Annotated in this window: 54 protein-coding genes (1 of these 54 cut by a window edge); 26 read left to right on the plus strand and 28 right to left on the minus strand. The window is 64.7% G+C overall.

Features of this window, described 5'->3' with window-relative positions:
- Positions 1-51: 51 nt before the first annotated feature.
- Genes AC1RMG_RS21910 through AC1RMG_RS21920 form a run of 3 tightly spaced genes read right to left on the minus strand, consistent with a single transcriptional unit; the run spans position 52 to position 1,843 of the window.
- Complete coding sequence (locus tag AC1RMG_RS21910) at positions 52-723, minus strand: GNAT family N-acetyltransferase (RefSeq protein ID WP_125062477.1); 672 nt, start codon at positions 721-723, stop codon at positions 52-54.
- A 19-nt stretch (positions 724-742) separates the two neighbouring features.
- Positions 743-1,189 carry a GNAT family N-acetyltransferase gene (locus tag AC1RMG_RS21915; RefSeq protein ID WP_065365003.1) on the minus strand — a complete coding sequence of 149 codons (447 nt, stop codon included), beginning with the start codon at positions 1,187-1,189 and terminating at the stop codon, positions 743-745.
- A 30-nt stretch (positions 1,190-1,219) separates the two neighbouring features.
- Complete coding sequence (locus AC1RMG_RS21920; protein ID WP_015637526.1) at positions 1,220-1,843, minus strand: FMN-binding negative transcriptional regulator; 624 nt, start codon at positions 1,841-1,843, stop codon at positions 1,220-1,222.
- Between the two features lie 105 nt (positions 1,844-1,948).
- On the opposite strand from AC1RMG_RS21920, the gene pdxR reads away from it, so the two are divergent.
- Both pdxR and AC1RMG_RS21930 read left to right on the plus strand, forming a co-directional pair.
- Positions 1,949-3,499, plus strand: coding sequence for a MocR-like pyridoxine biosynthesis transcription factor PdxR (pdxR, locus tag AC1RMG_RS21925; RefSeq protein WP_493170276.1), 1,551 nt, complete (start codon positions 1,949-1,951; stop codon positions 3,497-3,499).
- Between the two features lie 39 nt (positions 3,500-3,538).
- Complete coding sequence (locus tag AC1RMG_RS21930) at positions 3,539-4,750, plus strand: YeeE/YedE family protein (protein ID WP_493170278.1); 1,212 nt, start codon at positions 3,539-3,541, stop codon at positions 4,748-4,750.
- Between the two features lie 113 nt (positions 4,751-4,863).
- Here the strand turns inward: AC1RMG_RS21930 and AC1RMG_RS21935 are convergent, their stop codons facing one another.
- From AC1RMG_RS21935 to AC1RMG_RS21955, 5 genes are all read right to left on the minus strand, one after another.
- A complete protein-coding gene (locus tag AC1RMG_RS21935) occupies positions 4,864-5,964 on the minus strand; it encodes a polyamine ABC transporter substrate-binding protein (protein ID WP_047290070.1) in 1,101 nt (366 codons plus the stop codon).
- Between the two features lie 12 nt (positions 5,965-5,976).
- Positions 5,977-7,008, minus strand: coding sequence for a histone deacetylase family protein (locus tag AC1RMG_RS21940; protein WP_493170280.1), 1,032 nt, complete (start codon positions 7,006-7,008; stop codon positions 5,977-5,979).
- Between the two features lie 163 nt (positions 7,009-7,171).
- Positions 7,172-9,097 carry an ankyrin repeat domain-containing protein gene (locus AC1RMG_RS21945; RefSeq protein ID WP_493170281.1) on the minus strand — a complete coding sequence of 642 codons (1,926 nt, stop codon included), beginning with the start codon at positions 9,095-9,097 and terminating at the stop codon, positions 7,172-7,174.
- 100 nt (positions 9,098-9,197) lie between these two features.
- Positions 9,198-11,111, minus strand: a complete 1,914-nt coding sequence (locus AC1RMG_RS21950; RefSeq protein ID WP_493170283.1) for an ankyrin repeat domain-containing protein — start codon at positions 11,109-11,111, stop codon at positions 9,198-9,200.
- A gap of 70 nt (positions 11,112-11,181) precedes the next feature.
- Complete coding sequence (locus AC1RMG_RS21955) at positions 11,182-12,174, minus strand: AraC family transcriptional regulator (RefSeq protein ID WP_015637519.1); 993 nt, start codon at positions 12,172-12,174, stop codon at positions 11,182-11,184.
- Positions 12,175-12,372: 198 nt separating this feature from the next.
- Between AC1RMG_RS21955 and AC1RMG_RS21960 the strand changes: the two genes are divergently transcribed.
- Positions 12,373-12,918 carry a hypothetical protein gene (locus tag AC1RMG_RS21960; RefSeq protein ID WP_026020147.1) on the plus strand — a complete coding sequence of 182 codons (546 nt, stop codon included), beginning with the start codon at positions 12,373-12,375 and terminating at the stop codon, positions 12,916-12,918.
- Positions 12,919-12,982: 64 nt separating this feature from the next.
- On the opposite strand, the gene AC1RMG_RS21965 is transcribed toward AC1RMG_RS21960, so the two are convergent.
- From AC1RMG_RS21965 to aspA, 13 genes are all read right to left on the minus strand, one after another.
- Positions 12,983-13,984, minus strand: coding sequence for an asparaginase (locus tag AC1RMG_RS21965; protein ID WP_493170285.1), 1,002 nt, complete (start codon positions 13,982-13,984; stop codon positions 12,983-12,985).
- A 104-nt stretch (positions 13,985-14,088) separates the two neighbouring features.
- Positions 14,089-15,528 carry an alanine/glycine:cation symporter family protein gene (locus tag AC1RMG_RS21970; RefSeq protein ID WP_011064304.1) on the minus strand — a complete coding sequence of 480 codons (1,440 nt, stop codon included), beginning with the start codon at positions 15,526-15,528 and terminating at the stop codon, positions 14,089-14,091.
- A 432-nt stretch (positions 15,529-15,960) separates the two neighbouring features.
- On the minus strand, positions 15,961-16,977 hold the full coding sequence (locus AC1RMG_RS21975; protein ID WP_493170287.1) for a Rieske 2Fe-2S domain-containing protein: 1,017 nt from the start codon (positions 16,975-16,977) through the stop codon (positions 15,961-15,963).
- Complete coding sequence (locus AC1RMG_RS21980; RefSeq protein ID WP_493170288.1) at positions 16,974-18,113, minus strand: hypothetical protein; 1,140 nt, start codon at positions 18,111-18,113, stop codon at positions 16,974-16,976. Before AC1RMG_RS21980 ends, AC1RMG_RS21975 begins: the two co-directional genes overlap by 4 nt.
- Positions 18,110-19,264, minus strand: coding sequence for an ATP-grasp domain-containing protein (locus AC1RMG_RS21985; protein ID WP_493170290.1), 1,155 nt, complete (start codon positions 19,262-19,264; stop codon positions 18,110-18,112). The genes AC1RMG_RS21980 and AC1RMG_RS21985 overlap by 4 nt, the downstream gene beginning before the upstream one ends.
- Positions 19,252-20,610: a F390 synthetase-related protein gene (locus AC1RMG_RS21990; protein WP_493170292.1), complete on the minus strand. Its 1,359-nt coding sequence runs from the start codon at positions 20,608-20,610 to the stop codon at positions 19,252-19,254. Before AC1RMG_RS21990 ends, AC1RMG_RS21985 begins: the two co-directional genes overlap by 13 nt.
- Positions 20,600-21,454 (minus strand): MBL fold metallo-hydrolase, encoded by an 855-nt coding sequence (locus tag AC1RMG_RS21995; protein WP_123577240.1) that lies wholly within the window; start codon positions 21,452-21,454, stop codon positions 20,600-20,602. The genes AC1RMG_RS21990 and AC1RMG_RS21995 overlap by 11 nt, the downstream gene beginning before the upstream one ends.
- On the minus strand, positions 21,451-22,458 hold the full coding sequence (locus AC1RMG_RS22000) for an NAD-dependent epimerase/dehydratase family protein (protein ID WP_065365013.1): 1,008 nt from the start codon (positions 22,456-22,458) through the stop codon (positions 21,451-21,453). The genes AC1RMG_RS21995 and AC1RMG_RS22000 overlap by 4 nt, the downstream gene beginning before the upstream one ends.
- A complete protein-coding gene (locus AC1RMG_RS22005; RefSeq protein ID WP_493170295.1) occupies positions 22,458-23,477 on the minus strand; it encodes a beta-ketoacyl-ACP synthase 3 in 1,020 nt (339 codons plus the stop codon). Before AC1RMG_RS22005 ends, AC1RMG_RS22000 begins: the two co-directional genes overlap by 1 nt.
- Positions 23,478-23,522: 45 nt before the next feature.
- A complete protein-coding gene (locus tag AC1RMG_RS22010; RefSeq protein WP_311166579.1) occupies positions 23,523-24,170 on the minus strand; it encodes a hypothetical protein in 648 nt (215 codons plus the stop codon).
- A 98-nt stretch (positions 24,171-24,268) separates the two neighbouring features.
- Complete coding sequence (locus tag AC1RMG_RS22015) at positions 24,269-24,994, minus strand: hypothetical protein (RefSeq protein ID WP_493170297.1); 726 nt, start codon at positions 24,992-24,994, stop codon at positions 24,269-24,271.
- Between the two features lie 204 nt (positions 24,995-25,198).
- On the minus strand, positions 25,199-25,555 hold the full coding sequence (locus tag AC1RMG_RS22020) for a DUF6124 family protein (protein WP_123431125.1): 357 nt from the start codon (positions 25,553-25,555) through the stop codon (positions 25,199-25,201).
- A 481-nt stretch (positions 25,556-26,036) separates the two neighbouring features.
- A complete protein-coding gene (aspA, locus tag AC1RMG_RS22025) occupies positions 26,037-27,461 on the minus strand; it encodes an aspartate ammonia-lyase (RefSeq protein WP_041120431.1) in 1,425 nt (474 codons plus the stop codon).
- A 181-nt stretch (positions 27,462-27,642) separates the two neighbouring features.
- On the opposite strand from aspA, the gene AC1RMG_RS22030 reads away from it, so the two are divergent.
- From AC1RMG_RS22030 to AC1RMG_RS22050, 5 genes are all read left to right on the plus strand, one after another.
- On the plus strand, positions 27,643-28,557 hold the full coding sequence (locus AC1RMG_RS22030; protein WP_493170299.1) for a LysR substrate-binding domain-containing protein: 915 nt from the start codon (positions 27,643-27,645) through the stop codon (positions 28,555-28,557).
- A gap of 309 nt (positions 28,558-28,866) precedes the next feature.
- Positions 28,867-29,358 carry a 5-(carboxyamino)imidazole ribonucleotide mutase gene (gene purE / locus AC1RMG_RS22035; protein ID WP_011064291.1) on the plus strand — a complete coding sequence of 164 codons (492 nt, stop codon included), beginning with the start codon at positions 28,867-28,869 and terminating at the stop codon, positions 29,356-29,358.
- Positions 29,359-29,369: 11 nt separating this feature from the next.
- Positions 29,370-30,452, plus strand: coding sequence for a 5-(carboxyamino)imidazole ribonucleotide synthase (locus tag AC1RMG_RS22040; protein WP_077934962.1), 1,083 nt, complete (start codon positions 29,370-29,372; stop codon positions 30,450-30,452).
- 107 nt (positions 30,453-30,559) lie between these two features.
- Entirely contained in the window at positions 30,560-30,805 is a 246-nt protein-coding gene (locus AC1RMG_RS22045; protein WP_011064289.1) for a GlsB/YeaQ/YmgE family stress response membrane protein, read from the plus strand.
- 137 nt (positions 30,806-30,942) lie between these two features.
- Complete coding sequence (locus AC1RMG_RS22050; RefSeq protein ID WP_011064288.1) at positions 30,943-31,479, plus strand: DUF3299 domain-containing protein; 537 nt, start codon at positions 30,943-30,945, stop codon at positions 31,477-31,479.
- 105 nt (positions 31,480-31,584) lie between these two features.
- Here AC1RMG_RS22050 and AC1RMG_RS22055 read toward each other — a convergent pair whose 3' ends face one another.
- Both AC1RMG_RS22055 and AC1RMG_RS22060 read right to left on the minus strand, forming a co-directional pair.
- Positions 31,585-32,484 (minus strand): D-hexose-6-phosphate mutarotase, encoded by a 900-nt coding sequence (locus AC1RMG_RS22055; protein ID WP_493170301.1) that lies wholly within the window; start codon positions 32,482-32,484, stop codon positions 31,585-31,587.
- 58 nt (positions 32,485-32,542) lie between these two features.
- A complete protein-coding gene (locus AC1RMG_RS22060; RefSeq protein ID WP_003229628.1) occupies positions 32,543-32,947 on the minus strand; it encodes an acyl-CoA thioesterase in 405 nt (134 codons plus the stop codon).
- A 394-nt stretch (positions 32,948-33,341) separates the two neighbouring features.
- Here AC1RMG_RS22060 and AC1RMG_RS22065 point away from each other — a divergent pair, with 394 nt between their 5' ends.
- The 10 genes from AC1RMG_RS22065 (at position 33,342) to AC1RMG_RS22110 (ending at position 45,371) form a co-directional block, all read left to right on the plus strand.
- A complete protein-coding gene (locus AC1RMG_RS22065; protein WP_019094638.1) occupies positions 33,342-34,640 on the plus strand; it encodes an MFS transporter in 1,299 nt (432 codons plus the stop codon).
- A gap of 241 nt (positions 34,641-34,881) precedes the next feature.
- Entirely contained in the window at positions 34,882-35,865 is a 984-nt protein-coding gene (locus AC1RMG_RS22070) for a phosphate ABC transporter substrate-binding protein PstS (protein ID WP_011064285.1), read from the plus strand.
- Positions 35,866-36,339: 474 nt separating this feature from the next.
- On the plus strand, positions 36,340-38,373 hold the full coding sequence (locus AC1RMG_RS22075; RefSeq protein ID WP_176876769.1) for an ABC transporter permease subunit: 2,034 nt from the start codon (positions 36,340-36,342) through the stop codon (positions 38,371-38,373).
- A 15-nt stretch (positions 38,374-38,388) separates the two neighbouring features.
- Positions 38,389-40,059, plus strand: coding sequence for a phosphate ABC transporter permease PstA (gene pstA, locus AC1RMG_RS22080; protein ID WP_011064283.1), 1,671 nt, complete (start codon positions 38,389-38,391; stop codon positions 40,057-40,059).
- 186 nt (positions 40,060-40,245) lie between these two features.
- Positions 40,246-41,079, plus strand: a complete 834-nt coding sequence (pstB, locus tag AC1RMG_RS22085) for a phosphate ABC transporter ATP-binding protein PstB (protein ID WP_011064282.1) — start codon at positions 40,246-40,248, stop codon at positions 41,077-41,079.
- A gap of 121 nt (positions 41,080-41,200) precedes the next feature.
- Positions 41,201-41,962: a phosphate signaling complex protein PhoU gene (gene phoU, locus AC1RMG_RS22090; RefSeq protein ID WP_011064281.1), complete on the plus strand. Its 762-nt coding sequence runs from the start codon at positions 41,201-41,203 to the stop codon at positions 41,960-41,962.
- Positions 41,963-42,128: 166 nt separating this feature from the next.
- Complete coding sequence (locus AC1RMG_RS22095) at positions 42,129-43,088, plus strand: response regulator (protein ID WP_019093932.1); 960 nt, start codon at positions 42,129-42,131, stop codon at positions 43,086-43,088.
- Between the two features lie 682 nt (positions 43,089-43,770).
- The gene (locus tag AC1RMG_RS22100) at positions 43,771-44,106 is read left to right on the plus strand and encodes a type II toxin-antitoxin system RelE/ParE family toxin (protein ID WP_210671418.1); all 336 of its coding nucleotides are present in this window, start codon (positions 43,771-43,773) and stop codon (positions 44,104-44,106) included.
- Entirely contained in the window at positions 44,099-44,413 is a 315-nt protein-coding gene (locus AC1RMG_RS22105; protein WP_011064278.1) for a helix-turn-helix domain-containing protein, read from the plus strand. Before AC1RMG_RS22100 ends, AC1RMG_RS22105 begins: the two co-directional genes overlap by 8 nt.
- 61 nt (positions 44,414-44,474) lie before the next feature.
- Positions 44,475-45,371, plus strand: a complete 897-nt coding sequence (locus AC1RMG_RS22110) for a peptidoglycan DD-metalloendopeptidase family protein (protein ID WP_493170304.1) — start codon at positions 44,475-44,477, stop codon at positions 45,369-45,371.
- 30 nt (positions 45,372-45,401) lie between these two features.
- On the opposite strand, the gene AC1RMG_RS22115 is transcribed toward AC1RMG_RS22110, so the two are convergent.
- The 3 genes from AC1RMG_RS22115 to phoB all read right to left on the minus strand — a co-directional run bounded on the left by AC1RMG_RS22115 (position 45,402) and on the right by phoB (position 48,970).
- On the minus strand, positions 45,402-46,742 hold the full coding sequence (locus AC1RMG_RS22115; RefSeq protein ID WP_011064276.1) for a hemolysin family protein: 1,341 nt from the start codon (positions 46,740-46,742) through the stop codon (positions 45,402-45,404).
- Positions 46,743-46,859: 117 nt separating this feature from the next.
- On the minus strand, positions 46,860-48,152 hold the full coding sequence (gene phoR / locus AC1RMG_RS22120) for a phosphate regulon sensor histidine kinase PhoR (RefSeq protein WP_186355251.1): 1,293 nt from the start codon (positions 48,150-48,152) through the stop codon (positions 46,860-46,862).
- 128 nt (positions 48,153-48,280) lie between these two features.
- On the minus strand, positions 48,281-48,970 hold the full coding sequence (gene phoB / locus AC1RMG_RS22125) for a phosphate regulon transcriptional regulator PhoB (protein WP_003177195.1): 690 nt from the start codon (positions 48,968-48,970) through the stop codon (positions 48,281-48,283).
- A 151-nt stretch (positions 48,971-49,121) separates the two neighbouring features.
- Between phoB and AC1RMG_RS22130 the strand changes: the two genes are divergently transcribed.
- Complete coding sequence (locus tag AC1RMG_RS22130; protein ID WP_011064274.1) at positions 49,122-49,505, plus strand: COG4315 family predicted lipoprotein; 384 nt, start codon at positions 49,122-49,124, stop codon at positions 49,503-49,505.
- Positions 49,506-49,621: 116 nt separating this feature from the next.
- On the opposite strand, the gene ubiA is transcribed toward AC1RMG_RS22130, so the two are convergent.
- Positions 49,622-50,512 carry a 4-hydroxybenzoate octaprenyltransferase gene (gene ubiA / locus AC1RMG_RS22135; protein ID WP_011064273.1) on the minus strand — a complete coding sequence of 297 codons (891 nt, stop codon included), beginning with the start codon at positions 50,510-50,512 and terminating at the stop codon, positions 49,622-49,624.
- A complete protein-coding gene (locus AC1RMG_RS22140) occupies positions 50,512-51,075 on the minus strand; it encodes a chorismate--pyruvate lyase family protein (protein ID WP_161466439.1) in 564 nt (187 codons plus the stop codon). The genes ubiA and AC1RMG_RS22140 overlap by 1 nt, the downstream gene beginning before the upstream one ends.
- Positions 51,076-51,290: 215 nt before the next feature.
- On the opposite strand from AC1RMG_RS22140, the gene AC1RMG_RS22145 reads away from it, so the two are divergent.
- The 7 genes from AC1RMG_RS22145 to AC1RMG_RS22175 form a co-directional block, all read left to right on the plus strand.
- Positions 51,291-51,458, plus strand: coding sequence for a rubredoxin (locus AC1RMG_RS22145; RefSeq protein ID WP_011064271.1), 168 nt, complete (start codon positions 51,291-51,293; stop codon positions 51,456-51,458).
- Positions 51,459-51,500: 42 nt separating this feature from the next.
- Positions 51,501-52,649 carry an NAD(P)/FAD-dependent oxidoreductase gene (locus AC1RMG_RS22150; RefSeq protein WP_015637492.1) on the plus strand — a complete coding sequence of 383 codons (1,149 nt, stop codon included), beginning with the start codon at positions 51,501-51,503 and terminating at the stop codon, positions 52,647-52,649.
- 189 nt (positions 52,650-52,838) lie between these two features.
- Positions 52,839-53,114 carry an HU family DNA-binding protein gene (locus AC1RMG_RS22155; RefSeq protein ID WP_011064269.1) on the plus strand — a complete coding sequence of 92 codons (276 nt, stop codon included), beginning with the start codon at positions 52,839-52,841 and terminating at the stop codon, positions 53,112-53,114.
- 164 nt (positions 53,115-53,278) lie between these two features.
- Complete coding sequence (locus tag AC1RMG_RS22160; protein ID WP_053154599.1) at positions 53,279-53,803, plus strand: hypothetical protein; 525 nt, start codon at positions 53,279-53,281, stop codon at positions 53,801-53,803.
- The gene (locus tag AC1RMG_RS22165; protein ID WP_041120416.1) at positions 53,791-54,162 is read left to right on the plus strand and encodes a hypothetical protein; all 372 of its coding nucleotides are present in this window, start codon (positions 53,791-53,793) and stop codon (positions 54,160-54,162) included. The genes AC1RMG_RS22160 and AC1RMG_RS22165 overlap by 13 nt, the downstream gene beginning before the upstream one ends.
- A gap of 111 nt (positions 54,163-54,273) precedes the next feature.
- Complete coding sequence (locus tag AC1RMG_RS22170; protein WP_011064267.1) at positions 54,274-54,708, plus strand: DcrB-related protein; 435 nt, start codon at positions 54,274-54,276, stop codon at positions 54,706-54,708.
- Positions 54,709-54,762: 54 nt separating this feature from the next.
- On the plus strand, positions 54,763-54,994 hold the 5' portion of the coding sequence (locus tag AC1RMG_RS22175; protein WP_210672387.1) for a hypothetical protein. The gene runs 32 nt beyond the window's last position; only the first 232 of its 264 coding nucleotides appear in the window; it begins with the start codon at positions 54,763-54,765; its stop codon lies beyond the right edge, outside the window.

The following is a 54,994-nucleotide window of genomic DNA, read 5'->3' on the forward strand; positions in this document are numbered from 1 at the left end:
GCCGGCTCCTACACAGGCCTGTAGGAGCCGGCTTGCCGGCGAAAATCCCGCTTAGCCGCGACACTCCGCCAGCGACTTGAGCTGCCCCGAGCCGCTCTGGTTTTCATCGCTGAGCCACTGCTCGAAGCCCCTGGCGATTGCCGGCCATTCCCCGTCCAGGATCGAGAACCACGCGGTATCGCGGTTCTGTCCCTTGGCCACCATGTGCTGGCGAAACACCCCTTCGAAGCTGAAACCCAAGCGCTGTGCGGCATAGCGCGAGCGCTCATTGGCGTTGTTGCACTTCCACTCCAGCCGCCGGTAACCCAGGGCGAAAGCTTCCTTGGCCAGCAGGTACACCGCTTCCGTGCTCTTTGGCGAACGCTGCATGGGGGAGCCGAAGGTCACGTGGCCGATCTCGATGCGGCCCTGGGCCGGGACGATGGACATCAGGCTGATGATGCCCTGGGCCTGGCCGCTGGCGCGGTCGATCACGGTAAAGAAATACGGGTCGCTGGCGGCGGCATGGCCACTGAGCCAGGCATCGAACGCCGCGCGCTCGGGGAAGGGGCCGTAAGGCAGGTAGTTCCACAGCACCGGATCGGCGCCCGGGCCTTGCAGCACCTGGAACAGATCGTCGCCATGGCGCGCCGGGTCGAGCCTTTCCAAACGGATGAAGCGCCCATCAAGCAGGGTGGCCGAGGGGGCGGGAACGCCTTTCCAATCGGCGAGTGAAATCGACATGCAGTGGCTCCTTGGCAACTCAGAGGGGTTTGCGGAACTGGATGAAACCCGGGCGCTCGGCGATGCGCTCATACAACTGGATGGCCGTGGCATTGGTTTCGTGGGTCAGCCAATGCACCTTGGCACAGCCGTCCTGCTTGGCCTGGGCGTAGACGAACTCGATCAGCTGGCGGCCCACGCCGGTCCCGCGTTGGTCCGGGGTCACCAGCAGGTCCTGCAGGTAGCAGGAATTCTCGATGCTCCAGTTGGAGCGGTGGTAGATGAAATGCACCAGGCCCACGGCGCGCTCGCCGTCCCAGGCCAGGGCCGCGTTGGTGGGTTCGCTGGGGTCGAGAAAGCGCTGCCAGGTGCTCTGGGTCACGGCATCCGCCAGCTCGGTTTCGTAGAAGCGCAGGTAGGCCTGCCACAGGGGCAGCCAGGCGCTGTGGTCGGCGGCGGTAACGGGGCGGATCTGGATCTGGCGCATGAAAGCTCCTTTATTGTTCTGGACGAAAACCTAGCTCATCAGTCGGGACAGTTGTTGGTCGCGCAGGTCGGCGCTGGCCGCGAGGCCTTCGCGCACCCCGGCGATATCCTCGGCGCTGCGGTTCTGGCTGAGCTTGCGCTTGCCTTCCAGCCGCTGGATCGGCAAGGCAAAGCCGACGATTGCCCGGAGCATGCCCTCCAGGTAGTCGGCGGGGGCATCTGTCACTTGCCAGGGTTGGGGGCGGCCGGCTTCGTGACGCTCGGTCAGGCCCCCCACCACCTTGAGCAGCCGCTCCGGGTCGCTGAATACCTCAGGCTGGCCATAGGCGTGCACTGCCACGTAGTTCCAGGTCGGCACCACTTTGCCGTGCTCGGCCTTGCTTGGATAGAACGAGGGGCTGACGTAGGCATCCTCGCCCGTGAAGATCACCAGCGCCTCGGCGCCAGCGGCCAGCTCGGCGCATTGCGGGTTGGCCTTGGCCAGGTGCCCGTAGAGGGTGCCATTGGCCCCCTGTCCGGGGTCCAGCAGCAGGGGCAGGTGGCTGGCCTGCAGGCCCAGGGCGCCCCAGGTCACCAGGGTCGCCAGGCGGCTGCCCAGGATCAGTTGCTGCAGGCGGGCGAGGTCTTCATCGACGAAAGCGCGGGGTAGGTACATGTAAAAAAATCCTTGGCGAGTGGCTGCATCCTAGGCAGGCTAATGGTTCGTTGTAAGAGCCATCTCTGGTCTATTTTTTAGGTCCAATTGCCCGGGTGAACCTCGATGAACAGTGCCGTACCCCCGTTGTCCTTCAATCCGGCCGGCATCGAGCTGGACCGCCGCCAGGGCCTCAGTCGCCAGCTGTACCAGGCCTTGCGACAGCGGGTGCTGGACGGGCGCCTGGCCAGTGGTACGCGCCTGCCTGCCAGCCGCGACCTGGCCGCCGCCCTGGGGATTTCCCGCAACAGCGTGGTGCGGGCCTATGACCAGCTGTACGCCGAGGGTTTTATTGAAGGGCGGGTCGGTGACGGCACCTATGTGGCGCAATTGCCGGAAACCCGATTGCCGATCAAAAAACTATCCACAAAACTATCCACAGCGTTTTCAACAGGCTTACCCACAGGGTTATCCACAAAACAGGCAGAAATGGCTGGTGATTTATCCAGTAAAGTTATCCACAGCAGCGGCTGGCAGCGCCTGCAAACCCATCATTTGAGTACCCCGCCCAAGGGGCCGCCACGGGCTTTTCGGGTTGGCGTGCCAGCCTTCGATCTGTTCCCGTTCGAGGTCTGGGCCAAGCTGAATGCGGCTTTCTGGCGCAGGCCCGACCTCGGGCAATTGTGCTACGGCGACTCGGCGGGCGATCCGCGGCTGCGCAGCCTGATCGCCGCCTACCTGCGCAGCGCTCGGGGCCTGAACTGCACGGCTGAACAAATTGTGATCACCAGTGGCGCGCAGCAGGGCATCAGCCTTTGTGCACAGCTGCTGGTGGAGCCCGGCGACAAGGTGGCTGTGGAAAACCCCGGCTACCGCGCCGCGGGGCATGCCTTCGCCCTGGCGGGTGCGCAGTTGCAGGGCGTGGCGGTGGACCAGGAGGGCATCGACTGCCGCCAGCTGGAGCAGCTGGACAGCTGCCGCCTGGCCTATGTCACGCCGTCCCACCAGTACCCCACCGGGGTGATCATGAGCCTGGCCCGGCGCCTGGAGCTGCTGGCCTGGGCCGAACGCAGCCAGGGCTGGATCATCGAGGACGACTACGACGGCGAGTACCGCTACAGCGGTGCGCCCCTGGCCCCCCTGGCGGCGTTGGACCGCCAGGGCCGGGTGATCTACGTCGGGACCTTCGGCAAGGTCGCCTTTCCGGCCCTGCGCCTGGGCTACCTGGTGCTGCCGCCGACCCTGGTCCAGGCCTTCGCCCAGCGCCGGGCGGTGGACGTGCGCCATTCCGAGGTCAGTACCCAGGCGGTGATGGCCGAGTTCATGGCCGCCGGGCACTTCCAGCGGCATATCCGGCGCATGCGCCGGGCGGCCCTGAGCCGGCGCAACACCTTGCTGGCGGCCTGGCCACAGGCGATCGGCGGCGTTGGGCCGCTGCCCGGCGTGGCGGCGGGGCTGCACCTGACGGTGCGGGTCGACAGCCTGGCGCGGGAACAGGAACTGTTGGCCCAGGCCGCCAGTGTGGAGGTCGAGGTCGCCGGCCTGAGCAGCTACTGGCTGCCGCAAACCACCTTGCCCGAGGACCAGCGGGCCGGGCTGGTGCTGGGCTTCGCGGCTGTGCCGGAAGCCGATATACAGGCTGCGGTAAGCCGTTTGCGCCAGGCCTGGCGGGCCTGACGCGGTATACTCGCGAGCATTTCCCGCGCGAGAACCCCCATGAGCCAGACCCTCTCCCTGGCGCCTGAACGCAAGTTCGGCGCCCCGCTGTTCGCCTTGCTGCTGCTGGTGGCCGGTGCTCTGTTCCTGCAAGCCCAGGTGGGTGCCCGCCAGGTGCTGCTGTTGCTGCTGGGCGCTGCCCTGGGGCTGACTCTGTACCACGCGGCCTTCGGCTTCACCTCGGCCTGGCGGGTGTTCATCCGCGACCGGCGTGGCGCCGGCCTGCGAGCGCAGATGGTCATGCTGGCCCTGGCGGTACTGCTGTTCTTCCCCGCGCTGGGGGCGGGCAGCCTGTTCGGCCAGCCGGTGGTGGGGCTGGTGGCGCCGGCCGGCGTCTCGGTGATCTTCGGTGCCTTCATCTTCGGCATCGGCATGCAGTTGGGCGGCGGTTGCGCCTCGGGCACCCTGTTCACCGTTGGCGGCGGCAATGCGCGGATGCTGGTGACCCTGACGTTCTTCATTTGCGGTTCGCTGATCGCCACCCATCACGTCGACTGGTGGTTTGCGCTGCCGTCGCTGCCGCCAATCTCTATCGTCCAGAGTTTTGGTGTAGGCCCGGCGCTGGGTCTGAGCCTGTGCCTGTTCGCGCTGATCGCGGTGCTCACCCTGACCCTGGAAAAGCGCCGTCATGGCAGCCTTGAAGCTCCGGTCGCCAGCGAGCACCAGGGCTGGCGCCGGCTGCTGCGCGGCCCCTGGCCGCTGGTCTGGGGCGCGGTAGCCCTGGCTCTGCTGAACTTTGCCACCCTGGCCCTGGCGGGGCGCCCATGGGGCATTACCTCGGCGTTCGCCCTGTGGGGCGCCAAGGTCGCCAGCGGGCTGGGGGCGGACGTAGGCAGCTGGGTGTTCTGGCAGGGCGCGGCGAATGCCAAGGCGCTGGCGGCACCGGTGTGGCAGGACATCACCAGCGTCATGGACATCGGCATCGTCCTGGGTGCCTTGCTGGCGGCAGGGTTGGCGGGACGTTTTGCCCCCAACCTGAGAATCCCCACCCGTTCCCTGGTAGCGGCGGTAATCGGCGGCCTGCTGCTGGGCTACGGTTCGCGCCTGGCCTACGGCTGCAACATCGGCGCCTACTTCAGCGGCATCGCCTCCGGCAGCCTGCATGGCTGGCTGTGGCTGGTGGCGGCCTTCATCGGCAACGGCGTGGGCGTGCGCCTGCGGCCCTGGTTCTTCGCCGAAGAACGCAGCCCCCAAGGCCTCACCGGCTGCTAAACGCCACTGTGTAGGAGCCGGCTTGCCGGCGAACAGCGGCGACGCGGTCTATCACCCGCCGCGTCCTCGTCGGTCGCCGCCCACCAGAACACCGCCCGTGTGCTTGCGCCGGATCAGGTCCCGGACTTGATCTTGGTCCAGGCCCGGGTCCGCGCCCGCTCTGCATCACGGGGCAACGGCTGCAGCGTGTACAGGGTGCTCATGGCCGCTTCTGTCGGATACAGGTTGGGGTTGTTGCGGATCGAAGGGTCTACCAGTCCGGTCGCGTCCTTGTTCGGGTTGGGATAACCGACAAAGTCGCTGACCGGGGCAATCACCTGGGGTTGCAGCAGGTAGTTGATGAAGGTGTAGGCATCTTCCGGGTTCTTCGCGCCCTTGGGGACCGCCAGCATGTCGAACCAGATCGGCGCGCCTTCCTTGGGCAGACGCATGTCCACGGTCACGCCGTTCTTGGCTTCCTTGGCGCGGTTGGCGGCCTGGGAGAAGCTCCCCGAATAGCCCACGGCCACGCAGATATCGCCATTGGCGATGTCGGCCATGTACTTGGACGAGTGGAAGTAGGTGATGTACGGCCGGATCTTCATCAGCAGCGCTTCAGCCTTCTCGTAGTCCGCCGGTTTCTTGCTGTTGGGGTCCAGGCCCAGGTGCTGCAAGGCCAGGGGCAGGATTTCCGACGGCGAATCCAGCAGGGCCACGCCGCACTGCTTGAGCTTGCTGATGTTCTCTTCCTTGAAGATCAGGTCCCAGCTGTCCACCGGCGCCTTGTCCCCCAGGGCGGCCTTGATCTTGTCCGGGTTGAAGCCGATCAGGATGGTGCCGTACATGTAGGGCACGGCGAACTTGTTGCCCGGGTCGTTGGCCTCGATCAGCTTCATCAGCTTGGGGTCCAGGTGGTTCCAGTTGGGCAGCTTGCTGCGGTCCAGGGGCTGGAACACCCCGGCCTCGATCTGCTTGGCCAGGAACACGTTGGACGGCACCACCACGTCATAGCCGGAGTTGCCGGTCAGCAGCTTGGCTTCCAGGGCTTCGTTGGTGTCGAAGATGTCGTAGACCAGCTTCACCTGGCTGTTCTGGGCCTTGAAATCTTCCAGGGCCTTGGGGGTGATGTAGTCGAACCAGTTGTACACCCGCAGGGTGCGTTCTTCGGCGTGGGCGGCGGTCCCCAGCAGGCTGGCGCACAGGGCGGGGATCATTAAGCGTTTGAGTCTTTGCATGATGCGAATCCCTCACTGGGCGCTTTGGAAGCCTTCGAGAACGTTGACGGCGTTGATGCCGATTTCCTCAACCGCATAACCGCCTTCCATGACGAACAGCGTCGGCTTGCCGAGGGCGGCGATGCGCTTGCCCATGGCCAGGTAGTCCGGGCTGTCGAGTTTGAATTGCGAGATCGGGTCGTCCTTGAAGGTGTCCACGCCCAGGGACACCACGATGATGTCGGCGTCATAGCGCTGGATTTCGTTGCAGGCCTGCTCCAGGGCCGCGCTCCACGCATCCCAGCCGCTACCGGCGGCCAGCGGGTAGTTGAAGTTGAAGCCTTCCCCGGCGCCTTCGCCGCACTCGTCGGCATAGCCCAGGAAGAACGGGAACTCGGCTTCCGGGTGGCCGTGGATCGAGGTGAAGAGCACGTCGCTGCGCTCATAGAAGATCGACTGGGTGCCGTTGCCGTGGTGGTAGTCGACGTCGAGGATCGCGACCTTCCTGTGGCCCTGGTCGAGGAACGCCTGGGCAGCGATGGCGGCGTTGTTCAGGTAGCAGTAGCCGCCCATCAGGTCGCCGGCGGCGTGGTGTCCCGGTGGCCGGCACAGGGCGAAGGCACTGTGGGCGCCATTCTGGATATGGGCCTGGGCGGTCAGCGCCACCTGCGCCGCGCTATAGGCCGCCTGCCAGGTGCCGGCGGTGATCGGCGCGCCGCCGTCGAAGCTGTAGTAGCCGAGCTGGCCGTGGAGGCTGGTGGGAATCACGCTGCGCAGGGTACGCGCCGGCCAGGTGTAGGGCAGCAGGTCGCCGTCGATGCCCTGTGCCGCCCAGCGCGCCCAGGCGCCCTTGAAGAAGTCCAGGTAGGCCCGGCTGTGGATGCGCTCGATGGGCTCCAGGCCGAAATCCTTGGGTGCCTCTACCGGGCCAAGGTTGCGGTACTTCACCCGGTCCAGCACATGGTCGGCCCGGGAAGGCATTTCAAAGCAGGGCATCAATTGCCCGTCGATGAGTTCACAACGGCCGTGGTGCAGGTGGTGATCGTCCGAGTAGATCGTCAGCATTTTCTTGTTCTCCGCAGGCTGATTCGGTGGATCACAGTCTTGCGGGGCGCGGGGTTTCGGAGAACGGCAGGAGCGGCCAAAAGGGGATTGATCTGGCCAAAGTGTTTGACCGAAATTCGCCCCTTAAAGAGGCAGGGCGCCCCGTTGCGGGGCGCCGTCCGGTTCAACTGGCGGGCGGGGTGGGAACGAAGCGCTGCAGCACCTTGAGCATGTCCTCGCGTTTTTTCCGGGCGATGGCTTCCAGCAACAGCGCGTAGCCCTTTTTCTCGCAGTGCTGGCCGACATTGGGATCGGCGCCTTTTTCCAGCAGCAGGGTGAACAGTTCCAGGGTGTCCTGCTGGCTGACGTAGGGGGACTTGTCGTCGGCGGAGGTCTTGTCGGCCACCAGGGTCAGCAGGCTCTCGCCGACGGGCTGGTTGTAGCAGGTGCCACGGCCGTAGCTCAGGTTGAGGTTGGCGCCAGCGGCTATCAGTTGTCGCACGGCCTCGTAGTTGTTGCCCGAGAACGCCCGGTACAGAGCGGTTTCACCATCGTCGGTTCTGCGCAGGTCGAGGTTCTGCGGGTACTGCAGCAGCCAGCTGAAGCCTTGCAGGCTGCGCTTGTTCTCGGCCATCTGCATCAGTGGCGTCACGCCCTGGCTGTCGGGTTCGTCGATGGCCACGCCAGCCTCGATGAGGAACTTCAGGCGCCCGCCCTGGCTCAGGTCGGGGCTGTCGCCCAGGTCGCGGCGCATGGCCAGGGTCGCCAGGGTGGTCCAGTTGTACAGGCCGCTGGTGTGGGCGCCGTGCTCCAGCAGCAGCCGGGCGATGTCCAGGTGCGGTGCGTCCAGGGCGTGCAACAAGGCGCTGCGGCCATCGTCGGCCATGACCTCGCCGCTGATGCCACTGGCCAGCAGGCGCTGCACTTCGCTCAGGTCGCCGGCATCCGCGGCGGCCACCAGCGGCCAGAAGGCCTGGCAGTCCCGGGGGTTGGCGGCGCTCAAGCCCAAGCGCTGCAGCACCCGGGGCGGGATGCTCATCTGGCGCTTCAGGCGCAGGCCGCAATACACCCGATAACCTTCTATGGCCCGGCCCTGGTGGATGTTGTCCTGCGTGCGTTGTTGGTAGATCGCCCAGTCCAGGTCCGCCAGGTTGAGGTAGGTCGGCATGCGCCCCGGGTCGCGGCGCAGCACTTCCTTGAGCCAGGGGCGGGCGGTTTGCAGCTGCCCGGCTTCGCTGGTCCAGTAGGCGATGTCGTTGAGCAGGCCGGCGTATTCACGGCGCTCGGTGGCGATGCTGCGAAAGTCATGGGTGACGAAGAAGTCTTCCACTTCGCGGATGCCCGGCAGTTTGTCCTTGGCCGTACGCAGTTGTTCGTGCAGCGCGCGGAACTCTTTCCACAGGCTGTCCGGGGTCGAGGCTGGCGCAGGCACAAAGGCATTGACGGTGATCGGCCCGCTGCCTTGGGTGAAGGGGCGGAACCACGGCGGGAAGGTCTCCAGGGCCTGCAACCACTGCCTCCCGGTTTCCTCGCTGATGGGTTGCAACGGGGTGAATTCCATCTGGCCAAGGTCCTGGCGGTGACTGATGGCCAGCAGCGGGTGTTGCGGATCGCGCTGGTCGATCAGCAGGTAGCGCCCGCTAAGTTGCCACTCGGATGGCTCCTTGCACTGGAAGCTCAGGGGCGTCAGGGTGATGCCGGGGGCCAGGCTGTTGCTCGTGGGCCAGATGTCGCTGACCTGGATGTCATCGCCCGGGCTCACACAGGCCCGCAGCTCTTCAGGGCTGAACAGAGCCATCGGCGGCGACTTGTAGACCCGCTGCCGGTACTGCAGGTCCTGATAGGCATTGAAGTAGAACAGCCCGCGGTACTGGCTCAGGACAATCCGCAGCGGCATCCGCGCCAAGCCCGGCAGGGGGAAAGGCTTGAGCTCCAGGGTGGCGGTTTCCGGGTAGTCGAGGACGAAGTTGCGGCGCATTCCCGACCATTTGAACCAGGCCAGGTCCAGGTCGAAGGCCTGGGCCACGGGAGTGGCAGCCAGCAGTGTCAGCGCCAGGCCAAGCCCGCGAATGCCGATGCGCCGGGCGATGGCGCCTGAGAATAGCTTCAACGTTGCAGTCCCTTGCCGATAGAAAGCCCGGCAATGTAATGCAATCGGCGCTGTTGTGCCGGGCTTTGTTTCAGGGGCGCAGCGGGTTCGGCGCCACGCCTCAAGGACGAAGCGCCGTCGCCGGCGCTGGCGGCGCAAAGCCTTGCAGCACCTTGAGCATGTCGTCGCGTTTTTTCCGGGCGATGATCTCCAGTAGCAGGGTCCGGCCCTTTTTCTCGCAGCGCTGGCCGACGTTGGGGTCGGCGCCCTTTTCCAGCAGTAGGGTGAACATGTCCAGGGTGTCCTGCATGCTCACGATGGGGGAGTGCTGGTCCGGGGAAATCTTGTCGGCAACGAGCATCAGCAGGCTCTGGCCCATGGGCTCGTTGCCGCAGGTGCCGCGGCCATAGCTCAGGTTCAGATCGGCGCCGGCCTCTATCAGGAGTTTCATGGCCGGGTAGTTGTTGCCCCAGAAGGCGCGGTACAGCGCGGTTTCACCGTCGTCGACGGTACGCAGGTCGAGGTTCTGCGGGTGCTGCAGCAACCAGGTGAAGCCCTGGAGGTTGCGTTCCTGCTCGGCCAGCTTCATCAGCGGTGTCTGCCCGCGACTGTTCGGCTCGTCGATGGCGACGCCGGCTTGCAGGAGAAATTTCAGGCGCCCGCCCTGGTTCAGGTCGGGGCTGTCCTTGAGGTCACGTTGCATGGCCAGCATGGCCAGGGTGCTCCACTGGTACTGGCCGCTGGTGTGGGCGCCGTGGGCCAGCAGCAGTCGGGCGATCTCCAGGTGCGGCGCATCCAGAGCGTGCAGCAGGGCACTGCGGCCGTCCTCGGCCATGACCTCGCCGCTGACGCCACTGGCCAGCAAACGCCTTACCTCTGCCTCGTCGCCGGCATCCGCGGCGGCCACCAGCGGCCAGAAGCCCTGGCACGCCTGCGGGTTGGCGGACTCCAGGCCCAGGCGCTTGAGCACCCGCGGCGGCACGCTCATCTGGCGTTGCAGGCGCATGCCGCAGTACAGCCGATAACCCTCGATGGCCCGGCCCTGGTGGATGTTGTCCAACGGCCGTTGCTCGAACAGGGCCCAGTCCAGGTCGGCCAGGTTGAGGTAGGTCGGCATGCGGCCCAGATCCCGGCGCAGCACTTCCAACAGCCAGTTCCGGGCGGTGTTCAACTGACCGGCCTCGCTGGTCCAGTAGGCGATGTCATTGAGCAGGCCCGGGTATTCGCTGTGGTCGATGGCGATGCTGCGATAGTCATGGAGGACGAAGAAGTCTTCCACCTGGCGGATGCCCGGCCCCTTGTCCTTGGCTGTGCGCAGTTGTTCATGCAGTGCACGAAACTGCTTCCACACGCTGTCCGCCGTGGCCGGTGGCGTGTAGGCATTGAGGGTGATCGGCCCGCTACCGCTGTCGAAGGCGCGGAACCACGGCGGAAACTTCTGCAAGGCCTGCAACCATTGTTGCCCGGTCTCGACGCTGATGGGTTGCAACGGGGTGAAGTCCATCTGGGTCATGTCCTGGCGGTGACTGATGGCCAGCAGCGGGTGTTGGGGATCGCGCTGGTCGATCAGCAGGTAGCGCAGGCTGAGTTGCCACTGCGGGGGCACCGAACAGTCGAAACCCAGCGGCGTCAGGGTGATGCCGGTGTCCAGGGTGTTGCTCGGTGGCCAGTTGTCCGAGACCTGGATCGGGTTGTCCGGCGACACGCAGTTGCGCAGGTCCTCGGGGCTGAGCAGCGGCAGGGGCGCGGACTTGTAGATCCGCTGCTGGTAATCCAGGTCCTGGTAGGCATTGAGATAGAACAGCCCACGGTACTGGCTGAGGACGATCCGCGCCGGCACTTGCGCAAGGCCGGGCAGGGGGAACGGCTTGATCTGCAGGATGGCGGTTTCCGGCTCATCCAGGACAAAGCTGCGGGACATCTCCCACCATTTGATCTTGGACAGGTCGAACGCCTGGGCGACGGGGACGCCAGCCAGCAGCACCAGTGCCAGGCAAAGCCTGCGAATGCCGATGGCGTCTGTGAATAGGTTCAAGCGTGCAGTCCCTTGCCGGTAGAAAGGTCGGCAATGTAATGCAATCGCCAGCGTTGTGCCGGGGTTTTTGTCAGGGCCGGAACTGGCTCGGCGCCACGCCGCTCCAGCGGATGAAAGCATGGCGAAAGCTCGCGGTTTCGCTGAAGCCCAGGGCCTCGGCGATGCGGTAGATGGGCATCTGGTCTTCGCAGAGCATCTGCTTGGCGCGCTCGAAGCGCAGCTCGTCCAGCAGTTCCTGATAGCTGCACCCCAGGTCCCGCAGGTGGCGGCGCAGGGTCCGGGCCGAGCAGTTCATCTGTTCCGCCAGCCCTTCCAGGCCCGGTGCGGCGTCCAGCTGCGCCGCCAGCAATTGGCGGATGCGCCCCAGCCAGGCCTGGCGCCCGGTGAACTCGGTGTTCTGCTTGCGGCAGCGTTCGGCCATGGCCTGGTGGGTGATCACGTCCGCCAGGGGCAGGGGCTGGTCCAGCCAGCGCTGGTCGAAGGCGAAGGCGTTGCTGCTGGCGTTGAATTGCAGCGGGCAGTCGAAAGGCTCGCGGTAGCGTTGCTGATAGTCCGGGGCCGGGTAGTCGAAGCGTGCGCCCAGTAGCGGCAGGGCGTGGCCCAGCAGGTCGTCGCAGATGACCTTCAGCGACACCAGGCAGAACTCGGTATTGAACGCGGCCAGGGCCGGGCTTTCGCGGTAGTCGGCGGCGGTCAGCCAGATGCGCGAACCGTCGGTTTCCAGGCTCAGTTCGAAAAGTGTTCCCATCAGCGCCGGATAGCGCAGCGCCAGGCGCAAAGCGTCACCTAAGGTGGCACTGGTGAGCAGGGCATAGCCGAGCATGCCGTAGGAGGAAACGTGCATGCGCCGGCCCAGTTCCAGGCCGATGTCCCGTTGCAAGGCCACGGCGTTGGCGCACACCAGCATTTCCTGGTTGGTGGTGATGCGAGTGTCGGCGCGGCTCAGGTCGGCGGGGTTTATACCGCTGCCGGCCAACAGCGCGCCGCCGGCCTGGCCCTGGTCCTTGAAGGTGTTGAGGATCAGGGAAACCGCATTGAGGGTGGTGAGGTGCGAGTGCAGCATGCGCAGATTCCAGCCTGGGAAAGACCCTTAACCGGAGCAAGTTGCATGCCGCCCGCGATCAGGCCTGCGGTTTGCCGGCCAGCGACATGCGGCATTCCCGGCGTTGTGTGGCTAGTGACTTGGCGTATTGATTGGTGCAACCTGCCTGCCATTCACCGCCTGAGGTGGCGGTGCAGCAACCCCGATAAAGGACTATGTATGACCCTCATTCCTGCGCGTTCCCTGCTTCTGGTGTCCGGCTTGCTCCTGAGTTCGCTGTGCCTGGCCGAGGCTGAGCCAGGCAGCGAAAGCACCATCAAGGACTCTGCCAAGTCAGCTGTCTCGTCAGCCATCTCGGCAGGCAAGAACCTCTTGGGCGGCGTCAGCGAAGGTGTGCTCGATGGTCGCCAATCGGCGCAAGGCGTCGACGGTGCGTCGATCATTTCCTCCCGTGAGCAAATGAAAGGCCGCGTCGAGGTCCAGGTATTGAAGACCGAAGCCGTCGGCGACAGCTTCAACGTCACCCTGGGTTTCAAGAACAGCAGCGACAGCCAGTTGCGGCTGATCAACCTCAAGCAGACCGGCGCCCTGCTGGCGATCGACCAGGACGGTTACGCCAACAACCTGACTGTCAGCCTCGACAACCCGGACGAAGTCACCATCCCGGCCAAGGCGGCAGTGCGGCAAAAGTTCGTGTTTGAGGGGCCGATCGAGAGTTCGAGTTCGGTGCGGGTCTGGGGCCAGGATTATTCGGTCAAGAAGTAACCTGACAGCCCCCGCTGTTCGTCGTCGAGCCGGTGGCTACTGCATAGCTACCGGCTCCCGAGCTTCAGCCCAACTCGCCACACAGGTCGAGTTCCACCAGGCGCCGCACTTCGGCGGTTTCCAGCCCGGCGCCGAGCAGCGCATTGAGCTTTCCGAACGCCGCTTCGCGGGTCATGCCGCCACCGGACAGCACGCCCACGCCGCGCAGGCGGCTGCCGGCTTCGTAGATGTCCAGCTCCACACCACCTTCATGGCACTGGGTCACGGCCAGCACCACGATGCCTTGCTGCTGTGCGCGCTTGAGGCTGGCGAGGAACGCCGGGTTGTCGCTGGGGCCGGTGCCGCTGCCGAAGCATTCCAGGACCAGGGCCTGGATGCCGCTGTCGAGCACTCCGTCCAGCAGCTCGGCGCCGATGCCGGGGAACAGCGGCAGTACGCCGACCTTGGCCAGTTGCCTGGCTTGGCGGTAATCCAGCCCGGCGGGAATCGCCTCGGCCCTGGCGCCGCCGCCATTGCGCTTCAGGGCGGCGAACGGGTGACGGCCGAAGCTGCGGATTTTCGCGCAGCGGGTCGGTGCCAGCAGCTCGCCGTGGAAGTACAGGTGCACCCCCGGGGCCAGGCCCTGGCCCAGGGCCGACAGGGCGCCGCTGAGGTTTTCCCAGGCATCGCTGTCGGGCACACCCGCTGGCAGCATCGAGCCGGTGAACACCACGGGCGCCGGCAGGCCCAGCAACTGGAAGCTCATGGCGGCGGCGCTGTAGGCCAGGGTATCGGTGCCATGGAGGATCAGCACGCTGTCGCAGCCCTGGTCCACGGCTTCGACCACCGCTTCACGCAGGCGCTGCCAGTAGTCGGGGGTCATGTTGGCGCTGTCGATCAGCGGCGCCATCTCGCGAAAGCGCCAGGCCGGCAGCACCAGCCTGGGCTGGCTGTCGAGGTAGGCGCGCATGCGCACGTCGAAACCCGAGGCCGGGGCCAGGCCGTCGGCGCTGGCCTGCATGCCGATGGTGCCGCCGGTGTAGAGCACCATGACGTGCTGGGCGCCAGGGTAGGTCGAAGGGGTCATGGGATTCTCCGAAACGGTGAGTACCTGTGGGAGCGGGCAAGCCCGCTCGCACATTTATCGCACTGTAACCGACGGGTGCAGAGGATGCGCCCGTCGTTCACCCGTCAGCGTTGCGCTGCGGGCACGCCTTGCGGCTCGGCCTCGGCGGTGGCCGAAGGTTCGGCGGGCCAGGCCTTCAGGTCCAGGTCCAGATCGGCGAACTTGCGCGAGTCGAACACCGGCTGGGCGACGCCGGCGCGGCGCTGCTCGTCGTAGTCGCGCATCACGCGCAGGCCGACCTTGAACAGCATGGCCAGGGCCACCAGGTTGACGAAGGCCAGGCAGGTCATGGTGATGTCGGCGAAGGCGAACACGGTCGAAAGGTCCTGCATCGAACCCCATACCACCAGCGCCAGCACCAGGCCGCGGAACAGCATCAGCACGGTGCGGTTGCGGGTGAGGAACTGCAGGCTGTTCTCGCCCAGGTAGTAGTTGTAGAGGATGCAGGTGAAGACGAACAGCGACAGCGCGACGCTGACGAACAGGCGACCCCAGTCACCGACCACGGCGGCCAGCGAGTTCTGGGTCAGGACGATGCCGTCGCCTTCGAAGCCCGGGGTGTAGAAGCCCGACAGCAGGATCAGCAGCGCGGTGCAGGTGCAGATCACGAAGGTGTCGAGGAACACGCTGAAGGCCTGGACCACGCCCTGGGCGCCCGGGTGCTTCACGGCGGCCACGGCGGCGACGTTGGGCGCACTGCCCAGGCCCGCTTCGTTGGCGAACACGCCACGCTTCACGCCCATGACGATGGCGCTGCCGAGCAGGCCGCCGAAGGCCGGGTCGAGGCCGAAGGCGCTCTTGATGATGGTCTCCAGCATGGCCGGCACTTGTTCGATCTGGGTGCCGATCACGTACAGGGTCACGGCGATGTAGGCCAGGGTCTTGATCGGGACCAGCAGGTCGGACACCGCGGCGATGCGCTTGATGCCGCCGATGAAGGTAATGGCCAGCAGCACCGCCAGGACGATGCCGGTGTGGCTTGGGTCGAAGGCAAAGGCATCCTGCAGCGAGTGCGTCACGGTGTAGGACTGCAGGCCGATGAAGGCGAAGCCGTAGGTGACCAGCAGCAGGATGGAGAACACCACCGCCATGCCTTTGCGCTTCAGGCCGTGCTCGATGTAGTAGGCCGGGCCGCCGCGGTACAGGCCGTCGCCGTCGGCGCGCTTGTAGACCTGGGCCAGGGTGCATTCGAAGAAGCTGCTGGACATGCCGACCAGCGCGGTCACCCACATCCAGAACACCGCGCCCGGGCCACCCAGGGTCACGGCGATGCCGACGCCTGCAATGTTGCCCGCGCCGACCCGGCCGGCGAGGCTGAGCATCAGCGCCTGGAACGAGCTGAGCTGGCCGCCGCTGCTTTTCAGGCTGTCGCGGAACACCGCGAACATGTGGAGGAAGTGGCGCAATTGAACGAAACGCGAGCGGATCGTGAAGTAGCTGCCGAGCCCGACAATGAGCACGATCAGCACTTTCCCTGAGAGGAAGTCGTTGATGACTTCGAGCATGGATTATTCCTCGCTGTTTTTTGTGTAGGCAAAAGCAGAGCAGACGGAAACATTCTGTTACACCGCTGATTGCACGCACGGCAAAGCGGTGGGGCGATTGTTCGTCCCGGTTCTCTATTCGCGGGTTGTTATTAGTTCGGGTTTCCCGTGGGTTTGAGCCTCGTTACCGACGGCTGTCCACGTGAAGAGGGGGCGCACTATACCGGTGCGCGGGCTCGCCGTCTGCATATAGCGCGTCGAGCCGAGGAACGGCAGGCTGTACGGGGGGCTGAATCGGTTCTTGCGAGGCCCCGCAAAACCCCGCGAACAGAGGCCCGTAGCATCCCTTTGATATCGCTGCCAAGCCGTAGGAGCTGGCTTGCCAGCGAAGGGGCCCGTTTGAGCGGCGCCCGTCTTGAGGGCCTGTTCGCCGGCAAGCCGGCTCCTACGGGATTACAGCCAGAATTCCTCTCGGCGTTCTTGGAAGTCGTGCATTTCACCTTGCTCCAGCAACTGGCGAATCCACGGCCCCAGCAGATCCAGCGAGCTGTCCAGAGGGGTGGGCCGGTGCCAGCGCAGCGGCACCTGGGCAAAGCGCTGCTGGTTGGCGCTGACTTTTTCCAGGATCTGCCGGTCCTGCTTGAGGATCACCTTGAACAAGGGTTGCAGCACAGCGCGCTTGAGCCAGCCCGGCAGGCGCCCGCGGGCCGTGGCGATGCGGGCGAACAGGCGCAGTTCGCCCTCGGCGGCCGGGCTGAGCCAGGCGCTGACCAGCAGATTGAGCCGGCCCTGGCGGTCGCGGTATTCGATTTCCGCCAGCCCCGGCAGGCGAAAGCGCCCCATGCTGAGGCCGCGTTCGCCTTCGAACAGCCGGGATATCAGCCCGGATTGGGTGCCTTCTTCGCTGTACTGCGCTTCGACCCCGTCTTCCAGCTGATGCACCCAGGCACGAATCCGCTGGCGCTGGCGGTCGTGGCGGATCCAGCCGGCGTGCACGAAATGTGTGTGGAAGCCGTCGAGGAAGTTCTCCGCGGCGTCCTGCAAGCTGCACTGCACCCGGTCGCTGATCCAGAACACATCCAGCGCCTGGGCCTGCTCGGCGGCGGCCACCGGCGGGGCACTCGGCCGTTCGCTGGCGAGGCTGGCCCAGACCAGCCCCTGGGTTTCACAGCTGTGCAGGGGTTGTAGCAAGGGCTGGCTGCAACGCTGCTGTTCCTGGCCAGGCAGCTGAGTACAACGGCCCTGGGGGTCGAAGCGCCAGCCGTGGTAGGGGCACTGGATCTGCCCGTCGCGCACCCGGCCGGCGCTCAGGGGTGCAAAGCGGTGAGGGCAACGGTCCGGCAGCACCGCGGCGGCGCCGTCGGCATCGCGAAACAGCACCAGCGGTACGCCGTGCAGGGTGCAGGCCAGGGGCTGCTTGTGCAGCTGCCGGCTCAGGGCGACGGGCCACCAGCCCGAGTGACTGTTCACAGTTTGAGCTTCCTCATCAGCGGTACGCCGATTCGTTGCAGCAGCAGGCCCATCAGTTGCCACACCAGGCGCCGCGACCAGGGCAGGTGGGCGACGTGGATCAGGCTGTATTCGATTTCGGGCTGGCCGCCGCGCAGGCGCTTGAAGGCGGCGGCGCCGGAGCTGAAATTGAGCACCTGACGGCGGTTCACCGCCTCTTGCAGGCACAGCCTGGTCAGTTGCCGGTACAGGCCGGCGCGCTGGGGCAGGGCGGTGTCGTAGCCGACGATGGGGGTGCTGATCAGCGCGCTGTTGGCGAACCAGCCCAGGGCGCCGTCAATGCGCCCTTCGGCGTTGCGCAGGGCGCGCACCTCCAGCCAGCCTTCGGCCTGCCCGCGTTGCAGCCATTGGGCGCTGTAGTGGGGGTTCAGGCGGCTGTATTTGTCCAGGTAGAGCAGGTTGTACAGCTGCTCGATGCGCTGGAAGTCGGCTTCGCTCAATTCGCTGCCGGGCACCACCGTATAAGGGCTGCGGCGCAGCAGGGTGGCATCCAGGCGGGTGTTGTGGTGGCGCAGGAAGGCTGAATTTTCGCCCTCGCGGCCGTCGAACAGGTACACCTGACGGCTGGGAATTGCCAGGTAGCCCAGGGCTTGCAGGCGCTTGCGCAGTTCGAGGTTGCTGAAGTCGTTGAGCGAGCGAAAGCCAAAGCCGTGGTCGGGAAACTGCCGGCGCAGCAGTTCGGTGATCGCCGGCAAATCCGAACCATCCCAATCGGCGGGGTAGAGGTTGGTCGACAGCAGCCAGTTATTGACCTGCACCAAACGGTCGACCTTGGCCGCGCTCAGTAGCCGGTCCACGCCCTGGGTCAGCAGCTTCAAGGGCCACGCCAGCCAGGGCCGTTTCAGGCGCTGCAGTTCTTCCCGGGCATAGCCGCTGTAGGCGGTTTGCGGAGAGACCACGTAACAGTTATCCACAGGGTCGTGGCCGTGGTTGATGCTCACCGGGAACTGCTGGCGGCCGGTGTCCAGCAGGGCCAGGGCGGTGCTGACATTGCCGATCAGCGCGCCGCCGGCGCAGGTGCGCACGTACTGCCGGGCGTGGCTGTCGCCAATGCTCGGGGGCTCAAGGGCCAGTTGCTCGGACAGCAACAGTTTCATCGGCGCGGCGCTCCCAGGGGCTGGCCGTTCCACTCGATATCGGCGGTGGAGGCGGCCAGCAGCCCGCAACGGCGGGTCAGGGCGCGGCCGATGATCTCGCTCAGGCTCAGCAGCTGGGCGGTCAGCGGGCCGCGATCGCCGTCCTGGACGATCACGTCCCGGGCTTGTTGGTAGTCGTGCCAGAACGTGCGGCTCAAGGCCCGTTGCGGCGCCGCCAGAAGCAGCATGGCCAGGGCGATCATCCGGGGTTCCAGGGTCGCCTCCAGCGCTGCGTCGGCTTCGCTGCCCAGCGCCGCTACCAACTGCACGCGCTGGTCGTCGAACAGGTGCACGCCGCTGGTGGCCCTGGGGTTGCACTCCAGGACATGGAAGCGGCCCTGCTGGTCTTCGATGAAGTCGAAACCCACCTGCCCGGTGTAGCCGGTGGCCCGGCCGAACTGTTCCAGAAACGCACGGATCGGCGCCGGGGCACAGCTGTGGAAGTAGATCCCCGAGCCGCGCCCGACCCGGTAGCGCGGCTGATAGCTGCTGTGGGCGCGCAACTGGCCGTCCATCAGCACGCTGAAGCTGCAGTACTCCTGGCCGGGGACAAACTGCTGGGCCACCCAGGGCGCCTCGGCGCTGGGCTGGACCTTGGCCAGTTGCGCCGGGCTCGGGCGGATCAGGGTCTGGGAGGCGAAGCGCGAATAGGCCGGCTTGAACACCAGGGCATCGTGCTCTGCCGCCAGTGCTTGCAACGCGGCCGGGTCATGCAGCACCCGGGTCGGCGGCGCGGCCACATCCCAGCCCTGGGTCATGGCGGCGAAATCGCCCTTGTGATGCAGGCGGTGCAGCAGCTCGAAGTCGCTGGTGAACACCCGACACAAAGGCCGCAGGCGCTCCAGGCCGTGGGCCAGGTAGAACACCTCTTCGCAGGTGGGCAGCAGCAGGTCGATGGCCTGTTGGCGGATGACCCCGGCCAGGGCCTCGATCCAGGCATCCGGGTCGTGGCGGGGTTCCGGCAGGCGCACGAAGTGCTCGGCGGCGCGGCTGAAACGGCTCAGGGGTTGGGCCAGGGAATCGGCCACGGTCACCGTCCAGCCGGCTTGGCCAAAGGCCCGGGCCCACTCCAGGCAGGCCGGGGCCCGGGCGCCGAGAATCAATACACGCATGGCAGTCCCTCGGGTAGTTGCAGCATCAGCAGACGGCGTCTTTTTGTTTGTGGCGGTGGTGCCTGCCAGTGGCCGAAGCTCAGCTGCGGCGCCTGCAGCCCTTGTTGCGCGCAGAGTTCGGCCAGGGCTTCGCTCAAGCGCTGGCACAGCCCGTGGTAGTCGCCCGAGGTACGCAGGTTGGCCTGCCAGAGCAGCCCGCGCTGGTGAATCTGGTATTCCTCCAGTTCCGCCCCCAGCATCAGCAGGGCCCGGCGCAATACGTCAGGGTAGAGCGGTGCCAGTTGCTGGCCGTCGAGCCGGGGCAGCCAGAGGATCTCGTCGGCCCGGCCTTCCACCGCGGCAATCGCCCGCTCCGCACGGCCACAGGGGCAGGGCGCGCTGGCCACCCGCAGAATGTCGTTGAGGCGATAACGCACGATCAACTGCGTACGCCGGGAAAAGTCGGTGATGATCGGCTGGAAGCGCGTGCGCTCAGGGTCCAGCCATTGCGGCTCGATGTGCAGGTGGCTTTCATTCAGGTGCAGGGTGCCGGCCTCGCAGGTGTAGCCGAGGAAGCCTTCGCTGGCCTGATAGATCTGCTGCGGCTTGCGCCCGAAGGCTTGCTGGACCAGCTCGGCGTCGGTGCTTTCCAGCACTTCGGCCACCGACAGGATGTGCTGTGGGCGGATCGTCAGCTGCCCGGCCAGGGCCGCCTGGGCCAGCCCCCGCAGCACCGTGGCCGGGGCCACCAGCACGTCCGGGTTCTGCTGGTTGAGGCGTTGCAGGGACGCGGCCAGGCCCAGGGTCAGGTCATGAAAGGCGAAGTCGATGCGGCGGCTGGCCAGGGTGGTGTACAGGCGGCTGTTGGCCCGCAGGAAGAAGGCGATCCGCAGCGGCGCCAGCCAGGGGCACAGCAGCCGTGGCAGCAGGGCCCGGGGCAGGGTGCGCGCCAGCAGGATGCCGGCCCAGCGCTGGCGTTCCACGCTGCTGACCAGGAACACCCCCTGGGCCCCCGAGGTGCCGCTGGACAGGCCCACGGTGATGTCCCCCAGGGTCGGGCTGAAGTCCCGGGAACGCTCGGCCTGCAGGGCCACCGGCAACACCTGTTCCAGGCTCAGGGCGCGAGTGTTGAAGGCGGCGAAGTCGCTCATCAGGGCGGCTTTGTCCATGAGCGGCAAGTTGTGCAGGCCGTCTTGGGTCAGCCCGTTGAAGCGCTGGCCACGGGGCAGGACTTTGGTCATGAAGTGCCGCAGGCGCCGGGCCTGCCAGGCTTCCAGCCGCTCGCGGCGGCGAAAGCGCAGGGCGTAGCGGCTGAACACGAATGAACCGATGCTGCGCAGAGTGCCCAGCAGGCGCTCACTGTTCATTGGCGAACGCCTCCCAGGCCTGGGTGCAATGGGACGGCAGCACCGCCACCGCCGGTTCGCGGCGAATCAGCTGGCCCAGGCCGTGGTAAGTGCGCACGTACTGCTGACGGTCGGCGCTGGCAAACCACAGTGCCGGTGCAGCGGGCAGGCGCTCGGCGCGGCAGGCCGGCACCGACCAGCAGGCGTCGGCCACCAGGAACACCGGCCGGCCCTGGGCATCGGGGATGAACAGGCCCAGCTGGCCGGCGCTGTGCCCCGGCAGCGGCACGCCGATCAGGCTGCCATCGCCGAACAGGTCCAGGCCCTGCTCGAAAGGCGCCATCCAGCCCGGCAGCGCACAGTTGGGGCTGGCTTCGGCCAGGCGCAGGCGGGCGCTGAAGTCGTCCGGCAGCAAGCCCGGCAGATGGCCGCCAAGGGTGGCGCGCCAACGCTGGCCGCGCAGGCTGTCGATATGCCGGTAATCGGCTTCCAGGGCGATAAAGCGCGCATTGGCAAAATCCCGCAGCCCGGCGATATGGTCGGCGTGGAAGTGGGAAATGATCACATGGCGGATATCCCCCGGGCCAATGCCCAGCTCATGCAGCTGCGCGCCCAATTGCTCGACCACCGGCAACTGCACCGGCACTGCGCTGCGGTACAGGCGCTCGGGCAGGGCGCGGGTTGCCTGGAAGAAGTGCTCGGCGTAGCCGGTGTCGTACAAAATCCAGCCGTGCTCCGGGTGCTGGATCAGCCCGCACAGTGCCGGAAATTGCACCGGCGCCAGGCGCCCGCCACGGTCGGCCATGCATTCCAGGTGCTGGCACCAGCCGGCCCGGAGGATCTTCAAGCTCACGCTGCGGCTCATGCTCGTTGCCTCTGCTGGGCCAGCCACCATTGGGCGTGCTGGGCAATGCCCTGTTCCTGGGTGATCACCGGGTGGTAGCCCAGCTCGCGCTGGATGGCGCTGATGTCCAGGGTCTGGCTGAAGGCCAGGACGCCTGCGCCGTAGCGGGTGATCAAGGGTTCGGCGCCGTTGCCCAGCCGTGCCTTGAGCTCCAGCAGGCGCGCCACGCCGTGCACCAGGGGCCAGGGCAGGCGACGGGTGCGCAGGGGTAGGCGGAAGTGCTCGGCCATCTGTTGCAGCAGGTCCTTGAAGGCCAGGGGTGTGCCGTTGCTCAGGTTGTAGACGCACAGCGGGCGCGGCAGGGGCCGGGTCAGCGCCAGCCACACCGCGTGCACCAGATTGTCGACGCAGGTCAGGTCCAACTGTGCCTGGCCGCCGCGCATCAGCGGAATCGCCCCGCGTTGCATCACCCGCAGCAGGCGCGGCATCAGGGTTGCGTCCCAGGGGCCGAACACCGCCCGGGGGCGCAGGATCACGCATTCGGGCAGCTTGGCGTCTGCCAGCAGGGTTTCGGCCTGGGCCTTGCTGCGGGCGTAGTCGTTCACCGGTGGCGGCAGTGGCTGGTCTTCGCGGATGCCCAGGCGATCACTGAAGTTGAAATACAGGCTGGGGGTGGAGATATGCACCAGCCGCGGGATGCGGTTCTTGCCGCAGGCGTGGATCACCTCGGCGGTGGAGTCGAGGTTGGCCCGGGCGAAGGCCTGGGGCGAACCCCAGGGTGAAGACAAGGCGGCGCAATGCACGATGGCGTCATGCTCGCGGCTGGCATCGGCCAGCAGGCGTTTGGCCAGCGGGCTGCCGTGCTCCAGGGGCAGCCAGCGCACGGGCGCCGGGCTGTGGGCAATGACTTGCGCCGCCGCCTCGGGGTTGCGCCCGCTGAACTGCACCTCGCAGCCTTCGGCGGCCAGCTTCCAGACCAGATGCCGTCCGATAAAACCGGTGCCGCCGGTGACCAGGATCTTCATCAAAACTCCAGGATCATGCCGCCGAGGGACAGGCCCGCGCCGGTGCCGATCAGCATCAGGGTTTGTCCGCGTTGAATGCGCCCGTCGCGCACCGCGATATCCAGAGCGGTGGGCAGGGACGCCGCCACCTGATTGCCATGCTGGGCAAAGATATCGATGACTTTCTCCGGCCCCAGGCTCAGGCGTTTGGCCGCATGCTGCATGGCCTGTTGGCTGGCTTGATGGGGGATGATCCAGTCGATCTGCGCAAGGGACAGTGCGGCTTGCTGCAGCAAATCTTCCATCAGTTCGGGCAGGTGCTTGGCCGCGAGGCGGAACACGCCTTTGCCCTGCATGGTGAAACTGGTCAGGGGCTCGAACGGCACCTGGATGCGCCGCGGATGAAAGCGCGAACCGCCGGCGGGGATCTGGCACAGCGCGGCGCCCTCGGCGTAGGTCCTGAGGCGCGAGGCGAGGATATTCTGCCCGGCATTGCCCGCCCCCAGCACCACCGCCGCCGCACCGTCACCGAAGATGCCGCTGACTTCCACCTGCTGCCAGTCCAGGCCGCAGGAGGCAATGTCGGCGCACACCAGCAGCACGCGCCGGTAATGCCCGGCCTGGATCGGCCAGGACAGGGTGTCCAGGGCGGCAATAAAGCCCAGGCAACTGGCGTTGATGTCCATGGCCGGAATGCCTGACTGGCCCAGGCCCAGTTCCCGTTGCAGCAGCGCCGCATTGCAGGGCATGCCCTGGTCCATGGTGCCGCTGGCGCAGACGATCAGGTCCAGTTGGCCAAGCTCCAGGCCCGCCGCGTGCAGGGCCCGGCGCGCGGCGCTGGCGCCGAGGCTGGCGGCGGTGTCCGCAGGATCGGCGACGTGGCGCTGCTGCACTCCGCTGATGCGCGCCACGCTGCCGGTTTCCAGGCCGAGCTGGCGGTCCAGCTCGGCACTGGTGACCACCCGCTGCGGCAGGGCGTGGCCGGTGCCGAGCATGGCCAGGGCGCGGGCCGGGCGAGGGGAGGACGCTGATGTGTGCATGCAAATTCCGTGTGTGGGCGTCGGGGCTGGCGTTGAGAGAGGCGGTTAGTGCGCTGGCAGTGCCGCCGGGCATTGGTTCAGGAAGGCTTGCAGCCCCTGCTGGTAGGCCTCGGTGGGCATCAGGTCAGTGTGTTTGGCGATGAAGCAGGCCACGCCTTGACGCTCCATATCGGCGTCCGCCACGAGGTAGAAGTCGGGAATTTCCTGCACGCTTGCGATCTGCTTCCAGGCCAGGCTGCTCTGACCTCCGCGAGCGTTGAGCAGGGTGAAGCCCTGGTCGTCGAAGTTCAGGCAATAGGTGCCTTCGACGGCCCGCAACCGGGTTTCGATCAGGCGCTGACTCAACCCGCGCAACGGCGCTTGGGGTTTGATCGGGGTGGCGGCAATACGGGCTTGCAGGTGCTTGATCCAGCGTCCGGAAAAACGCCACCACAGGGGGATGAAGATCAAGGCGAACGCCACCATGGCGATGACCTTCTCCGGGGTGAAGGTCCGCTCGGGGAAGTAGATCGACAGGCAGCCGCCGATCAGGCACAGGGTGAACATCACTGGACCGATCAAGCGGCTTTGCCAACGGGCAAATGAGGTCATGACCCGGACATGCTGCTGATCACCCTTGAGCAGTTCCTGCTTCAGCGGTTCGGCAATCCAGGCTTTGGTGTGGGCGGGGGTGATGCGGTAGTGCAATTCCATGGGGGCTGAATCCGAGGTCCGTGTTCGGTGAGGGCGGCAGTCTACCGGCTTCTGGGGTGTGTTGAGCAGCGGCGTGTGCGCCAACGCCAAGCGGCTGTTCAGGCTGGAAACTGCTCCAGATGTTGCTCCACCCACTGGTACAGGCGCTCGTCCAGCTGCGGCCGCTGCTGGTTGAAGTGGTCCTGGCAGCGGTTGAAGAACGGGTCCTGGTTGATGCGCATGGCCAGCTCGACGGGGCCTTCGCTCCCGGCGTGGGCGGCTCGTAGCTGCTGCTGGCGCTGATTGGCCTGCTCCAGGGTGTCCGCCAGGGCGTCCAGATGCAGGAGCCTGAACTGAGCGATGGTCTGGGGCAGGTGAAAGTGCAGGGCGCTGTCGAAACCCTCCCAGTCCTCGAAGGCCAGCCACTCGTGGAGCACCATGAAGCAGCGCAGCGCCGGGGCCAGCGCCTCCAGTCGTTGCAAATCCAGCCAGTACTGACGCGGCAGCTGCTCGGCGGTTTCGATGGCCTGGGCGATCAGGTCCAGGGCCTGGCCCGGGTCCCGGTGGTGCTTGCGCAGGATGCGCTGGGTCAGGGTGAAGCGCGCTTCTTCTATAGCGTGCAGGGCGCAGTTCAGGTCGTAACCGGCGTTGAGCAAGTGTTCTCGTGCTTGCTCGGGGGGCAGGCCGGATTTGTCTACCAGCACCTGCAACAGCTCGGCTTTGTAGAGCTCGGCGGCTTGCTGCGGATTATTGGCGCAGCGGGCGAGCAGGGTCTGGGCATGGCGCAGGCCGATGGGGATCAGCTTGCGTAGCTGTTGCAGGGCTTGGGTGTGCGTCGGGTCCATCGACTGCGGTGCCTCGGGGATGGCGGATGTTTGGGAGGAGCGATTATCCACCTTGGGCGATGGATTGTGCTGGTTTAAAACAAGGGCCCCATGACGTTCGCAAGACCTGTAGGAGCCGGCTTGCCGGCGAAGGCGTCGGCCGGGATGCCGGTGAAGGCAGGGCAGGCCTCTTCGCTGGCAAGCCAGCTCCTACGGGGTGGTGTTTTAGGCGGGGCCGGGGCGGGCGCCGTCGAGCAGGGCGTCCACCACGGCGCGGGCCATTTCCACGGAATGCACCATGGACCAGATCAGCCCGCGCTCGATGCCGCTGGCCCGTTCGGTGATTTCATCGGACACCTCTTCGGCGCATTTGAGCAGCAAGGAAACGTGCATCAGCGCGTCTTCGGCATTCACCTGGGGCTGTACGGCGAACAGCGGATGGCCCCGGCCATCGCGCAGGCCGAAGGGGCGATGGCGGGTACCGTGCAAGGCGGCCAGCAGGTTGGCGTTGGCGCGGTCCAGTTCCGGGTCGCGGCGCGGATGATCGGTGGGCAAGGGTGGATCGGGGACGAGCTTTTTCATGAGACTGGTTCCTTTAGCAATTTAAGAAACCGCCGGATCTCACTTCCACATGAGAGGGTGGCAGCCGTGCGCAGGTGTGGAAGACCGGGCTAAAGGAACCGGCGCACCCGAAGGTGCCCTACGCACAGCCGCCATAGATCGAGTTCACCCAAGCCGCATCGGCAAGGGTGTTCGAATGAGACGACTGCACGTCCTTTATCCCAGACTTCCACATCCGGGCCGCTGATTTGGCAGCGGCACCGGGAGACTGCCTGATCGTTCGAAGGGGTACAAGGCGCTCAAAGGCGTGGGGGATTCTCTCGGATTTGCCCTACAAAACAAAGCGAATCCGCTTCGATGCCGGGCGGCATCCCCTTACAAACTCTGCTTTTCTCCAGGCAAAAAAAAGGGCCTGGAGACGAAGCTCCAAGCCCTCAAAAGGTGAGAGGTGTCTAGTCCCTCAACCTGGTGAGCGGTGTTGCGTGTTTCGGTGTTGCGCCGGTTACGCCTTCAGCGGAACCAGACGCGGGGCAATCATGTTTTCCGGACGCAGGATGTCGTCGAGCATGGCGTCGTCCAGCAGGCCTTCTTCGCGCACCAGTTCCAGTACGCCACGGCCACTTTCCAGGGCGATGCGGGCGATACGGGTGGCGTTTTCATAGCCGATGTACGGGTTCAGCGCGGTGACCAGGCCGATGGAGTGCTCCACCAGTTCACGGCAACGGGTTTCGTTGGCGGTGATGCCGGTGATGCAGTGCTCGCGCAGCATGTCCATGGCGCGTTGCAGCAGGCGGATCGAGTCGAAGATCTTGAAGGCGATCAGCGGCTCCATCACGTTCAGTTGCAGCTGGCCGCCTTCGGCCGCGATGGTCAGGGCCAGGTCGTTGCCGATGATCTGGAACGCCACTTGGTTGACCGCTTCCGGGATGACCGGGTTGACCTTGCCGGGCATGATCGAGCTGCCGGGCTGACGCGCTGGCAGGTTGATTTCGTTGATGCCGGTGCGTGGGCCGCTGGACAGCAGGCGCAGGTCGTTGCAGATCTTCGACAGCTTGACCGCGGTGCGCTTGAGCATGCCGGAGAACAGCACGAAGGCGCCCATGTCGGAGGTGGCCTCGATCAGGTCGGCTGCCGGTACCAGCGGCTGGCCGCTGATGGTGGCCAGGCGTTGTACGGCCAGGTGCTGGTAGCGCGGGTCGGCGTTGATGCCGGTACCGATGGCGGTGCCGCCCAGGTTGACTTCGGTCAGCACTTCCGGCGCCAGGGTCTTCAGGCGAGCCAGGTCTTCACCCAGGGTGGTGGCGAAGGCGTGGAATTCCTGGCCGAGGGTCATCGGCACGGCGTCTTGCAGCTGGGTACGGCCCATCTTCAGGACGTGGCTGAATTCCTGGCCCTTGGCGGCGAACGCCTGGATCAGGCTGTCGAGGCTGGCCAGCAGCGCATCGTGACCCAGCAGCAGACCCAGGCGGATCGCGGTCGGGTAGGCGTCGTTGGTGGACTGCGCCATGTTCACGTCGTTGTTCGGGTGCAGGTACTGGTATTCGCCCTTGCTGTGGCCCATGGCCTCCAGCGCGATGTTGGCGATGACTTCGTTGGCATTCATGTTGGTCGAAGTGCCAGCGCCGCCTTGAATCATGTCCACCACGAACTCTTCGTGGAAGTCGCCGCGGATCAGGCGGGCACAGGCCTCGCTGATGGCTGCATGCTTGGCTTCGCTCAGATGACCCAGTTCGCGGTTGGCGTCAGCAGCTGCCTGCTTGACCATTGCCAGGGCCACGACCAGTTTTGGGTAGTGCGAAATCGGAACGCCGGAGAGGCGGAAGTTGTTCACCGCTCGCAGGGTCTGGATGCCGTAATACGCTTGAGCCGGTACTTCGAGTACGCCAAGCAGGTCTTTTTCTGTGCGGAAAGATGCAGCGGAGGACATGACGGAGATCATCTCGGTAGGGACCCGGTCTGTGCCGGGAACGCTGCGAATCCTAGGCCGAAGGGATTTTTTGGGCCAATGCTGTTAAACACTGGGCTATGCATATTCGGCATAATGCCGGTGTGACGCCGGGTTGCCGGCGAGCGTGTGACCTAAAATGGTGCGTGTCCGGGAGGACGTGATGAATCTGGAAAGCAAATGGCTCGAGGACTTCAGTGCCCTGGCCGCCACCCGCAGCTTTTCCCAGGCTGCCGAGCGACGTTTCGTGACCCAGCCGGCCTTCAGCCGGCGGATCCGCAGCCTGGAAGCGGCCCTGGGCCTGACCCTGGTCAACCGCTCGCGCACGCCGGTGGAGCTGACGGCAGCGGGGCAGTTGTTCCTGGTGACCGCGCGCACCGTGGTCGAACAGCTCGGCGAGGTGGTGCGTCACCTGCACCACCTGGAAGGCGGGCAGGGCGAGGTGATGCAGGTGGCGGCTGCCCACTCCCTGGCGCTGGGCTTCTTCCCGCGCTGGATCGCCCAACTGCGCAACGAAGGGCTGAACATCGCCACGCGGCTGGTGGCCACCAACGTCGGTGATGCGGTGCACGCCCTGCGCGAAGGCGGTTGCGACCTGATGCTGGCCTTCTATGACCCGGACGCAGCCTTGCAGATGGACTCGGAAATCTTCCCCTCGCTGCACCTGGGGCACACCGAGATGCTCCCGGTGTGCGCCGCCGATGCCCAGGGCAAGCCGCTGTTCGACCTGGAAGGCGAGGCCAGCGTGCCGTTGCTGGCGTACAGCGCCGGGGCTTTCCTCGGGCGTTCGGTGAATCTGCTGCTGCGCCAGCGCAACCTGCGTTTCACCACCGTCTATGAAACCGCCATGGCCGACAGCCTCAAGAGCATGGCCCTGGAAGGCCTGGGCATTGCCTGGGTGCCGCAACTGAGCGTGCGCGCCGAGCTGGCCCGGGGCGAGCTGGTGGTCTGCGGCGGGGCGCAATGGCATGTGTCGCTGGAGATTCGCCTGTACCGCTGCGCCCTGGTGCGCAAGGCCAACGTACGCTTGCTGTGGCGCAAGCTGGAAGGCGCTGCCGCGCAAGCTGCGGCCACGTAGGAGCCGGCTTGCCGGCGAAGGCGTCGGCCGGGAGGGCGGTGATCGCAGGGTGGGCCTGTTCGCTGGCAAGCCAGCGCCTGCGAGGGGGGGGCGGGATTGACCTTGGAGTCAATAAAACCGGGGTTTTGCGCCGGAAATACTTTGTTTTGCAGATGGTCGGCGAAAGTGCGTTTAACGCGCCTTTTTCGGTATACTGCGCGGCCTTCGGCCGGTTCGCCTGGCCATAATTCGTACAATTTAAGCCACGCATTTCGCGTGGCTTGTTGTTTTTGACGCGCCTGCGGGCGCCCAGAGAGAAGAGGCACGACGATGAGTGCACTGGTTGGCGTGATCATGGGCTCCAAGTCCGATTGGTCCACCCTTAGCCACACCGCCGATATGCTGGAAAAGCTCGGCATCCCTTACGAGGTGAAGGTGGTTTCCGCACACCGCACCCCGGACCTGCTGTTCCAGTACGCCGATGAGGCTGAGGCGCGAGGCATCGAGGTGATCATCGCCGGTGCCGGCGGCGCGGCGCACCTGCCGGGCATGTGCGCGGCCAAGACCCACCTGCCGGTGCTGGGCGTGCCGGTGCAGTCGTCGATGCTCTCGGGCGTGGATTCGCTGCTGTCCATCGTGCAGATGCCGGCCGGCATCCCCGTGGCCACCCTGGCCATCGGCAAGGCGGGCGCGATCAACGCGGCGCTGCTCTCGGCGAGCATCCTGGGCGCCAAGCACCCGCAGTTCCACGCGGTGCTGAAAAAATTCCGTGCTGAACAGACAGACAGCGTCCTGGACAATCCAGACCCGCGCGTCGCCTGAGGTTGTTGACGATGAAGATCGGTGTAATCGGTGGCGGCCAGTTGGGCCGCATGTTGGCCCTGGCGGGGACTCCGCTGGGAATGAACTTCGCTTTCCTCGACCCGGCGCCGGATGCCTGTGCCGCCCCTCTGGGCGAACACCTGCGGGCCGACTACGGCGACCAGGACCACCTGCGCCAGCTGGCCGATGAAGTGGACCTGGTGACCTTCGAGTTCGAGAGCGTGCCGGCGGAAACCGTGGCCTTCCTCTCGCAGTTCGTGCCGGTCTACCCGAGCGCCGAAGCCCTGCGCATCGCCCGCGATCGCTGGTTCGAGAAGAGCATGTTCAAGGACCTGGGGATTCCTACTCCGGAGTTCGCCGACATCCAGTCCCAGGCGGATCTCGACGCCGCCGTGGCGCGCATCGGCCTGCCGGCCGTGCTCAAGACCCGCACCCTGGGTTACGACGGCAAGGGCCAGAAGGTCCTGCGCAGCGCCGCCGACGTCGAAGGCACCTTCGCCGAACTGGGCAGCGTGCCTTGCCTGCTGGAAGGCTTCGTGCCCTTCACCGGTGAAGTCTCGCTGATCGCCGTGCGCGCCCGTGACGGTGAAACCCGTTTCTACCCGCTGGTGCACAACACCCACGACAGCGGCATCCTGCGCCTGTCGGTGGCCAGTAGCGACCACCCGTTGCAGGCCCTGGCCGAGGACTACTCCAGCCGCGTGCTCAAGCAGTTGGATTACGTCGGCGTAATGGCTTTCGAGTTCTTCGAAGTGGACGGCGGCCTCAAGGCCAACGAGATCGCTCCGCGGGTGCACAACTCCGGGCACTGGACCACCGAAGGCGCCGAGTGCAGCCAGTTCGAGAACCACCTGCGGGCGGTGGCCGGCCTGCCCCTGGGCTCCACCGCCAAGGTCGGTGAGAGCGCCATGATCAACTTCATCGGCGAAGTGCCGCCGGTGGACAAGGTCATCGCCATCGACGACTGCCACCTGCATCACTACGGCAAGGCCTTCAAGGTCGGGCGCAAGGTCGGCCACGCCAACCTGCGCTGCGCCGATCAGGCGACCCTGCAAGCGCAGATCCTCAAGGTGCAAGCGCTGATCGCCGAGTAACAAATCCTCCGGCTGGCGGGAACCTTCGTTTCCCGCCGTTCTCTGATAGCAGGATGCCAAAGTGCTGGCTAGGCTTTGGCTTGATCCCCCCTTACAGAGGAACAGCCATGGGCATTATTGGAACCATTTTCATCGGCTTGATCGTTGGTCTGCTGGCGCGCTTCCTCAAACCGGGAGACGACAGCATGGGCTGGATCATGACCATCCTGCTGGGTATCGGCGGTTCGCTGGCGGCCACTTATGGCGGCCAGGCGCTGGGTATCTACCAGGCTGGCCAGGGCGCCGGTTTCATCGGTGCACTGGTGGGCGCGATCGTCCTGCTGGTGATCTACGGCTTCGTCAAGAAGAGCTGAACCACGCTACAAGCCCCCTCTGCCGTCCGCGCGGAGGGGAGCCTTTTTCTTCATCTGAAACTTCAACGCATCTGACGGTCTGGGCACTAGAATGCCCGGGTTTTCCCGTCCTTCCCTTTTGACCGAGCCACCCTCACATGCGCCGTCTTCTATTGACCTTTGTTCTGCTGGGCTGCGGCCTGGCCCAGGCTGGCGAACTGCCGGAAACCGATTGGCTGGAGCTGATGCCCAAGTCGGACCAGAAGGCCCTGGAGCAGATGCCGGAAATCGACCACAACTCCCCGGAAGCCAATGGCACCTTCACCGAAAAGGGCGGCCTGAAGCAGAGCAAGGGGTTGCCGGCGGTGATGTATTCCACCAAGACCGTGCCGGCCATGAATGACAAGCAGATCCGCATCGGCGGTTATCCGGTGCCGCTGGAAGCCGATGCCAAGGGGCGCAGCACGCTGTTCTTCCTGGTGCCGTACCCGGGCGCCTGCATCCACGTGCCGCCACCGCCGCCCAACCAGCTGGTGCTGGTGCGTTTTCCCAAGGGCTTGAAGCTGGACGACATCTACACGCCGCTGTGGGTGACCGGCACCCTGAAGATCGAGAAAGTCAGCAACGACCTGGCCGATGCCGCCTACGCCCTGGATGCGGCGAAGGTGCGGGTGGTCAAGGAATCGGATCTCTGAAGCGGCGCATTTGAACGCCGCTGAACGGTAGGAGCCGGCTTGCCGGCGAACGCGGTCTTGAGGGCCTCTTCGCTGGCAAGCCAGCTCCTACGGGGCAGGTGGGGGTCAGAGCGGGGCGGCGCTGATGCTGACGCTCAGGGTGTGGCTGGCGCCCGGGGCCAGGGTGACGATGTCGTCCATCACGTTGGCGGTCTCGATGCACAGCATGCGCTGCCAGCCGTCGTCGGCCATGTCGCTGAATTGGGCAGCGCGGTCGATCCAGGGGTTCCAGATCACCGCGGTGCGCGAGCCTTCGCTGCGCAGGCGGATCCGTCGTTGCCAGTCCGGATCGACGATCTCCAGCTGCGCCGGGGCGTTCAGGTAGATGCGGTCGGTCTCGCCGGTAAAGTGCAGGCTGCCGCTCTGGACCTTGGTCTTCCAGTCTTCCAGGGTCTCGATGTAGCTCAGCCCGTCCACGCCTTCGACCTGCACCTGGCGCACATCGCTGACCGCGAAGTAGCTGTGCAGCGCCTGGCTGATGCTCACGCTTTCAGTGCCCAGGTTGTGGCTGCTGAGGCAGATGTGCAGTTGCTGGTCGAGGCGGATGCTCAGGCGCGGTTCCACTTGATGGGGCCAGCCGGGAAAACCACCCGCGGGGCAGGGCAGGCGCAGCTCCACCAGCAGGCTGTCGCCCTGGCTTTCGATGCCCAGCAGTTCCCAGTCGGTGGCCCGCACCAGGCCGTGGGCCGGCGCCGGGTCAGTGCCTTGGCGCATGGCCTGCACCGCCTGCGGGTTGCGGGCAAAGTTGCCGAACCAGGGCCAGCACACCGGCACCCCGGCGCGGATGCTCTTGCCGCGCTTGAACACGGCCTCGTCGTTGAGCCAGATCAGCGGCTGTTGCCCGGCCACTTGATAACTGAGGATGTGCGCGCCCTGCTGGGCCACCAGCAGTTCGGCGTCACCGTGGCGGATGCGCCAGCAGTTCAGTTCATCCAGTTTTACCGTTTCGACCTGGGGCGTAGGCATGCTGCTGTTCTCGTTCGCAAGGTGTGGGCTGCTATGGACCGCAGAACGGTCATCAGGTTTAGCGCGCGCGCGGCGGAACCGAGCGGGTGCGGCCACTGCCATCGATGGCGACGAATACGAACACCGCCTCGGTGACCTTGCGCCATTCGCTGGACAGCGGGTCGTCGCTCCACACTTCCACCATCATCTGGATCGAGCTGCGGCCGATCTCCAGGGTCTGGGTATAGAAGGACAGCTGCGCGCCCACCGCCACCGGCACCAGGAACGCCATGCGGTCGATGGCCACCGTGGCCACCCGGCCACCGGCCACGCGGCTGGCCATGGCGGTGCCCGCCAGGTCCATCTGCGCGACCAGCCAGCCGCCGAAAATATCGCCAAAGCCGTTGGTTTCACGGGGCAGTGCGGTGATTTGCAAGGCCAGGTCGCCTTGCGGGATTGGATCTTCTTGTTCGAGTTCTATCATGCCGGGGGGCCTCTGACCCGTGACGCTTCATGGGTACTTCAGGTGAATAGCCGTCTTCAGGAAAAACGATTCAGCCCGAACATACTACGTTCGTCACGTTCTTTCTAAGGCGTGCTAAAGGGAAACTCTGCGAAATCGACTGGCGCTGGCCAGGGCCAGGGGCGCGCAGCAGCGTTTTCGCACAGCAACCCTTGCCAGAAGCGGCTTTGCGCTTCGAGGTCTGCGAGTATATCGGTCGATAGACTCCGCGACGACCCGTCCAGTTCGCAAATTTGTGAGTCATTTGTGCGCCGCTGTGTACGCATTCGAACAATTTGCTATCGTGCCGAACCTGCCAGGCCCCAACCAGCGCTGTTGCGGCTTCCAGAACCGACTAATAAGAGAAGCCCTTGCCATGACCACTGTGCCCTCGAGCGCCGCGCAGCCTGCGCAACCCGCCCGTCCGTTGACCCGTAGTGACTACAAGACATTGTCCCTGTCTGCCCTGGGCGGGGCGCTGGAGTTCTACGACTTCATCATCTTCGTGTTCTTTGCCACCGTGGTCGGCAAGCTGTTCTTTCCGGCGGACATGCCCGAGTGGCTGCGCCTGATGCAGACCTTCGGGATCTTCGCGGCCGGTTACCTGGCGCGGCCCCTGGGCGGGATCGTCATGGCCCACTTTGGCGACCTGCTGGGGCGCAAGAAGATGTTCACCCTGAGCATCTTCATGATGGCGGTGCCGACCCTGATCATGGGCCTGTTGCCGACCTACGCGCAGATCGGCATGTGGGCGCCGATCCTGCTGTTGCTGATGCGGGTGATCCAGGGGGCGGCCATCGGTGGTGAAGTGCCCGGGGCCTGGGTGTTCGTTTCCGAACACGTGCCCCAGCGGCATATCGGCTATGCCTGCGGCACCCTGACCTCGGGCCTGACTGCCGGGATTCTCCTGGGGTCGCTGGTGGCCACTGCGATCAACAGCATCTATACCCCGGTGGAAGTGGCGGATTACGCCTGGCGGATCCCGTTCCTGCTGGGTGGGGTGTTCGGCCTGTTCTCGGTGTACCTGCGCCGCCTGCTCCACGAAACCCCGGTGTTCGCCGAACTGCAACTGCGCAAGGCCCTGGCCGAGGAACTGCCGCTGCGCACGGTGCTGCGTGATCACCGCGGGGCGATCGTGATTTCCATGCTGCTGACCTGGCTGCTGTCCGCCGGGATCATCGTGGTGATCCTGATGACCCCCACCGTGCTGCAGACCGTCTATAAATTCCCGGCCATCACCGCCCTGGAGGCCAACAGCCTGGCCATTATCTTCCTGAGCCTGGGCTGCGTGGCCTCGGGTGCCCTGGCGGACCGATTCGGTGCGGGCAAGGTGTTCGTGTTCGGCAGCGCCTTGTTGCTGGTCACTTCCTGGACCTTCTATCACGGCCTGCTGGACAACCCGCAGTGGCTGTTCCCGCTGTATGCCCTGACCGGCCTGTTCGTCGGCACCATCGGTGCGGTGCCTTATGTGATGGTCAAGGCGTTCCCGGCAGTGGTGCGCTTCAGCGGCCTGTCGTTTTCCTACAACCTGGCGTACGCGATCTTCGGTGGCCTGACGCCGATGGTGGTGACCTGGCTGCTCAAGGAAAGCCCCATGGGCCCGGCCTATTATGTTGCAATTATTTGCGGCATCGGCCTGCTGGTGGGGCTGTACCTGTGGGCCAAGGGCCGCTGACCACCACCCTGTAGCCGCTGCCGCAGGCCCTGCTGTGCGCTGAAGGGCGCCGCGACCCTGCGGGTCGATCGCAGCCTGCGGCAGCGGCTACAGAGGTTTTTATCGCCGAACAAAGAAAGGCCAGCTTCCGTTCAGGAATGCTGGCCTTTCATCTAATTGTCATATTCCGGACATAGAGTGTTCACACGGCCTACAGATACTTGGCCCCGACTTAACACACCCTATCTGCTAGGAGTAAGGCATGAAACTGAAGCGTTTGATGGCGGCAATGACCTTTGTCGCCGCTGGCGTTGCGACTGCCCACGCGGTTGCCGCTGTTGACCCTGCTATCCCGAGCTACACCAAGACCACTGGTGTGTCGGGCAACCTGTCCAGCGTCGGTTCCGATACCTTGGCGAACCTGATGACCCTGTGGGCCGAGAACTACAAAAAGGAATACCCGAACGTCAACATTCAGATTCAGGCCGCCGGCTCCGCCACCGCGCCACCCGCGCTGACCGAAGGCACCTCCAACCTGGGCCCGATGAGCCGCAAGATGAAGGACACCGAACTGGCGGCCTTCGAGCAGAAGTACGGCTACAAGCCAACCGCTATCCCGGTGGCCGTGGACGCCCTGGCGGTGTTCGTGCACAAGGACAACCCGATCCAGCACCTGACCATGGAACAGGTCGACGCGATCTTCTCCTCGACTCGTCTGTGCGGCGCCAAGGAAGAAGTGAAGACCTGGGGCGACCTGGGCGTGAAGGGCGACCTGGCCAACAAGCCGGTTCAGCTGTTCGGTCGTAACTCGGTATCCGGCACCTACGGCTACTTCAAGGAAGAAGCCCTGTGCAAAGGCGACTACAAGCCTAACGTCAACGAACAGCCTGGTTCGGCGTCGGTGGTGCAATCCATCAGCTCCTCGCTGAACGGCATCGGCTACTCGGGCATCGGCTACAAGACCGCCAGCGTGAAGACCGTGGCCCTGGCCAAGAAAGGCAGCACCGACTTCATCGAAGACACCGAAGAAAACGCCCTGAACGGCAAGTACCCGCTGTCGCGCTTCCTCTACGTCTACGTCAACAAGGCCCCGAACAAGCCTCTGGCCCCGCTGGAAGCCGAGTTCGTGAAACTGGTCCTGTCCAAACAAGGCCAGGAAGTGGTCGTCAAAGACGGCTACATCCCACTGCCAGCCAAGGTGGCCGCCAAGGCACTGGCTGACCTGGGCCTGAAAGAAGGCGCATAAGCCGCCTCCGAAGGTCCGGGCTCCCCGGACCTTCTCGTTTTCGTAGGAGTTGGCCGGGCGGCGTAAGCGCCCGAAAGGGCGACCCAGGCTCAAGGCTGGTGCGCCGGCCAGCCGGCTCCTGCAACCTCATTTTTCTGTCCGCTGCCGGCCCTGCCATGCGGCGGATTTGTTGCGTCACTGCATTGTCATCTTTCTGTCATACAGGATCGCTAGGGTGTGCGCATGAATGATCTGGCCAACTCCACCATGACTACGACTTCTCCCCCCAAGCGCATTGACTTCAATACGCCTGAACTGCAACGCAAGCGCCGCATCCGCGCGCTCAAAGACCGCCTGACCCGTTGGTACGTCCTTGTCGGCGGCCTCGCGGTACTGGGTGCTATCACCCTGATCTTCTTCTTCCTCGCCTATGTCGTCGCGCCGCTGTTCCAGGGTGCCGAACTGACCGCCAAGGACCCTCTGACTCCCGCCTGGATGCAGGACGCCGGCAAGCCGCTGATGTTCTCCCTGGAAGAGCAGAACCAGGTTGGCATGCGTGTCTCCGACAAGGGCCAGGCGCTGTTCTTCGACATCGACAGTGGCGCCGAGCTGCGCAAGGTCGACCTGCCGATCCCGGCGGGCGCCAGCGTCACCTCCATCGGCAAGGACCAGCCCGGCAACCCGCTGGTGGTGGTCGGCCTGTCCAACGGCCAGGCCCTGGTGTTCCGTCATACCTACAAGGTCAGCTACCCGGACGGCAAGAAGACCATCTCGCCGGCCATCGAGTACCCCTACGGCGAGACCCCCATCACCCTGAACGAGCAGGGCGGTGCGCTGGAGCACGTCAACCTCAATGCCACCGATTCGTCGCTGATCGTTGCCGGTTCTACCGCTTCGCAGTTGCAAGTGCTGAAGCTGACCCGCGAAGAAAACATGATGACCGGCGAGGTCACCAGCGAGCAGAGCCGCATCGAGCTGCCGCAGATGACCGAGCCGGTCAAGGCCATGTACATCGACCCGCGCCAGCAGTGGCTGTACGTGATCAACGGGCGCGCCCAGGCCGACGTCTTCAGCCTGCGGGACAAGAGCCTCAACGGTCGCTACAAACTGCTGGAAGACGCAGATACCGAAGTCACCGCCAGCACCCAGCTGGTGGGCGGCATCTCGCTGATCATCGGGACCTCCAAGGGCGGCCTGGCCCAGTGGTTCATGGCCCGCGACCCGGACGGCGAGCTGCGCCTGAAGCAGATCCGCACCTTCCAGATGGGCACCGCGCCCATTGTTGAAATCACCGCCGAAGAGCGTCGCAAGGGCTTCGTTGCCCTGGACGCCGCCGGCAAGCTCGGGGTGTTCCACAGCACCGCCCACCGCACCCTGCTGGTGGACCAGGTGGTAGACGGCCAGGGCCTGTTCGGCCTGTCGCCACGGGCCAACCGGGTAATCGTCGAGGCCGGCGGCAAGCTGCAGCCCCTGGTGCTCGACAACCCGCACCCGGAAGTGTCCTGGAGTGCGCTGTGGAGCAAGGTCTGGTACGAGAACTACGACGAGCCTAAATACGTCTGGCAATCCACCGCGGCCAACACCGATTTCGAACCCAAGCTGAGCCTCTCGCCCCTGACCTTCGGCACCCTGAAGGCGGCGTTCTACGCCATGCTGCTGGCGGCGCCATTGGCGGTGGCGGCGGCGATCTACACCGCCTACTTCATGGCCCCAGGCATGCGCCGCAAGGTCAAGCCGGTGATCGAGCTGATGGAAGCGATGCCGACGGTGATCCTCGGTTTCTTCGCCGGCCTGTTCCTCGCGCCCTATGTCGAAGGCCACTTGCCGGGCATCTTCAGCCTGCTGCTCCTGCTGCCGATCGGCATCCTGGTGGCGGGTTTCGCCTGGAGTCGTTTGCCCGAGTCGTTGCGCCTGAAAGTGCCGGAAGGCTGGGAAAGCGCGATCCTGATCCCGGTGATCATCTTCGTCGGCTTCCTCTCGCTGTACATGAGCCCGTTCATGGAGAACTGGTTCTTCGGTGGTGACATGCGCATGTGGATCTCCCACGACCTGGGGATCACCTACGACCAGCGCAACGCCCTGGTAGTGGGCCTGGCCATGGGCTTTGCGGTGATCCCGAACATCTACTCGATCGCCGAAGACGCCGTGTTCAGCGTGCCGCGGGGCCTGACCCTGGGCTCCCTGGCCCTGGGCGCCACGCCGTGGCAGACCATGACGCGGGTGGTGATCCTCACCGCCAGCCCGGGGATCTTCTCGGCGCTGATGATCGGCATGGGCCGCGCCGTGGGCGAGACCATGATCGTGCTGATGGCCACCGGCAACACCCCTGTCATGGAAATGAACCTGTTCGAAGGCCTGCGCACCCTGGCCGCCAACGTCGCGGTGGAAATGCCCGAATCGGAAGTCGGCGGCAGCCACTACCGCGTGCTGTTCCTCTCGGCGCTGGTGCTGCTGCTGTTCACCTTCGTCATGAACACCCTCGCCGAGCTGATCCGTCAGCGTCTGCGCAAGAAATACTCGTCGCTTTAAGAAAGGTAGAAGTCTGTGAAACAGAACTCCCTAAAAGACTGGTTCAAGAGCGGCGCCCCCGGCGTCTGGATCAGCGGTGGCGCGGTGTCCATCGCGGTCATCATGACCATCGGCCTGCTGGCGGTGATCGCCGTGCGTGGCCTCGGCCACTTCTGGCCAGCCGACCTGGTGCACGCCAACTACGACGTTCCGGGCCAGGCCAACCACCTGGTCATCGGTGAAGTGGTGCAGAAGGAAGAAGTGCCCCGGGCGCGCCTGAAGAGTGCCGGCCTGCCGGTGCCCGACCAGGGCCCGGAGTTCATGACCCGCGAGCTGATCAAGGTCGGCAACCGTGACCTGAACGGCAACGACTTCACCTGGATCGTCGGCGAGTGGCTGACCAACCAGAGCTACCCCAAAGAGCTGATGGCCATCGAGCGCCGTGAGTGGGGCAACTTCTACGGCTACCTGGTCAACGTCAAGGAAAGCGGCAAGGTGATCGCCGAAGGCGAAGCCGCCTGGCCCGAGCTGCAAGCGCGGATCGACCGGGTGAACAAGCTGGCCGCCCAGCTCAAGACCCTGGAGAAATCCGACATCGGCGCCATCAACGCCGGCCTGGAACGCATCCGCCTGCACGGCCGCAAGCTGGAGCTGGACGGCAAGCTGGATGCCGCGGCCCAGGCCGACATGGATGCCGAGCGCGCCGAACTCAATGCCCGCTACCAGGACATCGAGGCGCGCCTGAGCGACCTGCACGCCCAGTTCAACCGCGACAGCCTGACCGCCCGTGATGCCAACGGCAAGGAAGTGGAGATCGGCCTGGGCAAGGTGGTACACGCCTACCAGCCGAACGCCATGGGCACTTTTACCAAGATCGGTTTCTACTTCAGCAAGGTCTGGGAGTTCCTCAGCGATGACCCGCGCGAAGCCAACACCGAGGGCGGTATTTTCCCGGCCATTTTCGGCACCGTGATGATGACCCTGATCATGGCCATGATCGTCACCCCGTTCGGCGTGCTGGCAGCGGTCTACCTGCGTGAATATGCCAAGCAGAACACCCTGACCCGGGTGATCCGCATTGCGGTGAACAACCTGGCGGGGGTTCCGGCCATCGTCTACGGTGTGTTCGGCCTGGGCTTCTTCGTCTACGTGCTGGGCGGCTCCGTGGACCGTCTGTTCTTCCCCGAAGCGCTGCCGGCGCCGACCTTCGGCACCCCGGGCCTGCTCTGGGCTTCCCTGACCCTGGCGCTGCTGGCGGTGCCGGTGGTGATCGTGGCCACCGAAGAAGGCCTGGCGCGGATTCCCCGCACCGTGCGCGAAGGTTCCCTGGCCCTGGGTGCGACCAAGGCCGAGACCCTGTGGAAGATCGTTCTGCCCATGGCCAGCCCGGCGATGATGACCGGGATGATCCTCGCGGTCGCCCGCGCTGCCGGTGAAGTGGCGCCGCTGATGCTGGTGGGTGTGGTGAAGCTGGCGCCGTCGTTGCCGCTGGACGGTAACTACCCGTACCTGCACCTGGACCAGAAGATCATGCACCTGGGCTTCCACATCTACGACGTCGGCTTCCAGAGCCCCAACGTCGAGGCGGCGCGGCCGCTGGTGTACGCCACCGCGCTGCTGCTGGTGCTGGTGATCGCCACCCTGAACCTGTCGGCGGTGTGGATCCGTAACCACCTGCGTGAAAAATACAAGGCACTGGACAGCTGATCGGCTGGCTTGTGTGGACGCTGGCTTGCGTAGGAGCTGGCTTGCCAGCGAAGGCGCCCACAAGGGCGACGCAGGGCTTCAAGGCCTCTTCGCCGGCAAGCCGGCTCCTACGGAACAGAATGATGTCGCCGCTGGCCTGATGCCTGCGGTTCACGACAAACGAATTGGTAGCACAGGGAGCATCCCATGCAACACGAAGCACACACTCATGGCATCAACATGTCCGCCCTGGGCCGCGACAAGCAGAGCCTGAGCCTGGAACAGGAAACCGTGGCCATCGAAGTGCCCGGCCTGAGCCTGTACTACGGCGAGAAACAGGCGCTGTTCGACGTCAGCATGAACATCCCCAAGCAGCGCGTGACCGCCTTCATCGGCCCGTCCGGTTGCGGCAAGTCGACCCTGCTGCGGACCTTCAACCGCATGAACGACCTGGTGGACGGCTGCCGTGTAGAAGGTGCGATCAACCTCTACGGCAACAACATCTACCGCAAGGGCGAAGACGTGGCCGAGCTGCGTCGTCGGGTTGGGATGGTGTTCCAGAAGCCCAACCCGTTCCCCAAGACCATCTACGAAAACGTGGTCTACGGTCTGCGTATCCAGGGCATCAACAAGAAGCGTGTGCTCGACGAAGCCGTGGAGTGGGCGCTCAAGGGCGCGGCGCTGTGGGATGAGGTCAAGGACCGTCTGCACGACTCGGCCCTGGGCCTGTCCGGCGGTCAGCAGCAGCGTCTGGTGATTGCCCGGACCATCGCCGTGGAGCCGGAAGTGCTGCTGCTGGACGAACCCTGCTCGGCCCTGGACCCGATCTCGACCCTGAAGGTCGAGGAGCTGATCTATGAGCTCAAGTCCAAGTTCACCATCGTCATCGTGACCCATAACATGCAGCAGGCGGCGCGGGTTTCCGACTACACCGCCTTCATGTACATGGGCAAACTGGTGGAGTTCGGCGATACCGACACGCTGTTCACCAACCCGGCGAAGAAGCAGACCGAAGACTACATTACCGGGCGCTATGGCTAGAAAGCAGCTGCCAGCCGCAGGTTTCACGCGGCGCAACAGAGGCGGTGCGCGACATCCGGATCACTATTTAACTGCTTGAAGCTTGCGGCTTGAAGCTTGCAACTTTCGCGGAGCGAACACGATGATTTCGAAGGAAGGCTTAACCCATCACATCTCCCAGCAGTTCAATGCCGAGCTGGAAGAAGTACGCAGCCACCTCCTGGCCATGGGCGGGCTGGTGGAGAAGCAAGTCAATGACGCGGTCACAGCGCTGATCGAGGCCGACTCCGGCCTGGCCCAGCAGGTGCGCGAGATCGACGACCAGATCAACCAGATGGAACGCAATATCGACGAGGAATGCCTGCGCATTCTCGCCCGTCGCCAACCGGCGGCCTCGGACCTGCGTTTGATCATCAGCATCTCCAAGTCGGTGATCGACCTGGAGCGCATCGGCGACGAAGCCACCAAGATCGCCCGCCGGGCTATCCAGCTCTGCGAAGAGGGCGAGGCCCCGCGTGGCTACGTGGAAGTGCGGCATATCGGCGACCAGGTGCGTAACATGGTGCGCGATGCCCTGGACGCCTTTGCCCGCTTCGATGCCGACCTGGCACTTTCGGTGGCCCAGTACGACAAGATCATCGACCGCGAATACAAGACCGCGCTGCGTGAGCTGGCCACCTACATGATGGAAGACCCACGCTCTATCTCGCGGGTTCTGAGCATTATCTGGGTGCTGCGCTCGCTGGAGCGGATCGGCGACCACGCGCGCAACATTTCCGAGCTGGTGATTTATCTGGTGCGCGGCACCGATGTTCGTCACCTTGGGCTCAAGCGCATGAAGCAGGAAGTTGAAGGTACCAGTGGCGAATCCGCTAATGTTCCGGATGAAACTGACGATAAGTAAGAGTGCCCGAGAAGAGCGCCCGGCCTTTTGGCCGGGCGTTTTTGTTTGTGCTCCTGGAAATTGAAAAGCAGCACCCGCGAACGAAAAGTCCCGGCGTGACTGAAGAGTTTTGGCAAAGTGCCATCAGCCAGCGTTATGCTTGCCGGGATTTTTAAAGGGGTGGTCGATGAGTAAGGTAAGTGTGTTGGTGGTGGATGACGCTTCGTTCATTCGTGACCTGGTGAAGAAGTGCCTGCGCAACTACTTCCCTGGCATCAAGATCGAAGACGCGATCAATGGCAAGAAGGCCCAGGCGATGCTCGCCCGTGAAGCCTTCGACCTGGTCCTGTGCGACTGGGAAATGCCGGAAATGTCCGGCCTTGAGCTGCTGACCTGGTGCCGCGAGCAAGATGCGCTGAAGGCCATGCCGTTCATCATGGTCACCAGCCGGGGCGACAAGGAAAACGTGGTGCAGGCGATCCAGGCCGGGGTTTCCGGTTATGTGAGCAAGCCTTTTACCAACGAACAGCTGCTGACCAAGGTCAAGCAGGCGCTGAACAAGGTCGGCAAGCTCGATACCTTGATGAACAGCGCGCCGACCAAGATGAACTCGGCCTTTGGCAACGACTCCCTGAGCGCCCTGACTGGCGGCAAGCCGGCGGTGGTGGGGGCGGCTTCCGCTCCGGTCAATCCGTTCGCCAAACCGGCGGCTGCCGCCCCGGCTCCAGCTCCAGCGGCAGCAGCGCCGGCCCGCGGTTTGCTCAACAGCCCTCCGGTCAAGGCCCCGGCGCCTGCGGCAGCGGCCGGTGGTGGTCGTGGCCAGGGCCAACTGCGGCTGTCCAGCGGCAACCAGCAGTGTGTGATCAAGGCCCTGAGCATCAAGGAAGCCTTGCTGGTGGTGAAGCGCACCGACAGCCTGCCCCAGGTGCTGGAGAGCGCGGTGCTGGACCTGGAGCAGGGCGACAACGCCGAAGTGGCGCGGCTCAATGGCTACCTGCATGCGGTGGTGGCCTTTGAACCCAAGCCGGACAGCGAGTGGCTGCAGCTGACTTTCCGCTTCGTGGACCAGGATGCCCAGAAGCTCGACTACATCTCCCGCCTGATCGCCCGCGGCACCGCCCAGAAGCACTTCGTTCCCGGCGCTTGATCCTTGTCGGCCGCCTCGCTGTAGGAGCTGGCTTGCCAGCGAATGCGCCCGCAAGGGCAGCACAAGGCTTGAAGGCCTCTTCGCCGGCAAGCCGGCTCCTACGGTGGCAGGTGCGTAAGCCGCGAGAACACCCTCTTGCTGTGTAGGAGCTGGCTTGCCAGCGAAGGCGCCCACAAGGGCAGAACAAGGCTTGAAGGCCTCTTCGCCGGCAAGCCGGTTCCTGCGGCGGCAGGTGCGTAAGCCGCGAGAACACCCTCTTGCTGTGTAGGAGCTGGCTTGCCAGCGAAGGCGCCCGCAAGGGCAGCACAAGGCTTGAAGGCCTCTTCGCCGGCAAGCCGGCTCCTGCGGTGATGGGAGGCTGCGGAAATCTGCTGAAAACACTTTCCCACTGCGGGCTTTTGCCGGCCGCCGAGGCGGGCTGCTGCGTCATCCCGCTATCGAGCGAGCAACTCGCAACATAGGCCGTAACCCTCAAGCTACAAGGCGTGCTCCGCCCCCCTCGGTACTTTCCGCCGTACGTCAGATTAATTTCTTTGCGCTTGATTTATATCTGTTTGGATATAGATTTCAGGTGGCGCGCTCTTTTGTTCACCCCTTGCGGCCATGCCTTGAAACAACCCGGCGCGACCGGTCCTGGCCGTGTTGATTAGCCTTGTTCCTGGTCATTAACAGGAGAGGTTCGATGCCCAGGCACAAGGATGTGGTGTTTGTCGGGAGCGCGCTGCGGGATCTCAGGGCATTCCCTGAAGATGCCCGTCGGGCCGCCGGTTTCCAGCTGGATCTGCTGCAGCAGGGCGAACAGCCCTACGATTGCAGGTCGGTGAAAACCATTGGCCCGGGCGTTTTCGAGATCAGGATTCATGAGGACTCCGGGGCGTTTCGGTTGTTCTATGTGGTCCGGCGGGCCGCGGCCATTTATGTGTTGCACGCGGTGCGCAAGACCACCCGCAAGACCGAGGCGCGGGATATCGAGCTGGCTCGTGCCAGATTTCAGCAAGCAGGTTCACGCCATGACTGACCAACCGATCAACCAGCGCTTTGCCAGTGTCTGGGATGCCCTTGAAGCCACCCCCCAGGAGGCCGCCAACATGCGCTTGCGGGCCAAGCTGATGCTGGAACTGGGCAAGACCGTGCAGGCCTGGGGGGTGTCGCAGAAGGAGGCGGCCAGGCGCCTCAATATCACCCAGCCCCGGCTCAACGATGTGCTCAGCGGCAAGATCAACAAGTTCTCCCTTGATGCGCTGGTCAACCTCTGCGAGGCGGCGCAACTGGGGGTGGACATCCACTTCGACGCTGGCGGCATTGAACCCTTGGCGCCCGCCTGATTCATACAAGCTCCATATCAGGCTGCTAGCGTGATTCCACCCTCTGCCAAGAAGCTGCCGAATGTTTGTGCGCCTGCTGTTTTTCTGTGGATTGTCTTTAGCCGCCACGTCGCTGGCGGCGATGACTGTGTACAAGTCCATCGACGCCAATGGCGTGGTCTCCTACAGCGACCGGCCTTCGCCGGGGGCCCAGGAGTTCGTGTTCCGCGACCGCATGGTGGAGCACCTTGAGCGCCAGGTGCGCCTGGATATCCAAAAGCACAGGGGGGTGGATGCGGTGTATGTGCGCAATGACCTGTATGCCCCGGTGGAAGTGGAATTGAGCTTTGCCGGGTTGAACAATGTCAGCGGCGCTCCGGGGCAGCCGATCCGCCAGGTGCTGCCGGCCCGCAGCAGGCAGCGCCTGGCGCTGCTCACGGCAATTCGTGCCGATCAGCCCTTGAGCTATGTCCCCAGGTTCCGTTACTCCCTGGGGGACCCGGCAGGGGCCACCCAGGCCTACCGCTACCCGCTGCCCTGGCGTGGCGGGCCGTTTCGCCTGACCCAGGGGGCCAATGGCCAATACAGCCATTTCGGTCCCAGGAGCCGTTATGCCATGGACATCGCCATGCCCGTGGGCACGCCGATCATCGCCGCCAGGGGCGGAGTGGTGGTGAAGACCGAGAATGCCCAGAACGGCCGGGGCAACAACCCGGCGGGCAACTTTGTCCGGGTGCTGCACGACGACGGCACCATGGGCGTGTACCTGCACCTCAAGCAAGGTTCAGTCAGCGTGCGGGAAGGGCAGCGGGTGGCGGTAGGCAGCCCGTTGGGGTTGTCGGGCAATACCGGCAACAGCAGCGGGCCACACCTGCACTTCGTGGTACAGCGCAATACCGGGTTGGGGCTGGTGTCGATTCCCTATCAGTTCAACCAGCCGCTGGGGGATCTGCCGAATTTTGCCTTGGGCAAACAATGACCTTTGCCGGCGAACGGGCCGAATGGCCCGTCAATCCAGCATCAACACCTTGGCCAGGATGATCTTCGGCCCTTTCATCTTCTTGATGATGATGCGCAGGCCTTCGACCTCCAGTACTTCTTCCTCTTCCGGCACCCGTTTCAGGGTTTCGTACACCAGGCCGGCGAGGGTTTCGGCCTCGATATGGTCCAGGTCGATGCCCAGCAGGCGTTCCACCTTGAACAGCGGGGTGTCACCGCGCACCAGCAGCTTGCCCGGCTGGTAGGCCAGGATGCCGCGCTCGGTCTTGCGGTGTTCGTCCTGGATATCGCCCACCAGCACTTCAAGCACGTCTTCCATGGTCAGGTAGCCAATGACCTTGCCGTCGGCTTCTTCCACCAGGGCGAAGTGCGAGCCGCCCTTGCGGAACTGCTCCAGCAACTGCGACAGCGGCATGTGCCGGGATACACGCTCCAGCGGGCGGGTCAGCTCGGCCAGGTTGAACGACTCGGGAATGTGGTCCAGGGCCGCCAGTTCCAGCAGCAGGTCCTTGATGTGCAGCAGGCCGACGAATTCGTTGCGCTCGCTGTCGTAGACCGGGTAGCGGCTGAACTTGTGGCGGCGGAACAGGGCGAGGATTTCCTTGAGCGGCGCGTTGAACTCGACGCTGATCAGGTCTTCCCGGGAATTGGCCCAGTCCACCACTTCCAGTTCGCCCATTTCCACCGCCGAGGCCAGTACGCGCATGCCCTGGTCGCTGGGGTCCTGGCCGCGGCTGGAGTGCAGGATCAGCTTGAGTTCTTCTCGGCTGTAGTGGTGTTCGTGGTGCGGGCCGGGCTCGCCCTGCCCGGCGATGCGCAAGATGGTGTTGGCGCTGGCGTTGAGCAGGTAGATGGCCGGGTACATCAGCCAGTAGAACAGGTACAGCGGCACCGCCGTCCACAGCGACAGCAGCTCCGGCTTGCGGATCGCCCAGGATTTGGGCGCCAGCTCGCCGACCACGATGTGCAGGTAGGAAATGATGAAGAACGCGGTGAAGAACGACACGCCGCGGATCACTTCCGGAGAGCTCACGCCCAGGGCGCCCAGCAGCGGCTCCAGCAGATGGGCGAAGGCCGGCTCACCGACCCAGCCCAGGCCCAGGGAGGCCAGGGTGATGCCCAGTTGGCAGGCCGAGAGGTAGGCGTCGAGCTGGCTGTGCACGGTGCGCAGGATCTGCCCGCGCCAGCCGTTCTTGTGGGCAATGGCCTCGACCCGGGTCGAGCGCAGCTTGACCATGGCGAACTCCGCCGCAACGAAGAAGCCGTTGAGCAGGACCAGGATCAGAGCAAAAAGAATCATGCCGAAGTCGGCGAAAAGAGACGCGAGGGTAAAACCAGGGGAAGGGTCCATGATGGAGTTTTGCGGGTTCCGTGTATTCGAAAAGGAAGGAAATGCGGTGCCTGAAAGGCAGGCACAAGTTACGCAATGTAGCGGCTGACAGGGCAATTGCCTAGGGGCGAGTGGCTGTCAGCGCTGGTCGGTCAGGCTCTGGGTGCGGTTTTTCTTCACTTGGGCCGGAACGAAATGGCAGGTGAAGGTGCTGCCGTGGCCCAGCACGCTGCTGATCTCCAGGCGCGCACGGTGGCGCAGCAGCACATGCTTGACGATGGCCAGGCCCAGGCCGGTGCCGCCGGTGTTGGAGTTGCGGCTCGAATCCACCCGGTAGAAGCGTTCGGTGAGGCGCGGCAGGTGCTTGTTGTCGATGCCGATCCCCGAGTCCTGCACGCTCAGGTGCGCGCCCTGTTCGTCGCCCCACCAGCGAATGCGAATATTGCCTTCGGCCGGGGTGTATTTCACCGCGTTGAACACCAGGTTGGAGAAGGCGCTGCGCAGCTCGGCTTCGCTGCCCTTGAGTTGCACCGACGCGTCGGCTTCCAGGGTGATGCGCTGGTTGCGCTCCCCGGACAGCGCCTGGGCGTCGCTCTTGATCGATTGCAGCAGCACGTCGATGGGCACCGGCTGGTTGTCCGACGGGTAGTCCGTGGCCTCCAGCTTGGCCAGCAACAGCAGGTCGTTGAGCAGGGTCTGCATGCGCCCGCCTTGCTGCTGCATCTGCTGCAGGGCGCGGCTCCAGCGCGGGTTCACTTCCTCGACGTTGTCCAGCAGGGTCTCCAGGTAGCCGCAGATCACCGTCAGCGGCGTGCGCAGCTCGTGGGAGACGTTGGCGATGAAGTCCTTGCGCATCTGTTCCAGCTGGTGGATGCGGGTCACGTCGCGCACCAGCATCAGGTGCTCGTTGTTGCCGTAGCGGGTGATATAGAGCTGGATGCGTACCCGGTCGTTGGCCGGGGAGGGGATTTCCAGCGGCTCGGCGTAGCTGTCCTGCTCGAAGTATTCCTTGAAGCGCGGATGGCGCACCAGGTTGGTCACCGGCTGGCCGCTGTCCTGGGGCGTCTTGAGCCCCAGCAGGGTCTCGGCGGCGCGGTTCCACCATTCCAGGTTGCCGTCGCTGTCGAGCATGATCACCGCGTCCTTAAGGGCCGCGGTGGACTCCTGGACCCGGTCGATCACCGCCTGCAGGCGCCCGCGTACCCGCTGATCGCGGCGTTGCAGGTGGTAGATGCTGTCGAACACCTCGCCCCACAGGCCATAGCCGTCGGGGGGCGCTTCGTCGGGTTGATGCAGGCGCAGCCATTCGTGCAGGCGCAGCAACTGCTTGAGGGTCCAGGCCAGGTAGATGCCCAGGCCAGCGGCCAGGCTCCAGCCGTAGTAGCCGCTGATCAGGCCCACCAGCAGGCAGCCGGTGATCAACAGCAACATGTGGCGAATCAGGGTGCCATGCCAGTTTTGATTCACTTGAAACACGTCCGTGGAGGGTGGCGCAGCTCCAAGCTGCAAGTGTTGAAGCGGTCACTCATCGGCGTGCCGCTTGTCGCTTGCCGCTGCCGTCAGGCCTTGGTGGAAAAACGATAGCCGGTGCCGCGCACGGTTTGTACCAGATTCTCGTAGGCATCGCCCAGGGCCTTGCGCAGCCGGCGGATATGCACGTCCACGGTGCGTTCCTCGACGTACACATTGCCACCCCAGACCTGGTCCAGCAGCTGGCCACGGGTGTAGGCACGCTCCTGGTGGGTCATGAAGAACTGCAGCAGGCGGTATTCGGTAGGGCCCATTTCCGCGGGCTTGCCGTCGATGGTCACCCGGTGGCTGATGGGGTCCAGCAGCAGGCCGCCGACTTCGATTGGTGCTTCGCCATCGGTAGGGCCGGCACGGCGCAGCACGGCCTTGAGGCGGGCCACCAGTTCGCGGGGGGAGAACGGCTTGGTGATGTAGTCGTCGGCGCCGACTTCCAGGCCCTGGATCTTGTTGTCCTCTTCACCCTTGGCGGTGAGCATGATGATCGGGATGTCCCCGGTCAGCTCGTCGCGCTTGAGGCGCCGCGCCAGCTCGATGCCGGAAGTGCCGGGCAGCATCCAGTCCAGCAGGATCAGGTCCGGCTTGCGGTCGACGATGATGGCATGGGCCTGCTGAGAGTTCTCTGCCTCCATGCAGTCATAGCCGGCCATTTCCAACGCAACGGCGATCATTTCGCGAATAGGCGCTTCGTCGTCAACGATCAGAATGCTTCTGCCAACCATGCTTGAACCTCTTGTCATTTAACTGTCTTGCGCCGCATTAGATAACGGAATTATTGCAGTCGTGTGACAGTATTTCAGGTCGCGGGGCGGGGTGCTGCTTCGTGGACTAAGCTTTGAGTCCGATTCCTGACAACCACAAAAGAAGGTTTCCATGACTCTGTTCAAGCAATCGTTGAAAGTCCTGCTGGTAGGCGCTGTCCTGGCCCTGCCGACATTCGCCATGGCCGCCGACCCGGCAATGAGCAAGGACGGCGTGCTGGTGGACCACAAGGGCATGACCCTCTACACCTTTGCCAAGGATGCCGACGGCAAGTCCATGTGCAATGACAAATGCGCTGCCAACTGGCCGCCGCTGATGGCCGAGGGCAGTGACAAGGCCATGGGCAAGTGGACGGTGATCAAGCGTGACGACGGCAAGATGCAGTGGGCCTACGACGGCAAGCCGCTGTACGGCTTCGTGATGGACAAGAAGGCCGGTGACATGACCGGCGAAGGCAAGATGGACGGCGCCTGGAAGGTCGCGAAATCCGACTGACCTCCCGCCGCCCTCCGGGCCATTGGCAGCTTGCGGCAGCGGCTACACCGATCTCTGTAGCCGCTGCCGAGCCATCGTGAAGCTGCGAAAAGGCCCATAGGGCCTTGCTTGACGGTCTAGCGCAACGCGTAGTCCAGCACCACCCCGACAAAGATCGCCAGGCCCGCCCAGTGGTTATGCAGGAAGGCCTTGAAGCACTTCATCCGGTCGCGATCGCGGGTGTACCAGAACTCCCAGGCGAAACACGCCGCCGCCACCGCCAGCCCCAGGTGGAACCAGCCCCCCAGATTGAACCGTGCCCCGGCCAGCAGCAGGCAGCCCAGGGACAAGCCCTGCAGGGTGAGAATGATCACCCGGTCGGCATCGCCGAACAGGATCGCCGTGGACTTGACCCCGATTTTCAGGTCATCGTCACGGTCGGTCATGGCGTAGTAAGTGTCGTAGCCTACGGTCCACAGCAGGTTGGCGATGTACAGCAGCCACGCGGTGGCCGGCAGTTCGCCGTTCTGCGCGGTGAAGGTCATCAGGATGCCCCAGGAATACGCCGCCCCCAGCACCACCTGCGGGTAATAGGTGTAGCGCTTCATGAAGGGGTAGCAGGCGGCCAGGGCCAGGGCGCCGAACGACAGCCAGACCGTGGTGGCGTTGGTGCACAGCACCAGCAGGAAGGCGGCGCCCATCAGCACCGCGAACAGTATCAGGGCCTCCTTGGCGCTGACTTTGCCGGTGGCCAGGGGCCGCTGGTCGGTGCGCTTGACCTGGCCGTCCACCTTGCGGTCGGCGAAGTCGTTGATGGCGCAGCCGCCGGCGCGGGTCAGCACCACCCCGAAGGTGAAGATCAGCACATGGCTCAGGGACGGCTGACCCTCGGCGGCGATCCACAGCGCCACCAGGGTTGGCCATAGCAGCAGATAGATGCCGATGGGCTTGTCCATGCGCGCCAGTTGCAGGAAGTCCCAGGCCCGCGGGTGCAGGCGATTGAGGGATTTGAGCAGGCTCAGGTACATCAGCAGGCCTCCGGTCGGGCGTCTATGGCGGTCCACAGGCTGGGCAGGAAGATTTCCGCCACCAGCAGGCTCAGGGGGCCGCGGTCAAAGCGTGAGCGACGGCCCCACAGGCCGTTGTCGGCAACGGCAGCGGGCAGCCAGTGCCGGGGGTAGCGGCAGACTTCGATGGGCTGGCGGGTAAAGGCCTGGTCGCAGAACAGCAACTCGCCCAGGGAGCGGCTGCCCAGTTCGTCGATATTCAGGCCGCCTTCGAGCAGGGCGCTGCGGGCGGCGACGCTACGGGCGAACACCCAGGCCTGGCCGTGCCCGCGCAAGTACACCTCGCGCACCCAGCCTTCGCTCTGTTCGGGCAGGCCCAGGGCGGCGCATTCGTCGCTGCGCAGGGTTTGCCACTCTTGCACCAGCGGGGTGACGCTGAAGGCGTTGTGGGACAGCCGGGTCAGGCGCCGGGTCAGCGACCCTTCATCGAACAGCCAGTTGGCAACGGCTGCGCCGGGGAAGGGGGACAAACGGCTTTGCACCAGCCAGGTGGGGGCCGGGGCGGGGGGCATTGAGTGCGGCACAGTGGGTCAGTATTGGCAGCAAATGAGGCGGCGAGCTTAGCATGGCGATCGCCGGTTTTGATTGATCCAGGACGCCCGGCGGCACGAACGTGCTTGCATCTGCCGGTAGTGATCAGTAAAAAACCCCAGTGCCGGACGCTGATCAGCGTGGCCTTCTAGAGTCGATCCATCGACCGACCCACCGGCGAAGCCTGAACCCTTGAGGAAATGCATCAATGAAAAAGTGGCAATGTGTGGTCTGCGGCCTGATTTACAACGAAGCGGAAGGCTGGCCGGACGACGGTATTTTGCCGGGTACCCGTTGGGAAGATGTGCCCGCGGACTGGCTCTGCCCGGACTGCGGTGTGGGCAAGATGGATTTCGAAATGATCGAGATCGCTTGATCGACTTTTGTGGCTTGAACAACCAATAACAAGGAGCAGGGAATGAGCGCACCGGTAGTGATCGTGGGGACGGGCCTGGCGGGTTACAACCTGGCCCGGGAGTTTCGCAAGCTCGACAGCGAGACGCCGCTGCTGTTGATCACTGCCGACGATGGGCGTTCCTACTCCAAGCCGATGCTGTCCACCGGCTTCGGCAAGAACAAGGACGCCGACGGCCTGAGCATGGCCGAGCCCGGCGCCATGGCCGAGCAGCTCAGGGCCGAGGTCCGCACCCACACCCGTATCAGCGGCATCGACCCGGGCCACAAGCGCCTGTGGATCGGCGAGGAAGCGGTGGCCTATCGCGACCTGATCCTGGCCTGGGGCGCGGAAACCGTGCGGGTGCCGGTGCAGGGCGACGCATCCGAGCTGATTTTCCCCATCAATGACCTGGAAGACTACGCGCGCTTTCGCAGCGCCGCGGCCGGCAAGCGTCGGGTGCTGCTGCTGGGCGCCGGGCTGATCGGCTGCGAGTTTGCCAACGACCTGATCCTTGGCGGCTACAGCGTGGACCTGGTGGCCCCGTGCGAACAGGTGATGCCGACCCTGCTGCACCCGGCCGCAGCGGCGGCGGTCCAGGCCGGGCTGGAGAGCCTGGGCGCACGCTTCCACCTGGGCCCGGTGCTCAACCGCCTGCAGCGCAGCGCCGACGGTCTGGAAGCCCACCTGTCCGATGGCCAGGTGATCGCCTGCGACCTGGTGGTCTCGGCCATCGGCCTGCGCCCGCGCATCGACCTGGCGGCTGCCGCCGGGCTGGTGGTCAATCGCGGAGTGGTGGTGGACCGCGAGCTGAAAACCTCCCACGCCAATATCTATGCCCTGGGCGATTGCGCCGAGGTCGACGGTCTCAACCTGCTGTACGTGATGCCGCTGATGAGCTGCGCCCGGGCGTTGGCGCAGACCCTGGCGGGCAAGCCGACGGCGGTCAGCTACGGGCCGATGCCGATCACCGTCAAGACTCCGGTCTGCCCCCTGGTGGTGTCGCCGCCGCCCCGTGGCGCCGAAGGCGTATGGACCGCAGAAGGGCAGGGGGCCGACATCAAGGTCCTGTGCCGCAACGCCGAAGGCCAGTTGCTGGGCTACGCCCTGACCGGGGCCGCGGTGATGGAAAAACTGGCCCTGAACAAGGAACTTCCTGCGTTGCTGGCTTAAATACCGGTCGTTCTGTCGGAATAACCCGGTTCTTGCCCTCACAAAGGTCGCGGGGAGACTGGCGCCACTCTCAAGCGCGTGCCATCCTCACACCCGTCTGCCGCAGCGTAGAGCCTGCGGCGCCTTGGGCGCTGTTCCCGTGAACAGCACGGACATAACAACAAAAAACCGTCAAAGAGGCTTCACACTATGCGTAAACCAGAACTCGCCGCAGCCATTGCTGAAAAAGCGGACCTGACCAAAGAGCAGGCCAATCGCGTGCTCAACGCCATTCTTGAAGAGATCACCGGGGCTCTGCACCGCAAAGACAGCGTCACCCTGGTTGGTTTTGGCACCTTCCTGCAACGCCACCGTGGCGCCCGCACCGGCAAGAACCCGCAGACCGGCGAGCCGGTAAAGATCAAGGCCAGCAACACCGTGGCATTCAAACCGGGCAAGTCGCTGAAAGACAGCGTCAACCCATAAGCATTGAGCGGGCTCCCGGCAGCGGGAGCACGCAGGGGAAATAGGCACGCCGAGCGCATCGGGTGCCTATTTTTTTGCCTGCCGTTTGCCCGCAGATGTTCTTGCGAAGCCGCTTTGGCGTGGCTAGGATGCGCGATCGTTCGATTTTTGATCTAAGGCCAAGGATGACCCGCCCCACTGACAGCCCCCTTTCATGGGCCGCCCTGCTGCACGGCCTGGCAAGCCCCGGTTTAGTTGCCCTGGTCGTGGGCTGCCTGTTCAGCCTTGGCCTGTCATCGGCCGCTGCCGGCAACGACTCGCGACTGGAGCAGATCGGCTATCGCGAGGCCCTCAGCTGGTTCCACAGCCAGAAATACGACAGTTCCGGCGCCTGGCTCTGCGGCTATTCCCTGGCCCGCGAGGACTACAGCGTAGCGCCCAAGGCTCCGCGCCTGCTGGTGGAAGTGGACCAGCGCTTTCTTTACCTCAAGACCGCCGGCCAGCTGGTGGAGCTCACCGGCGCCGCCCAGGGCCTGGAACGCAGCGAGTACCAGAACACCGGCGCTCATATCCGGGTCACCCTGAACATCCTCAAGCGCAACAATTTCAGCGAGTACCAGGAGTCTCACGACCGCCAGGTGCTGGCGCGCATCGAGATGAACGACCAGGTCGAAACCCTCACCCTCAAGGGGCAATCATGCGGTACCTGAACCTGGCAGGCCTGGGCCTGCTGATCGCCTGCGCGGCCACGCCCGCCCTGGCGGATGAATCGAACCCGGGCAAGGGTTGCTACGGCTACCTCACCGAACTGGTGCGCAGCAGCGATTTTCCCTACCGCGACTTCACCACCCCGGAGCACCTCAAGCTGCTGATCGACCGCGACGATGGCGACCAGCTGAGCTTGCAGCTGTTCTACGAAACCTCCGGCAGCGGGATCATCGGCTGGGTCCGCTACGACGTGCCGCAGCAGGCCCTGTGGAACGTCAGCATCGACCCCGAAGAGCCCCAGGCCCTCAAGTTCGATCAAGGCTTCGCCCGTGCCTACGCGTCCTGCCTGGAAGCGCGTTGAGGGGCCACGGCCGCTGCGCAGAGTTGCCGAGTGGTTCCTTGATTGTTGCCGGCCGTTGCCTGAATATTTGCCACTCTCCGAATCACCCTTTCAGCATGGAACGCCAAACTCTTGTCCACCTACCGCATTCAAGAAGCCGATCTCGATATTCCTGACGCCTGGCAGGACCAGAGCATCAATATCTTCAAGCTGCCAGCCGTTGGCGGTGCCCAGGAAGCCAGCTTCGTCATCAGCCGCGACCCGAGCCAGGGCGACGCCGCCTTTGCCGATTATGTCGCCGCGCAGCTGAATGCTGCCGAGCAGCAACTGCCAGGTTTCAACCTGATCAAGCGCTGGGACTTCGACATGCAAGGCCATGCCGCCGTGCTGCTGGACTACAGCTGGAAACGCGAAGGGCGCGAGCTGATGCTGCGCCAGGTCTTCATCGAGCGTAAGCCGGCCGTGCTGATCACCACCCTGACCACCACGGTCAACGACCTGGTGCATCATGAGCCAGCCTGGAAACAGGCCATGCAGAGCCTCAAGCCGCAGCCTTCGAAAGCCTGATCGGTCAACCCGCCCTGAGACGCATTGCCCGGTAGCCGAACTCTAGGAACCGACATGAAGTTCAACGATCTGTTCGTCAGTCGCGAGGAGATGTTCTCGATGGGCATCGAGGAATCCACCGGCCAGTACTACCTGACCTTTCCGGTGAGCCTTGGGGTGGTCGACTACGAGGAGTACTACGCCATCGAGCGCGCGACCTTCGAACTGTTCGAACAGGATCTGCAGGCCGCGCTGGCGTTCATCAGCCGCGCCAGAAAGCGCGAGCTGGACGCGTTGCTGATCATCA

The sequence above is a fragment of the Pseudomonas sp. GW822-FHT04H02 genome, assembly GCF_058800645.1.

Coding starts and splice junctions, on each gene's coding strand:
- AC1RMG_RS22055 (WP_493170301.1), bottom strand. CDS start 32,484: ATGCCTACGCCCCAGGTCGAAACGGTAAAACTGGATGAACTGAACTGC.
- AC1RMG_RS21995 (WP_123577240.1), bottom strand. CDS start 21,454: ATGAGCCGCAGCGTGAGCTTGAAGATCCTCCGGGCCGGCTGGTGCCAG.
- AC1RMG_RS22075 (WP_176876769.1), top strand. CDS start 36,340: ATGCAGGACGCCGGCAAGCCGCTGATGTTCTCCCTGGAAGAGCAGAAC.
- AC1RMG_RS22000 (WP_065365013.1), bottom strand. CDS start 22,458: ATGAAGATCCTGGTCACCGGCGGCACCGGTTTTATCGGACGGCATCTG.
- phoR (WP_186355251.1), bottom strand. CDS start 48,152: ATGTTGCTGTTGATCACCGGCTGCCTGCTGGTGGGCCTGATCAGCGGC.
- AC1RMG_RS22020 (WP_123431125.1), bottom strand. CDS start 25,555: ATGAAAAAGCTCGTCCCCGATCCACCCTTGCCCACCGATCATCCGCGC.
- AC1RMG_RS21935 (WP_047290070.1), bottom strand. CDS start 5,964: ATGCAAAGACTCAAACGCTTAATGATCCCCGCCCTGTGCGCCAGCCTG.
- AC1RMG_RS21920 (WP_015637526.1), bottom strand. CDS start 1,843: ATGTACCTACCCCGCGCTTTCGTCGATGAAGACCTCGCCCGCCTGCAG.
- AC1RMG_RS22005 (WP_493170295.1), bottom strand. CDS start 23,477: ATGCACACATCAGCGTCCTCCCCTCGCCCGGCCCGCGCCCTGGCCATG.
- pdxR (WP_493170276.1), top strand. CDS start 1,949: ATGAACAGTGCCGTACCCCCGTTGTCCTTCAATCCGGCCGGCATCGAG.
- AC1RMG_RS21960 (WP_026020147.1), top strand. CDS start 12,373: ATGACCCTCATTCCTGCGCGTTCCCTGCTTCTGGTGTCCGGCTTGCTC.
- AC1RMG_RS22130 (WP_011064274.1), top strand. CDS start 49,122: ATGACTCTGTTCAAGCAATCGTTGAAAGTCCTGCTGGTAGGCGCTGTC.
- AC1RMG_RS22095 (WP_019093932.1), top strand. CDS start 42,129: ATGAGTAAGGTAAGTGTGTTGGTGGTGGATGACGCTTCGTTCATTCGT.
- AC1RMG_RS21955 (WP_015637519.1), bottom strand. CDS start 12,174: ATGCTGCACTCGCACCTCACCACCCTCAATGCGGTTTCCCTGATCCTC.
- AC1RMG_RS22010 (WP_311166579.1), bottom strand. CDS start 24,170: ATGGAATTGCACTACCGCATCACCCCCGCCCACACCAAAGCCTGGATT.
- AC1RMG_RS21915 (WP_065365003.1), bottom strand. CDS start 1,189: ATGCGCCAGATCCAGATCCGCCCCGTTACCGCCGCCGACCACAGCGCC.
- AC1RMG_RS22105 (WP_011064278.1), top strand. CDS start 44,099: ATGACTGACCAACCGATCAACCAGCGCTTTGCCAGTGTCTGGGATGCC.
- ubiA (WP_011064273.1), bottom strand. CDS start 50,512: ATGTACCTGAGCCTGCTCAAATCCCTCAATCGCCTGCACCCGCGGGCC.
- AC1RMG_RS21930 (WP_493170278.1), top strand. CDS start 3,539: ATGAGCCAGACCCTCTCCCTGGCGCCTGAACGCAAGTTCGGCGCCCCG.
- purE (WP_011064291.1), top strand. CDS start 28,867: ATGAGTGCACTGGTTGGCGTGATCATGGGCTCCAAGTCCGATTGGTCC.
- AC1RMG_RS21940 (WP_493170280.1), bottom strand. CDS start 7,008: ATGCTGACGATCTACTCGGACGATCACCACCTGCACCACGGCCGTTGT.
- AC1RMG_RS22145 (WP_011064271.1), top strand. CDS start 51,291: ATGAAAAAGTGGCAATGTGTGGTCTGCGGCCTGATTTACAACGAAGCG.
- AC1RMG_RS21965 (WP_493170285.1), bottom strand. CDS start 13,984: ATGACCCCTTCGACCTACCCTGGCGCCCAGCACGTCATGGTGCTCTAC.
- AC1RMG_RS22070 (WP_011064285.1), top strand. CDS start 34,882: ATGAAACTGAAGCGTTTGATGGCGGCAATGACCTTTGTCGCCGCTGGC.
- aspA (WP_041120431.1), bottom strand. CDS start 27,461: ATGTCCTCCGCTGCATCTTTCCGCACAGAAAAAGACCTGCTTGGCGTA.
- AC1RMG_RS22030 (WP_493170299.1), top strand. CDS start 27,643: ATGAATCTGGAAAGCAAATGGCTCGAGGACTTCAGTGCCCTGGCCGCC.
- AC1RMG_RS22050 (WP_011064288.1), top strand. CDS start 30,943: ATGCGCCGTCTTCTATTGACCTTTGTTCTGCTGGGCTGCGGCCTGGCC.
- phoU (WP_011064281.1), top strand. CDS start 41,201: ATGATTTCGAAGGAAGGCTTAACCCATCACATCTCCCAGCAGTTCAAT.
- AC1RMG_RS21970 (WP_011064304.1), bottom strand. CDS start 15,528: ATGCTCGAAGTCATCAACGACTTCCTCTCAGGGAAAGTGCTGATCGTG.
- AC1RMG_RS22165 (WP_041120416.1), top strand. CDS start 53,791: ATGCGGTACCTGAACCTGGCAGGCCTGGGCCTGCTGATCGCCTGCGCG.
- AC1RMG_RS22110 (WP_493170304.1), top strand. CDS start 44,475: ATGTTTGTGCGCCTGCTGTTTTTCTGTGGATTGTCTTTAGCCGCCACG.
- AC1RMG_RS22045 (WP_011064289.1), top strand. CDS start 30,560: ATGGGCATTATTGGAACCATTTTCATCGGCTTGATCGTTGGTCTGCTG.
- AC1RMG_RS22115 (WP_011064276.1), bottom strand. CDS start 46,742: ATGGACCCTTCCCCTGGTTTTACCCTCGCGTCTCTTTTCGCCGACTTC.
- AC1RMG_RS21990 (WP_493170292.1), bottom strand. CDS start 20,610: ATGAACAGTGAGCGCCTGCTGGGCACTCTGCGCAGCATCGGTTCATTC.
- AC1RMG_RS21980 (WP_493170288.1), bottom strand. CDS start 18,113: ATGAAACTGTTGCTGTCCGAGCAACTGGCCCTTGAGCCCCCGAGCATT.
- AC1RMG_RS21910 (WP_125062477.1), bottom strand. CDS start 723: ATGTCGATTTCACTCGCCGATTGGAAAGGCGTTCCCGCCCCCTCGGCC.
- AC1RMG_RS22150 (WP_015637492.1), top strand. CDS start 51,501: ATGAGCGCACCGGTAGTGATCGTGGGGACGGGCCTGGCGGGTTACAAC.
- AC1RMG_RS22100 (WP_210671418.1), top strand. CDS start 43,771: ATGCCCAGGCACAAGGATGTGGTGTTTGTCGGGAGCGCGCTGCGGGAT.
- AC1RMG_RS22015 (WP_493170297.1), bottom strand. CDS start 24,994: ATGGACCCGACGCACACCCAAGCCCTGCAACAGCTACGCAAGCTGATC.
- AC1RMG_RS22155 (WP_011064269.1), top strand. CDS start 52,839: ATGCGTAAACCAGAACTCGCCGCAGCCATTGCTGAAAAAGCGGACCTG.
- pstB (WP_011064282.1), top strand. CDS start 40,246: ATGCAACACGAAGCACACACTCATGGCATCAACATGTCCGCCCTGGGC.
- AC1RMG_RS22065 (WP_019094638.1), top strand. CDS start 33,342: ATGACCACTGTGCCCTCGAGCGCCGCGCAGCCTGCGCAACCCGCCCGT.
- AC1RMG_RS22160 (WP_053154599.1), top strand. CDS start 53,279: ATGACCCGCCCCACTGACAGCCCCCTTTCATGGGCCGCCCTGCTGCAC.
- AC1RMG_RS21985 (WP_493170290.1), bottom strand. CDS start 19,264: ATGCGTGTATTGATTCTCGGCGCCCGGGCCCCGGCCTGCCTGGAGTGG.
- phoB (WP_003177195.1), bottom strand. CDS start 48,970: ATGGTTGGCAGAAGCATTCTGATCGTTGACGACGAAGCGCCTATTCGC.
- AC1RMG_RS22040 (WP_077934962.1), top strand. CDS start 29,370: ATGAAGATCGGTGTAATCGGTGGCGGCCAGTTGGGCCGCATGTTGGCC.
- AC1RMG_RS22060 (WP_003229628.1), bottom strand. CDS start 32,947: ATGATAGAACTCGAACAAGAAGATCCAATCCCGCAAGGCGACCTGGCC.